This is a genomic window from Kribbella sp. NPDC104740, assembly GCF_055583505.1.
Genome location: NZ_JBVJNV010000002.1, coordinates 859,055 through 916,725 on the forward strand (window position 1 = coordinate 859,055; position 57,671 = coordinate 916,725).

General features: G+C 66.8%; 36 protein-coding genes (2 of these 36 running past the window's edge). 18 read left to right on the forward strand and 18 right to left on the reverse strand.

The window, feature by feature from the left end; translation table 11 throughout:
• The 3 genes from ACZ6Z4_RS13650 to ACZ6Z4_RS13660 form a co-directional block, all read right to left on the reverse strand.
• On the reverse strand, nucleotides 1-7,652 hold the 5' portion of the coding sequence (locus ACZ6Z4_RS13650) for an SDR family NAD(P)-dependent oxidoreductase (RefSeq protein WP_465562497.1). 454 nt of this gene lie to the left of the window's left edge; 7,652 of the gene's 8,106 nt are visible here — the first part of the coding sequence; the start codon lies at nucleotides 7,650-7,652; the stop codon falls past the left edge of the window.
• Between the two features lie 55 nt (nucleotides 7,653-7,707).
• Nucleotides 7,708-9,093: an acyl-CoA carboxylase subunit beta gene (locus ACZ6Z4_RS13655; RefSeq protein ID WP_465562499.1), complete on the reverse strand. Its 1,386-nt coding sequence runs from the start codon at nucleotides 9,091-9,093 to the stop codon at nucleotides 7,708-7,710.
• A 254-nt stretch (nucleotides 9,094-9,347) separates the two neighbouring features.
• Nucleotides 9,348-9,572, reverse strand: a complete 225-nt coding sequence (locus ACZ6Z4_RS13660; protein WP_465562501.1) for a hypothetical protein — start codon at nucleotides 9,570-9,572, stop codon at nucleotides 9,348-9,350.
• Nucleotides 9,573-9,829: 257 nt separating this feature from the next.
• On the opposite strand from ACZ6Z4_RS13660, the gene ACZ6Z4_RS13665 reads away from it, so the two are divergent.
• The 5 genes from ACZ6Z4_RS13665 (at nucleotide 9,830) to ACZ6Z4_RS13685 (ending at nucleotide 15,178) form a co-directional block, all read left to right on the forward strand.
• The gene (locus tag ACZ6Z4_RS13665; RefSeq protein ID WP_465562503.1) at nucleotides 9,830-11,308 is read left to right on the forward strand and encodes a cryptochrome/photolyase family protein; all 1,479 of its coding nucleotides are present in this window, start codon (nucleotides 9,830-9,832) and stop codon (nucleotides 11,306-11,308) included.
• Nucleotides 11,309-11,445: 137 nt separating this feature from the next.
• Complete coding sequence (locus ACZ6Z4_RS13670; protein WP_465562507.1) at nucleotides 11,446-12,330, forward strand: MerR family transcriptional regulator; 885 nt, start codon at nucleotides 11,446-11,448, stop codon at nucleotides 12,328-12,330.
• 99 nt (nucleotides 12,331-12,429) lie between these two features.
• On the forward strand, nucleotides 12,430-14,043 hold the full coding sequence (gene qcrB, locus ACZ6Z4_RS13675; RefSeq protein ID WP_465562510.1) for a cytochrome bc1 complex cytochrome b subunit: 1,614 nt from the start codon (nucleotides 12,430-12,432) through the stop codon (nucleotides 14,041-14,043).
• Nucleotides 14,044-14,105: 62 nt separating this feature from the next.
• Nucleotides 14,106-14,594: a DUF427 domain-containing protein gene (locus tag ACZ6Z4_RS13680; RefSeq protein ID WP_465562512.1), complete on the forward strand. Its 489-nt coding sequence runs from the start codon at nucleotides 14,106-14,108 to the stop codon at nucleotides 14,592-14,594.
• Nucleotides 14,591-15,178 (forward strand): 2'-5' RNA ligase family protein, encoded by a 588-nt coding sequence (locus ACZ6Z4_RS13685; RefSeq protein ID WP_465562514.1) that lies wholly within the window; start codon nucleotides 14,591-14,593, stop codon nucleotides 15,176-15,178. Before ACZ6Z4_RS13680 ends, ACZ6Z4_RS13685 begins: the two co-directional genes overlap by 4 nt.
• Before the next feature lie 54 nt (nucleotides 15,179-15,232).
• Here the strand turns inward: ACZ6Z4_RS13685 and ACZ6Z4_RS13690 are convergent, their stop codons facing one another.
• The 3 genes from ACZ6Z4_RS13690 to ACZ6Z4_RS13700 form a co-directional block, all read right to left on the reverse strand.
• Nucleotides 15,233-15,670 (reverse strand): SRPBCC family protein, encoded by a 438-nt coding sequence (locus ACZ6Z4_RS13690; RefSeq protein WP_465562516.1) that lies wholly within the window; start codon nucleotides 15,668-15,670, stop codon nucleotides 15,233-15,235.
• 117 nt (nucleotides 15,671-15,787) lie between these two features.
• Nucleotides 15,788-16,486: an alpha/beta fold hydrolase gene (locus ACZ6Z4_RS13695; protein ID WP_465562518.1), complete on the reverse strand. Its 699-nt coding sequence runs from the start codon at nucleotides 16,484-16,486 to the stop codon at nucleotides 15,788-15,790.
• A 15-nt stretch (nucleotides 16,487-16,501) separates the two neighbouring features.
• Nucleotides 16,502-17,713, reverse strand: a complete 1,212-nt coding sequence (locus ACZ6Z4_RS13700) for an MFS transporter (RefSeq protein WP_465562520.1) — start codon at nucleotides 17,711-17,713, stop codon at nucleotides 16,502-16,504.
• A 103-nt stretch (nucleotides 17,714-17,816) separates the two neighbouring features.
• Between ACZ6Z4_RS13700 and ACZ6Z4_RS13705 the strand changes: the two genes are divergently transcribed.
• The 3 genes from ACZ6Z4_RS13705 to ACZ6Z4_RS13715 all read left to right on the forward strand — a co-directional run bounded on the left by ACZ6Z4_RS13705 (nucleotide 17,817) and on the right by ACZ6Z4_RS13715 (nucleotide 20,411).
• Nucleotides 17,817-18,290, forward strand: coding sequence for a nuclear transport factor 2 family protein (locus ACZ6Z4_RS13705; protein WP_465562522.1), 474 nt, complete (start codon nucleotides 17,817-17,819; stop codon nucleotides 18,288-18,290).
• 42 nt (nucleotides 18,291-18,332) lie between these two features.
• Nucleotides 18,333-18,929 carry a TetR/AcrR family transcriptional regulator gene (locus ACZ6Z4_RS13710; RefSeq protein WP_465562523.1) on the forward strand — a complete coding sequence of 199 codons (597 nt, stop codon included), beginning with the start codon at nucleotides 18,333-18,335 and terminating at the stop codon, nucleotides 18,927-18,929.
• Between the two features lie 81 nt (nucleotides 18,930-19,010).
• Nucleotides 19,011-20,411 carry an amidase gene (locus ACZ6Z4_RS13715; RefSeq protein ID WP_465562525.1) on the forward strand — a complete coding sequence of 467 codons (1,401 nt, stop codon included), beginning with the start codon at nucleotides 19,011-19,013 and terminating at the stop codon, nucleotides 20,409-20,411.
• A 37-nt stretch (nucleotides 20,412-20,448) separates the two neighbouring features.
• Here ACZ6Z4_RS13715 and ACZ6Z4_RS13720 read toward each other — a convergent pair whose 3' ends face one another.
• Entirely contained in the window at nucleotides 20,449-21,009 is a 561-nt protein-coding gene (locus tag ACZ6Z4_RS13720) for a TetR/AcrR family transcriptional regulator (protein ID WP_465562527.1), read from the reverse strand.
• A 210-nt stretch (nucleotides 21,010-21,219) separates the two neighbouring features.
• Here ACZ6Z4_RS13720 and ACZ6Z4_RS13725 point away from each other — a divergent pair, with 210 nt between their 5' ends.
• Nucleotides 21,220-22,062, forward strand: a complete 843-nt coding sequence (locus tag ACZ6Z4_RS13725) for an SLAC1 family transporter (protein ID WP_465563772.1) — start codon at nucleotides 21,220-21,222, stop codon at nucleotides 22,060-22,062.
• A gap of 92 nt (nucleotides 22,063-22,154) precedes the next feature.
• Here the strand turns inward: ACZ6Z4_RS13725 and ACZ6Z4_RS13730 are convergent, their stop codons facing one another.
• The 3 genes from ACZ6Z4_RS13730 to ACZ6Z4_RS13740 form a co-directional block, all read right to left on the reverse strand.
• A complete protein-coding gene (locus tag ACZ6Z4_RS13730; protein ID WP_465562529.1) occupies nucleotides 22,155-22,886 on the reverse strand; it encodes a GNAT family N-acetyltransferase in 732 nt (243 codons plus the stop codon).
• A 71-nt stretch (nucleotides 22,887-22,957) separates the two neighbouring features.
• Complete coding sequence (locus tag ACZ6Z4_RS13735; protein WP_465562531.1) at nucleotides 22,958-23,533, reverse strand: TetR/AcrR family transcriptional regulator; 576 nt, start codon at nucleotides 23,531-23,533, stop codon at nucleotides 22,958-22,960.
• Nucleotides 23,534-23,600: 67 nt separating this feature from the next.
• Nucleotides 23,601-24,512 carry a patatin-like phospholipase family protein gene (locus tag ACZ6Z4_RS13740; protein WP_465562533.1) on the reverse strand — a complete coding sequence of 304 codons (912 nt, stop codon included), beginning with the start codon at nucleotides 24,510-24,512 and terminating at the stop codon, nucleotides 23,601-23,603.
• A gap of 125 nt (nucleotides 24,513-24,637) precedes the next feature.
• Here ACZ6Z4_RS13740 and ACZ6Z4_RS13745 point away from each other — a divergent pair, with 125 nt between their 5' ends.
• Nucleotides 24,638-25,060, forward strand: coding sequence for a hypothetical protein (locus tag ACZ6Z4_RS13745; protein WP_465562535.1), 423 nt, complete (start codon nucleotides 24,638-24,640; stop codon nucleotides 25,058-25,060).
• A gap of 224 nt (nucleotides 25,061-25,284) precedes the next feature.
• Here the strand turns inward: ACZ6Z4_RS13745 and ACZ6Z4_RS13750 are convergent, their stop codons facing one another.
• Both ACZ6Z4_RS13750 and ACZ6Z4_RS13755 read right to left on the reverse strand, forming a co-directional pair.
• Nucleotides 25,285-25,452, reverse strand: coding sequence for a hypothetical protein (locus tag ACZ6Z4_RS13750; protein WP_465562536.1), 168 nt, complete (start codon nucleotides 25,450-25,452; stop codon nucleotides 25,285-25,287).
• A 321-nt stretch (nucleotides 25,453-25,773) separates the two neighbouring features.
• Nucleotides 25,774-29,412 carry a hypothetical protein gene (locus tag ACZ6Z4_RS13755; protein ID WP_465562538.1) on the reverse strand — a complete coding sequence of 1,213 codons (3,639 nt, stop codon included), beginning with the start codon at nucleotides 29,410-29,412 and terminating at the stop codon, nucleotides 25,774-25,776.
• 906 nt (nucleotides 29,413-30,318) lie between these two features.
• Between ACZ6Z4_RS13755 and ACZ6Z4_RS13760 the strand changes: the two genes are divergently transcribed.
• From ACZ6Z4_RS13760 to ACZ6Z4_RS13790, 7 genes are all read left to right on the forward strand, one after another.
• The gene (locus tag ACZ6Z4_RS13760; RefSeq protein WP_465562540.1) at nucleotides 30,319-31,851 is read left to right on the forward strand and encodes a tetratricopeptide repeat protein; all 1,533 of its coding nucleotides are present in this window, start codon (nucleotides 30,319-30,321) and stop codon (nucleotides 31,849-31,851) included.
• A 696-nt stretch (nucleotides 31,852-32,547) separates the two neighbouring features.
• Nucleotides 32,548-32,871, forward strand: coding sequence for a hypothetical protein (locus ACZ6Z4_RS13765; RefSeq protein ID WP_465562542.1), 324 nt, complete (start codon nucleotides 32,548-32,550; stop codon nucleotides 32,869-32,871).
• Nucleotides 32,850-35,645: a S8 family serine peptidase gene (locus ACZ6Z4_RS13770; RefSeq protein ID WP_465562544.1), complete on the forward strand. Its 2,796-nt coding sequence runs from the start codon at nucleotides 32,850-32,852 to the stop codon at nucleotides 35,643-35,645. Before ACZ6Z4_RS13765 ends, ACZ6Z4_RS13770 begins: the two co-directional genes overlap by 22 nt.
• On the forward strand, nucleotides 35,642-37,453 hold the full coding sequence (locus ACZ6Z4_RS13775; RefSeq protein ID WP_465562545.1) for a trypsin-like serine peptidase: 1,812 nt from the start codon (nucleotides 35,642-35,644) through the stop codon (nucleotides 37,451-37,453). Before ACZ6Z4_RS13770 ends, ACZ6Z4_RS13775 begins: the two co-directional genes overlap by 4 nt.
• Nucleotides 37,450-40,482, forward strand: coding sequence for an AAA family ATPase (locus ACZ6Z4_RS13780; protein ID WP_465562548.1), 3,033 nt, complete (start codon nucleotides 37,450-37,452; stop codon nucleotides 40,480-40,482). Before ACZ6Z4_RS13775 ends, ACZ6Z4_RS13780 begins: the two co-directional genes overlap by 4 nt.
• Nucleotides 40,483-40,507: 25 nt before the next feature.
• Nucleotides 40,508-42,493 carry a DNA/RNA non-specific endonuclease gene (locus ACZ6Z4_RS13785; RefSeq protein WP_465562550.1) on the forward strand — a complete coding sequence of 662 codons (1,986 nt, stop codon included), beginning with the start codon at nucleotides 40,508-40,510 and terminating at the stop codon, nucleotides 42,491-42,493.
• Nucleotides 42,494-43,013: 520 nt separating this feature from the next.
• Complete coding sequence (locus ACZ6Z4_RS13790) at nucleotides 43,014-43,496, forward strand: hypothetical protein (RefSeq protein WP_465562552.1); 483 nt, start codon at nucleotides 43,014-43,016, stop codon at nucleotides 43,494-43,496.
• Nucleotides 43,497-43,635: 139 nt separating this feature from the next.
• On the opposite strand, the gene ACZ6Z4_RS13795 is transcribed toward ACZ6Z4_RS13790, so the two are convergent.
• The 6 genes from ACZ6Z4_RS13795 to ACZ6Z4_RS13820 form a co-directional block, all read right to left on the reverse strand.
• Nucleotides 43,636-47,103, reverse strand: a complete 3,468-nt coding sequence (locus ACZ6Z4_RS13795) for a KAP family P-loop NTPase fold protein (RefSeq protein ID WP_465562554.1) — start codon at nucleotides 47,101-47,103, stop codon at nucleotides 43,636-43,638.
• 852 nt (nucleotides 47,104-47,955) lie between these two features.
• Nucleotides 47,956-48,714, reverse strand: coding sequence for a hypothetical protein (locus ACZ6Z4_RS13800; protein ID WP_465562556.1), 759 nt, complete (start codon nucleotides 48,712-48,714; stop codon nucleotides 47,956-47,958).
• Nucleotides 48,711-50,177, reverse strand: coding sequence for an NYN domain-containing protein (locus ACZ6Z4_RS13805; RefSeq protein WP_465562558.1), 1,467 nt, complete (start codon nucleotides 50,175-50,177; stop codon nucleotides 48,711-48,713). Before ACZ6Z4_RS13805 ends, ACZ6Z4_RS13800 begins: the two co-directional genes overlap by 4 nt.
• Nucleotides 50,174-51,202 (reverse strand): hypothetical protein, encoded by a 1,029-nt coding sequence (locus tag ACZ6Z4_RS13810; protein ID WP_465562560.1) that lies wholly within the window; start codon nucleotides 51,200-51,202, stop codon nucleotides 50,174-50,176. The genes ACZ6Z4_RS13805 and ACZ6Z4_RS13810 overlap by 4 nt, the downstream gene beginning before the upstream one ends.
• A gap of 35 nt (nucleotides 51,203-51,237) precedes the next feature.
• On the reverse strand, nucleotides 51,238-54,009 hold the full coding sequence (locus tag ACZ6Z4_RS13815) for a hypothetical protein (RefSeq protein WP_465562562.1): 2,772 nt from the start codon (nucleotides 54,007-54,009) through the stop codon (nucleotides 51,238-51,240).
• 1,345 nt (nucleotides 54,010-55,354) lie between these two features.
• Complete coding sequence (locus ACZ6Z4_RS13820; RefSeq protein ID WP_465562563.1) at nucleotides 55,355-55,552, reverse strand: hypothetical protein; 198 nt, start codon at nucleotides 55,550-55,552, stop codon at nucleotides 55,355-55,357.
• Between the two features lie 900 nt (nucleotides 55,553-56,452).
• Here ACZ6Z4_RS13820 and mobF point away from each other — a divergent pair.
• On the forward strand, nucleotides 56,453-57,671 hold the beginning of the coding sequence (gene mobF / locus ACZ6Z4_RS13825; RefSeq protein WP_465562565.1) for a MobF family relaxase. The gene runs 2,360 nt beyond the window's last position; 1,219 of the gene's 3,579 nt are visible here — the first part of the coding sequence; the start codon lies at nucleotides 56,453-56,455; its stop codon lies beyond the right edge, outside the window.

Here is a 57,671-nt window from a genome sequence, read left to right on the forward strand (position 1 = left end):
GCCGATGGCGTCCCGAGATCCGGTGCGGTCGGCCGGATCGCCACCAGCCGGGGCTCCGGCCGCGAGTGGGCAGCATCCAGCAGCGCAAGTCCGTCAGCGGTCGTGAGCGGGCGCAGCCCGCTGTCCGCCATCCGGTTCAGATCGCGTTCGGTCAGATGCCGGCTCATCCCGCTGGGTTGTTGCCACAGGCCCCAAGCCATCGCCCGCCCACGATGGCCACGATGCGACCGATGCGCTGCGAGCCCGTCCAGGAAGGCGTTGGCCGCCGCGTAGTTGGCCTGACCGGGCAGACCGAGAGTCCCGGCCACCGAGCTGTACAGAGTCAGGTCGGCCAACTCGAGATCCCGGGTCCGCAGATGCAACCACCAGGCAGCATCCACCTTCGGCCGGAACACCTCTGCGAGTTGATCCGGGGTGAGCTCCGCCAAGGTCGCATCCCGGAGTACGCCGGCCGCGTGCACGATCGCCGTCAACGGATGATCCGCCGGTACGACGGCCAGCAGCCGGTCGACCTCGGCCGGATCCGACAGGTCCCCCACGTGCACCGTCGTCCGCACCCCAAGATCCGCCAGCTCCGCCCGGAGCGCGGACGTCCGCTCCTCCCCCGCCGCGGTCCGGCCGGACAGCAGCAGATGCCGTACGCCGTACTCGGCCACGAGATGCCGGGCAAGATCGACACCGAGTGTCCCGGTACCGCCGGTGATCAGCACAGTCCCGTCGCGATCGATCGGAATCGGCAAGGTGAGCACGAGCTTCCCGGTGTGCCGCGCGTCGCGGAAGTCCCGGATCACCGCCGGCGCAGCCTCGATCGGCCGAGCCGCGACCGGCAGCGGCGGAAGCGACCCGTCAGCGATCAGTGCGAGCAGGTCGGCGTACAGGGCGGCGATCGTCGCCGGCTCCACACTCAGGATGTCGAACGGCCGGTACATCACATCGCCGCGAACAGCGTCGACGGCCGCACGCTCACGGAGATCGAGCTTTCCCATCTCCAGGAAGCGTCCGCCGGGCGTCAGCAGCCGGAGCGAGGCGTCGACGAAGTCGCCGGTCAGCGAGTTGAGGACGACGTCCACGCCGCGGCCCTGCGTTGCGAGGCGTAGCCGCGGTTCGAAGTCGAGGCTGCGTGAGGAAGCGATGCGGTCGGCCGGCACTCCCATCGCCGCCAGCGTGGGCCACTTGTCCGGGTGGGCGGTCGCGAAGACCTCGGCGCCGAGAGTCCGCGCGATGTGGACGGCGGCCATGCCGACGCCACCGGTCGCGGTGTGGATCAGGACCGAGTCGCCGGCCCCCACCCTGCCGAGGGTGACAAGTCCGTAGTACGCCGTCAGGTACGCGATCGGTACGCCGGCCGCCTGGGCGTAGCTCCACTCGGCCGGGATCGCCGCCACCAGACGGGCATCGGTCACGACCCGCGTGGCCGCGGCGCTGGTGGTCAGGCTGGTGATGCCCATGACCCGATCGCCCACCGCGATGTCGCTGACATCAGAACCGACCGCTGTCACGCGGCCGGCGAACTCCCGGCCGATCGACGCGGTACCGGGGAACAGGCCCATGGTCGTCACGACATCGACGAAGTTGAGACCGGCAGCGTGGACCGCCACCGCGACCTCCCCAGGCCCCGGCGTCCGCTCGTGCTCGGGCGCAGGCACCAGCTCCAGCCGATCAGGCGTAGTGGTGTCCGCAGGTCCGGTCAGCGCGAGCTTCCACGGGCCGGACGTGCCCGGAGCGATCAACAGGTCGTCATCCGAGACCGCGACGAGGACCGGCTCGGTGGCGATCCCGTCGCGCAGTGCCAGCTGGGGCCGCCCTGCGACGACGGCCGCCGGCAGCAGGCGGTCGGAGTACACGCTGCCGTCGGTGTCCACCAGTCCGATCTGATCCGGGTACTCCGCTGCAGCGCTGCGCCACAGACCCGCGATCGCCGCCGCGACCAGATCAGGGTCGCCCGTCGTGGCACGGTACGTCGCCACGACGATTCGGCTGTCAGCCAATCGTGGGTCGGCGAGGAGAGCTTGCAGTAACTGCAGGTGGTGGAGCGATCGCCGACGTACCCGCTCGGGCAGTCCGGTCTCCTCGCCCGCGTCGGCCGGTTCGTGGACCACCACTGTTGGTGGTGCGTCGGCGAGGAGTTGCGGCAGCTCGTCGTACACGGTTGCTGTCGGCAACGCCGGATGCGGAGGTCCGAGAACCACCGTACCGGTCCCCAACCCGCCTTCGAGTCTCAGCACGGTGGGCGTCCAGTCCAGCTGCCGCAACGGCAGGTCCGGATCAGGTGCGGGGCGGAACGTGATCGTGCCCTCGGCCACCAGCTGATCGGCGGGATCGGTGACGGTCAACTGATAGGTGTCGTCACCGAGGCGGCGGGCGACGACGCGGGCCGACGAGGCCGAGCGGCCGAACAGGCGCACCGACGACCAGGTGAACGGCATCCGCGTGCTGTCGTCGTCGGCCCCGAGCAGGATCGGGTGCAGCGCCATGTCCAGCAGGACCGGGTGGGCCGCGAAGCCGGACGGCTCGATGTCGTTGCCCATGGCCACTTCGGCGAACAGTTCGCCGTCTCGGCGCCAGAGCCGTTCCAGGCCCTGGAACGACGGACCATAGGTGTACCCGGTGCGCCGCAGCAGTTCGTAGCCGTTGGCAACGTCGACCTCGTCGGCGTCCACCGGCGGCCAGACGCCGGGCGGGGACGGGTGCACCTCGCTGACCGGGGCAACGACGCCGCGGGCGTGGCGGGTCCAGGCGGCGTCCGCCGGGGCGTTCGCGGGGCGGGCGTACAGGCTGACCGCGATCGTGCCATCGGGCCCCGGCGCCTCGCGGGCGACCTGAACGTCGAGATCGTCGCCGTCGTCGGGAAGCCGCAGCGGAGTCTCCAGGACGAGCTCGCGCAGCTCGTTGTCCCGACCACCGGCAGCGAACGCGAGCTCGGCCAGCAGCGTGCCGGGCACGAGCGCGCCACCGTGCAACGCGTGATCGACCAGCCAGGGCAGGTTGTGGGTCGAGAGCCGGCCCAGGTGCAGCGATCCGCCGGTGTGGGGCAGGTCGACCGTGCCGGTCAGCACCGGGTGGTTCGACTTCCCTCTGCTCACCGGTCGTGCAGGCGCCGGCTTCGGCCAGAAACGCTGATGCTGGAAGGCGTACGACGGCAGCGTCGTCACCTCTCCCCCGGTCTCCCCAGCCTGCCAATCGACCGGGAGGCCGACACGAAACGCCTCGGACAACGCGAGGGTGAGGCGGTTTTGCGCGTCTTCCCCGCGTCGCAGCGTCCCGAGCGCCACGGCGTCGACGCCCGCGTCCTCGAAGGTCTCCTCGAGCGCGGTGCGCAGCAGCGGGTGCGGATTCACCTCGAGGAAGCTGCGGTGCCCGGCCGCGAGCGCGGCCCGGACTGCACGTTCGAGGAGGACGGGCTGCCGGGCGTTGCGCCACCAGTAGTCGCTGTCGAGCCCATCGGTGCTCATCGGTTCGCCGGACACGGTCGAGAAGAAGGCGACGTTCCCGGCCATCGGCGACACCGGCCGCAGCGCGGCCAGCAGCTCCTGGTGCAGAGGTTCGATCTGTGCGCTGTGGCCCGCGTTGCTCACGCCCGGCAGACGCCTGACGTGGACGTCGTCGGCCTCGAGCCGGAGCAGCAGGTCTTCCAGCGCTGCAGGGTCGCCGCCGATCGTCGTACTGGCCGGGCCGTTCACCGCCGCGATCTCGAGGCCGTCGTACGACGTCAGCCGGCGGGTGAGGTCCGCTGCGGGCAGAGCCACCGAGGCCATCGCACCCTGACCGGACAGCCCGAGCAGCGCCTTGCTGCGGACGGCGATGATCCGGGCGGCGTCCAGCAGCGTCAGGCCGCCGGCGACGTGAGCAGCCGCGATCTCGCCTTGCGAGTGACCGATCACCGCGGCCGGCTCCACACCGCGAGACCGCCAGAGTTCGGCCAGCGACACCATCATGGTGAACAAGGCGGGCTGGACGACGTCGACCCGATCGAGCGGTGGGCAGCCTGGCGTCTGTCGCAGTACGTCGAGAACGTTCCAGTCCAGATGGGTGGAGAACGCCGCGGCGCACTCCTCGGCCTTCGCCGTGAAGACCGGCTCCTCGTCCAGCAGCCCCTTGGCCATCTCCAGCCACTGCGACCCCTGCCCCGGGAAGACGAACACTGTGCCGCTGCCCCCGACCGCCGGCACCGGATCAGGGTTGTCGCCGATGCGGCGAAGTTCACCGAGCAGCTCGTCGCGGCTCGTGCCGACCGCCACGGCCCGCTGGCTGAATCCAGGACGGGTGGCGAGCGTTCGAGCGACGTCCGCGAGCGGCTCGGTCGCGTGCGTCTGCAGGTGATCGAGCAAGCGGCGGGCCTGGCCTGCGAGTGCGGCCGGCGTGCGTGCGCTCAGCGGCAAGGCATAGGTCCTGCCACTCACGTCGATCTCAGCGGCAGCGGCGTGCTCAGCTTCCTCGATGATCACGTGGGCGTTGGTGCCGCCTGCTCCGAAGCCGGAGACGCCGGCGCGGCGCGGCCGGTCCTTCCGCTCCCAACTGCGCGCCTGCGAGAGCACTCGGACCGTGCCGGACGACCAATCGATCCGCGGCGACGGCTCGTCGGCGTTGAGCGTCCGCGGCAGTACTTCGTGCTGAAGCGCCATCACCATCTTGATGACACCGGCCACACCCGCCGCTGCCTGGGTGTGTCCGACGTTCGTCTTGACGGATCCGATCCACAACGGCTGATCAGCAGACCTCGCGGCGCCGTACACGGACTGCAGGGCGTTGACCTCGATCGGGTCGCCCAACTGGGTGCCCGGGCCGTGCGCCTCCACGACATCGACTCCGTCAGCACCGAGTCCCGCATCGGCCAGCGCGGACCGCACCACGCGCTGCTGCGCCGGACCGTGCGGAGCGGTCAGCCCGTTGCTCGCGCCGTCCTCGTTGAGCGCCGTACCGCGGATGACGGCCAGGACCCGATGACCGAGACGACGAGCGTCCGAGAGCCGCTCCAGCACCAGGACCCCGGCGCCCTCCGACCATCCGGTTCCGTCCGCACCGGAGCCGAAGGCCTTCGACCGGCCGTCGGGCGAGAGCGCGCCCTGCGCGGTGAAGTCGGTGAACATCGTCGGCGTCGACATGATCGTCACGCCGCCGGCCAACGCCAGCGAACACTCGCCCGAGCGCAACGAGCGGGCGGCGAGGTGGATCGCGGTCAGGGACGACGAGCACGCGGTGTCGACGGCGAGCGCCGGCCCTTCCAGCCCGAGAACGTACGCGAGCCGGCCGGCCAGCACGCTGGTCGTGCTCCCCGTGTAGATGTAGCCGTCGAGACCGGCCTCCGCCTGCTGCGCGAGGGAGTCGTACTGCTGCGGTATCGCGCCGACGAACACCCCGGTCGGCGTGGTCCGCAGGGACTGCGGATCGAGCGCGGCGTGCTCGATCGCCTCCCAGCCCACCTCCAGCAACACCCGTTGCTGCGGGTCCATCGCCAGCGCCTCACGCGGTGAGATCCCGAAGAACGCGGCGTCGAAGTCAGCGGCGTCGCGCAGGAATCCCGCCTGCCGGGTGCCGCTGCTGCCCGGGCCGGTGGAGAAGAGCCGTTCCAGGTCCCAACCACGATCGGTGGGGAAGTCGCCGATGACGTCACGCTCGTCGGCGACCACTCGCCACAGATCGTCGGGGCTCCGTACGTCGCCCGGGAAGCGGCAGCCGATGCCGACGATCGCCAGCGGCTCGTTGGCCGGAGTCACCTCGACGGCCTGGACGGGAACCTCGACGGGCGCGGGCAGCGGGCCGGCTTCGGCCAGGAAGGCCGCGGTCTTCCGCGGGGTCGGGTGGTCGAACAACAGACTGCTCGGCAGCGTCTGGGCGATCGCTCCACCAAGCCGCTCGGTCAGGTCGAGAATTGTCAGCGAGTCGAGTCCCAGGACCTGGAAGACCGCGTCAGGGTCGAGACCAGTGGCGTCGACACCCAGGATCTGCGCGGTCTCGTCCATCACCAGCTGCAAGGTGTCGCGGGAAGGCCGAGGCTGCTCGGCGACCTGGTCGGTCGGCCAGTAGCGGGTCCGCCGGAACCGGTACGTCGGGAGCTCCGCGCGGGGACCACGCGGCACGAACGACGTCCGGCCGCCTCCGGCGACCCAAGCAGCCACGGCATCCTTCAACTCGTGGTCGGAGCTGTCCCCCACGACCTGCCCCGGAGTATCGGCGCGATGCCGCAGCGCATCAGCAGCGTCGTCGAAGATCACCGCGCTCCGGACAGCGAACGCCGTCCGGTGATGCGCGAGCTCCGCCGCTGCAGCGCCGACCGGAACATTGCCATCGGCAAGGTGTTCGTACACCGCCGCGGCCTGCGCGCGCAGCGCTTCCTCGGTCCGCCCGGACAGCAGCAGCACGTGGGCCGCGGGGACCGCCTGGACAGGTGCGGCCGGCGGTTCGGCCACGACCACGTGGCAGTTGGCTCCGCCGAGCCCGAAGGAGCTGACGCCGGCGACCCTCGGAGCCTCGGCGGACCACTCGCCAGTCGCGACCTGCGGCCGCAGTCCCCAACGGTCGAGTGGAATGCGGGCCGGCGGAGCAGTGAAATGCAGCGTCGCCGGGACCTCGCCGAACTCCGCGCTCAGCACGGCCTTGATCAGCCCGGCGATGCCGGCCGCGGCCTGCAGATGCCCGAGGTTGCTCTTCGCCGACCCGACCAGAAGCGGGTCACCCGATGCCCGTCGCGCACCGAGGACGGCACCCAGCGCCTCCGCTTCCACGGGGTCGCCGACCGTGGTGCCTGTTCCGTGCAGTTCGACATACCCGACCTCGTCGGGCTCGGTCCGCGCATCGGCCAGCGCGGCCCGCAGCAACGACTCCTGCGCCGCCACGTCCGGGACCGTGAGCGCTCCGGCGCCGCCGCTGTGGTTGACCGCCGAGCCCCGCAGTACGGCGTGGATCCGGTCGCCGTCGGCGAGCGCCGCGGACAGCGGCTTGAGGACGACCAGACCGCCACCCTCGCCGCGGACGAACCCGTCGGCCCGCGCGTCGAACACCCTGCTGCGACCGGTCGGCGACATCGCGCCGGTTGCGGCCAGGACCTCGTCGGCGGTGTCGTCGAGCATCAGGCTGACGCCGCCTGCGACGGCCACGGACGCTTCGCCGGCCCGCAGGCTCCGGGACGCCAGGTGGACCGCGGTGAGGGACGACGACTGTCCGGTGTCCACCGTGAGACTCGGCCCCTGGACGCCGAGGACGTGCGACAGCCGCGCGGCGGTCATCGCCCGTCCGCCACCCGTGGTGGTGTGCAGGTCGGGCGCGATGTCGGCCGCTCGCAGTACCGACTGCCACTCGTCGTCCGACTGTCCGATCATGACGGCGACGTCCGCACCACGCAGCGTCTCCGGCAGCACACCTGCGTCTTCCAGCGCCTCCCAGCCGAGCTCCAGGATCAGCCGCTGGTGCGGATCCGTACGCCGCGCCTCGCGCGCGGACAGACCGAAGAACTCGGCATCGAACCCGTCGACCGACTCCAGGAATCCTGCCTGGCCGGACGGCCGGGCCGCAGTACGGCCGGGCGGCGCGGGCACCACGGCGTCCACACCCGCCCGGAGCATGCGCCAGTAGGCCTCCGGGCCGTCGGCGCCGGGGAACCGGCACGCGATGCCGATGACGGCGATGTCGTTGCTGCTGTCGCGTTCCACGGTCATGAGTGGTTCGTCGCCTTTCGTGTCGTCCCGGCCCGCCGGGTGATCAGGAGGCCGCTCACAGCGGGAGGTTGCAGTGCTTGCGCGGCAGCGTCGTCCGCTTCTTGGAGCGCAGCAGCCAGAGCGCCCGGTGCAGCCGTTCCCGCGTCTCGCCGGGAGCGATGACCTCCTGGACCGCGCCGTCCGCGGCCGCGCCGAAAGCGTCGGTGGATCCGCCGGCGCCGTCCGGCCAGGCCAGCACGGTGTCGGCGCCCAGTTGCCTGGAGCCCAGCGCGAGTTGAACCATCGCCGGCACGGGGGCCGTCAGGACCGTCAGCAGGGGTACCGTCGCCTCGGCGTACGCGTACATCAACCGGGTCATTCCCAGCTCGGACGTCGCCACCGCCGATCCGCTCGGGCGGCCCGCACTCCCCGCGAACGTGACGACCGGCAGATCGAAGGCGTCACAGGTCCGGACGAATCTGGCGATCTTGTCCCCCGCGGCGCCGGCCAGCAGATTCTCGTCGGGACCGGCGGCCACGAACCCCACCGCCGCACCGCCGATCCGGCCGAATCCGGTCACGACCTCGGGAGCGAAATCGGCATGGACCGGGAGCAGTCCGTCGTCCAGAACCCAGGTCGGCACGACCGAGCTGTCGACCTGCCGATTGTTGCCCAGGGCCCGAGGTTGTCGCACACCCGTCCCCGGTGTGAGGTACGACAGCAGGTCCCGTACGTACCGGAAAGCATCCGCCTCGTCGACCGCCAGGTAGTGCGCCGTACCAGCCACCTCCGCGTGGACCCGCGCACCACCGAGCTCGTCCAGGCTGACCTGCTGACCCACGGCCTGGCGAGTCACCTCCGGCCCGGTGACGAACATGTGCGACGTCCCGTCGACCATCACGATGAAGTCTGTCAGCGCGGGCGAGTACGCCGCACCGCCCGCGCACGGACCGCAGATCACCGAGATCTGCGGCACGACCCCCGACAACCGCACGTTCCGCTGAAAGATCTGCCCGTACAGGCTCTGGGCGACCACACCCTCCTGGATCCGCCCACCCGCACTGTCCTTGATCCCGACGATCGGCACCCCGGACCGCTCGGCCAGCTCCATCAGCTCGACGATCTTGCGCCCCGCGACCTCGCCGAGACTGCCGCCGAAGACCGTGAAGTCCTGAGCGAAGCAACACACCGGCGCGCCACCCACCGTCCCGTGCCCGGTGACCACCGAGTCACCGGGCGGACCCTCGCGTTCTTGTTGCCCCGGCCAACTACCGCGCATCGACGCATCGGTCTCACTGAACGAACTCGGGTCGAGCAGCAGGTCGAGCCGCTCCCAGGCGGACAACCGCCCCCGCGCCGCCTGAGACACCTTGGCCCGCACCCGCGAAGCCTCAGCAGCCTCACGCCGCCGGACCAGTTCGGTCATCGTCGTCGGCCGTTCGGCGGTGTCCAGTGATCTCATCTCACGAAAATCCAATCAAGCCGCCAGGAGCAGGAACCACACCGCATGCAAGGGATGGAACTCCGATCGATCGCGACATGTTTCCCGGAATCGAACAGCGGCGAGGATCTGCCAACTCACCGCTGTGTGACGCCGCTCATGGCGAGCGGCGCACGAGTGTGTGCCCTTACGAGGAATTCGCCGGGCGGCGAGCCGAGGGAGTCTCGGTTCGCCGCCCGGCGATGTGGTTCGGCACTCCGTCGGAGGTGCGGCGGTCAGAAGGCGGGGTGCATCCAGTCGGAGCAGACGTCCCCGAACGCGCCGTTCGAGCCGCAGACGCGGAACTTCTCGACCTTGTTGGGGAGGGTGTGGTAGCTCTTGGCCGCGTTGCACGTCGAGGCGCACCACCGATCTCCTGCGGGCGCTGCGGAAGCCGGGACCGTGGCCCCACCCAGCCCCGCGGCCACCGCCGCCACAACAGTGGCTGCGCCACGAGACATTGCCTTGAACGATATTCTTTCCCCACCTGTCGGAAGTTTCGATTTCCTCAACCATAAAGGCGTTTCGGTGCGGATCGACATTTTCCCGGTGGCAGGTTTTGGCCACGGCCTCACCCGAGATTTCCCCAGCTTGCAGAAATGGCCAGAATATCGACCAGCCGGAAGAATTGTCAGTACTCAGCGGTTCAGGTTCGGGCGGAATCGGCTCACAGGCCGCGCGTGGCGACCTCCCGGGCTCGATGGGTACCTGGGACGGTATGAGAACTCGATGGCTGTTCGGCGACCAGCTGGGACCGCACTTTCTCGACGAGCCCGGGCAGCCGGCGCTGATGATCGAGTCGCGCGACGTGTTCGCGCGCCGGCGGTTCCATCGCCAGAAGGCCCACCTCGTGCTGTCGGCGATGCGGCACCGGGCCGCGGAGCTCGGTGACCAGGTCCGCTACCTGAAGGCCGGGACCTATCGCGCGGCACTCGCCAAGGTCAGCGACGACCTGTCCGTCTGCGCGCCGACCTCGTACGCCGCCGACCGGTTCGTCCGGAGCCTGGACGGCGTGGAAGTGCTGCCGGACCGTGGGTTCTGCACGAGCCGGGACGACTTCGCGCTGTGGGCTGCACGGCCTGGCTCGAAACGGCTGCTGATGGAGGACTTCTACCGCGAGGCCCGGGTCCGGCTCGAGGTCCTCATGGATGGCTCGAATCCGGCCGGTGGGCAGTGGAACTTCGACCACGACAACCGTGAGCCGCCGCCGCACCAACCCACGCTGGGCGTGACCGAGCCGTGGTGGCCCCACGAGGACGAGGTCGACGACGAGGTCCGGGCGGATCTCGACCGCTGGGAGCGCGACGGCGACGTACGGTTCACCGGTCAGGACGGGCCGCGGCGCTTCGCCGCCACCAGGCGGGAGGCGTTGCACGTACTCCGCGACTTCGTCGCGCACCGGCTGCCGGCCTTCGGTCCGCACGAGGACGCGATGCTGACCGGCGACGACTGGATGGCGCACTCGTTGCTCTCGGCCCCTTTGAACCTCGGCCTGCTCGATCCGCTCGAGGCCGTCGTACGAGCTGAGGACGCCTACCGGACGGGCGCCGCGCCGTTGAGCTCGGTGGAAGGGTTCGTCCGGCAGCTGATCGGCTGGCGCGACTACATCTGGCACCTGTACTGGCACTTCGGCGCCGACTACCGGCACCGCAATGCGCTCCTGGCCCGCCGGCACGTCCCGGACTGGTTCGCCGACCTCGACGCCGACGGCACCGTCGAAGCGCGCTGCCTGTCGGAGACCCTGCGCGGTGTCCGCGAGCACGGCTGGGTCCACCACATCCCACGTTTGATGGTGCTCGGCAACTACGCGATGCAGCGCGGCTGGCGTCCGGACGAGGTCACCGACTGGTTCCACCGTTCGTTCGTCGACGGCTACGACTGGGTGATGGTGGCGAACGTCGTCGGGATGTCGCAGTACGCCGACGGTGGCCTGCTCGCCACCAAGCCGTACGCCGGCGGCGGCGCCTACATCGACCGGATGAGCGACTTCTGCGGGTCGTGCCGCTACGACCCGAAGGTCCGGGTCGGCGACGACGCCTGCCCGTTCACCGCCGGGTACTGGTGGTTCCTCGACCGCAACGCCGATCGCCTGCAGGGCAACCAGCGGATCGCCCGCCAACTGTCGGCGCGCCAACGGCTCGACGACCTGCCCGACCTCGTCGACCAGGAGCAGAAACGTGGAAACGACGCCCCGTGATACTCACTTCCGGTATCGACCAGCCACGTCGTACCGGGTCAGTGGCCCGCGGCGGCCTCCACCATCGCCACCACGACCCAGGCCGCAAAGTTACTCATCGCCGCCGATGAGGCCCCCGTTGTGCCAGTCTTGGGTGCATGGCGTCCGGTGAGGACCCTGCTCGGGGCGAGGTCGCCCCGACGCAGCCCGTCGTTCCGGTGGGACACGTCTCCGCGCTGCTCGGGGTTCCGACCATCACGCTGCGCAGCTGGGAGCTGCGCTACGGCATCGGCCCTTCGGAGCGCAGCCCCGGACAGCACCGGCGCTACACCGAGGCCGACATCGATCGGTTACGCAAGATGCAGCAGCTCATCGGACGAGGAACGCCCCCGCGCGAAGCCGCCAGACTGAGTACATCCGGCTACGCCACCGAACCATCGACTCGTGGCACCGACGTGATCGACCACCCTGTCCATCTGATCACCGCCGCAGAGTCTCTTGCTGTGGGCAAGATCGGAGATCATCTGGACAGATGCTTCGAGGGCCGGGGCGTTCGGTGGACGTGGAACGAGGTTCTCGTACCGGCGTTCCGGCAACTGGAGGCCCGCTTCGCCACCGACGGCGACTGCACGGACATCGAGCTCGTCCTGGCCGGTGCCACCGAGTCTGCTGTCGAGCGATACCTGGCCGGCAGACGCTTCGACCCGAAGGGCGATCGGCCGGTCCTGCTCGTCCACTGCCCGATCGAACGACATTCCTTGCCGCTCGTCGCGCTTCGCGCGGTACTCCTGGAGCGATCGCAGCCCGTCGTCCTGCTCGGGCCGGACACCACTCGAGCCGCGATCCTCGAGTTCGTCCAACGGGTCAGCCCACTTGTCGTGGTCCTCTGGTCAAGTATCAAACGAGCAAACCAGGCGAGCCTGCTCGCTGCCGTGAGTGCGACCGGCAGGCCTGCTCTGCCGGCCGGACCCGGATGGCCGAAACGACTGAATCCGCTGTCCAGTCTCGACGACGCCGCCGGCCGCCTGACCGCGCACTCCTGAACTTGTGCAATCGCAACGCCACGCTTTACTTCGCGTACTGCTGTGCATAAGTTTTGAATAAGTTCGACCAAGCGGGAGTCCATCAGCCAGGAGGTTGCGATGGCGGGCACGGAACTTCCGGCACCGGTGGCGTGGCTCGACGACCGGACCGGGCTGTCCAAGCTCGGCAAGAAGAACCTGCGCAAGGTCTTCCCCGACCACTGGTCGTTCATGCTCGGTGAGATCGCCCTCTACAGCTTCATCATCCTGCTGGTGACCGGCGTCTTCCTGACCCTGTGGTTCAAGCCGTCGATGGCCGAGGTCGAGTACCAGGGCTCGTACAGCCTGCTCAAGGGCCTGCGCATGTCGGAGGCGTACGAGTCGGCGCTGACCATCTCGTTCGACATCCGCGGCGGTCTGCTGATGCGGCAGATCCACCATTGGGCGGCTGTGCTGTTCGTCGCGGCGATGAGCGTGCACCTGCTGCGGGTCTTCTTCACCGGCGCGTTCCGCAAGCCGCGGGAGCTGAACTGGCTGATCGGGATCGCCATGTTGTTCCTCGGCGTGGTCGAGGGGTTCATCGGGTACGGCCTGCCCGACGATCTGCTGTCGGGAACCGGGCTGCGGATCACCGAAGGGCTGGTCCTTGCCTCGCCCGTGATCGGCACCTGGCTGAGCTTCTTCATCTTCGGCGGCGAGTTCCCCGGCGACGACTTCGTGTCGCGGTTCTTCACCGTGCACGTGCTGCTGATCCCCGGTCTCCTGCTCGCCTTGATCACCGTGCACCTGATGCTGGTCGTCTACCACAAGCACACGCAGTTCCCGGGTCCCGGCCGGACCGAGAAGAACGTGGTGGGGTTCCCGTTGCTTCCGGTGTACGCCGCCAAGGCCGGCGGGTTCTTCTTCGTGGTGTTCGGCGTCACCGCGGTGATGGGCGCGCTGCTGCAGATCAACCCGGTCTGGCTGTACGGCCCGTACAACCCGGCCGAGGTGACGGCAGGTTCCCAGCCGGACTGGTACATGGGTTGGCTGGACGGCGCCGTCCGGTTGATGCCCGGCTTCGAGTCCCATTTCTGGGGCGTGACGCTGAGCTGGAACATCCTGCTGCCGGCGCTGATCGTGCCGCCGTTGTTCATCCTGCTCGTCGCGCTGTACCCGTTCATCGAGCAGTGGATCACCGGCGACAAGCGGGAGCACCACCTGCTCGACCGGCCGCGCAACGTCCCGACCCGCACCGGGATCGGCGCCGCGTTGGCGACCTTCTACGGCGTGCTGTGGCTGAACAGCGGCAACGACCTGATCGCGACCCACTTCCACAGCTCGATCAACACGATCACCTGGATCTGCCGGGTCCTGGTGATCTTCGGGCCACCGATCGCCTTCTGGATCACGCGGAGGATCGCCATCTCCTTGCAGCGCGCCGACCGGCAACGACTGCTACACGGTCTGGAGACCGGCGTGATCATCCGCTCGCCGGATGGCGAGTACACCGAGCGGCACGCCCCGATCTCGAAGTACGAGGCGTACGCCTTGAGCGCTCGCGCCCAGGACGTGGTGCTCGACGAGGACCCGGACACTGATCCGAACGGCGTCGCCCGGCCGGGTCGTCGCCTGCATCGCCTTCGGAGGGCACTCTCGCGGTTCTACTTCGCCGACGCGATTCCCGAACTCACCGAGCCGGAGCTTCGCTCCGCCGACTCCCCCAAACAACTGAAGTCGGCCGACCATCGCTGAGTCCGAGCACGGCTGGTAGTGGGGACGATCTGATGATGGCCGTGCAACAGGAAGAAGGAGCAATGGAGCGAGTTGTCCCCAACCCCGGCCAGGAGTCGGTCTGGGACTACCCGAGGCCACCACGGCTCGAACCGTCGACGGAGCGCCTGATCGTCACGTACGGCGGCCGCGCGATCGCCGAGACCTCGCACTCCTGGCGAGTGCTCGAAACCAGCCATCCGCCGACGTACTACCTACCTCGATCCGCCTTCGTCGACGGAAGCCTGCGACCGGCCGCCGGATCGTCGTTCTGCGAATGGAAAGGTTCAGCAGCCTACCTGGACATCATCAACGGCGATCACGTCGCAGAACGTCAGGCCTGGTACTACCCACGCCCCACCGACCCTTTCGCCGCCCTGCGCGACCACGTGGCCCTCTACCCGGGCGCCGTGGATCTGTGCACGGTCGACGGCGAGCCGGTGAAACCGCAACCCGGTGGCTTCTACGGCGGCTGGATCACGTCCCGGATCGTCGGTCCCTTCAAAGGCTCACCCGGGACGAGCTTCTGGTGAGCGACGACCGGGCGACGATCAGGAGCAGACACGTAGAAACCACCTCCCCCGAACCTCCTCTGATCCTGACGCTAGGCCTCGACGAGCACAGCACCGCGATCTTCGACGACCTCCGCCGGCGCCACTTCCCCGCCCACCTCAACCGAGTCGGCGCACACCTCACCCTGTTCCACCAACTCCCAGGCGACCGGCTGGACAACGTCCTGGCGGACCTGCACGAAATCCGCCCCGCGCCGTTCGACCTGATGGTCACCCAACCGCGCCTGCTCGGCTGCGGCGTCGCAATCGATCTCCGCTCCGCGCGACTCACCGTCCTGCACCGGCAACTGGCCGACCGGTGGCAGCCATGGCTCATACCGCAGGACCGGCAACCGTTCCGCCCGCACATCACGGTCCAGAACAAGGTCGACCCAGCTGAAGCCCGGCGCCTGTACTCGGATCTCGCCGAAGTCCAGCACTGGCCGACCGCTCTGGCCACCGGCTGGTCGCTGTGGCGCTACCTGGGCGGCCCCTGGACCGTCGAGGCCCAGGTGCCGTTCGGGACCGGGCTCGCGAACCTGCACAAGTTTCCCGCGACCGACTGACAGCAAACCCCCGCCGGGGCCCAGGTCCGTAGGCCGGCCGGTCGATCCGCCGTCCTACCGGGGCAAGCGGTTCAGCACATCCGCCAGTTGCCTCTCGGTGTCGTTGGCCACCTTCTCGAACACGACCTTGCTCAACGGCGCCGCCGCCTTGGCAAGACCGTTGAACTCGATCTCGTTCGTGTAGGTGATCCGCGACCCGGTCCCGTCAGCGATCACCTCGATGGTCTCGGTCGAGGTGGCGGTGTCGTTCCGTCCCACGAGCACGACCCGGTCGTCGGACAGTTGCTCCAGCGTGTAGGTCAACTCGGTCGACACACCCGCGATCTTGGAGCTGTTGCGCCACGAGGAACCAACCTGAACCGGCCCACTGTCGTTGCGAACGCAACGCTCGGTCCCCGGGTCCCACTCCTCGGCGTTCCCGAAATCCGCCAGATACGGTACGACGACGCCCGGCAGGGCCTCGACTGCGAACGTCCGTGACACGGTGGGCATCTGCTCTCCCTCGACGGAGCTGCTGGGACCGCACCGGTTCCCCTGCAGGCCGTCCCCTACGCAACCCGGCGCTGTGATCTCCGCCGAGTCATCCGCTTCCAGCCAATGGTCCACCCTTCACGATGGTGTCCCCAGGGGCTCGGACCCGGCTTCCGTGAGCACGTCCCTGATGACGGCTGCCGTTTCGGCGGGCCGGGAGTAGAACGGCGAGTGCGAGGTGTCGAGCCGCCGTACGTTTCCGATGCGGGCCGCGAACTTCTCCCGCATCGCGATCGGCAGTCCGGCGTCGCGCTCACCGATCACGTAGGTGCCTGGCGTGGTGTGCCAGGCCGCCTGCGTGAGCGGCTGCCGCATCGATTGCAGCGACTGGGTCCCCAGGCGCTTCGCGGCAGCCGCCGCGTCCTGCGTGGAGAGGTCGTTGTAGAAGACCTCCTCGGCGCCGAGCATCTCGATGTACTGCTCGTCGTGGACCCGCCAGTGCGGCGGGTAGGTGCCGCCGCGGTTGCCGAGCATGGATTCGCCGACGTCGAGCACGAAGGAGTTCAGGTAGACGATGTGCCGTACGGCGTCGACGCCGGCGAGCCCTTCGGTGACGGGCACACCGCCGTAGGAGTGGGCACAGACGACGACCGGGCCGTCGACGGCGAGGACGAGATCCTTGATCGCCTGGGCGTCGTCGTACATGCTGCCGAGCCGGTCGACCGATGGGAGCTGGATGGTGCTGATCTCGACGTCGGGCAGCTGGCCGATGAGCCGGTTCCACATGTCCCTGTGGTGGAAAGCACCGTGGATCAGAACGAGGGTGGGTACGGGCATCGAAGACTCCTTGAACTAGACGGCCGCCGTACGACGGCGCAGCAGGGCGAGACAGGTGAGGGCGCCGGCCAGAGCCGTTGCCGCCGACAACCACCAGGCATCGACGAAGCGGTGCAGCGCGGCCAGGTCGAGCTGCGCGGACCCGACGATGACCACCAGGACCGCCACGCCGAGCGTCAGACCGATCTGCCGGATCATCTGGACGATCGCGCTGCCGGTGGAGGTCTGGTGCCGGGCCAGGCGGCTGGTCGCGGCGCCGACGAGTGTCGGCGTCCACAGGCCGGTGCCGATCCCGCAGAGGATCCAGCCCGGCAGTACGTCGAGGTAGTCCGGCCGCGCGCCCAGCGACGTACCGATCAAGGCGGCGCCGAGGCCGAGGGCGACACCGCCCAGCGCGGCGACCAGGCCGGGCGGCAGCTTCGCGGTGTAACGGCGCAGTGCGAGCGAGCTGACCGAGACCATGATCGGTCCGGGCGAGATCGCCAGACCGGTGCGGACCGCGGACCAGCCCCAGCCTTCCTGCAACCAGAACACCAGTCCGAGCAACTGCAGGCCGAAGGCCAGTGCGAGCAGGAACGTCGCGATGTTGGACCAGGTGAAGGTCCGGTCCCGGAACAGGGCCAGGTCGATGACCGGGGCACTCGCGCGCGCCGACCGCAGGACGGTTGCGGCCAGCGCCACGACAGCTGCGACGAGTGCGCCGACGACCGAGCCGCTCCCCCATCCCCAGCTGGGTCCCTGCACGAGGGCGAGCGTCAGCGCTCCGATCCCGATCATCAGGAAGGCGCCACCGAGCAGGTCCGGACGGCCGGCGTCGGTGTGGTGCCGCGGGTCCGGCGCGGTCCACACCGCCAGCGCGAGCGTGACCAGCACGATCGGCACGTTCACGATGAAGATCCACCGCCACGACGCCTCGACCAGCAGCCAGACGTTCCCGGCCAAGGCCGCGCCCAGACTGCCCGCGCCGAAGACCGCCAGGCCGAAGCAGAAGGTGGCCTTCACGCCGTACCGGTCGGCCAGACGCCCGGCGGGAACCAGCAGCGCCGCGAACACGATCGCGTAGGCGTTCAGGATCCAGCTCAGATCCGCGAGCGAGCTGTGCCGCAGCGCCGCCCCGATCGGGCGCAGCCCGACGTTCACGATGAACACGTCCAGCGTGGTCGTGAACGTGGCCGCGCACAGCACGGCGAGCAGGACCGCCGGCCGCTGCACGCGAGATCGCACCATCAGATACCCCCCGAAACTATGTATGATGGTCTACATAATAACGACCACGGTGACTGCCTCAACCAGCCAACCCGCCCCCGCGGTCGCAGAGAGGAGCCATCACATGCCTTTCGACGAGATCTCACTGCTCCGCGGGAAAGCACCGGAGTGCGTCGAAGCCGAGTCGCTCGCGGCCGGCGCCAAACCGTCGTACAGCACACTCGAGCTGACCTACGCCCTGACCGAGCTGTTCGAACGCCACGACCGCGACCTCGTCCGCCCGATGCTCCGCGACGACCTGGTGGTGACCCTGCCCACCTCCCTGCCGTACGGCGGGGAGTTCACCGGCATCAAGCCGTTCGAGGACCTCTTCGTCGGCCCGCCCGGCGGAGCGGCGGTCTGGGAGTCCTTCGAGATCCACGTCGACCGGATCATCGAGGCCGAACACCACCTGGTCGTCCAGCTCACCAACACCGCCACCCCCAAAGCAACCGGCAAGCCGAAGGTCATCCACAACCTCTGGCTGTTCGAGATCACCGCCGGACGCATCTCGCACGCCCAGCTGTACGCCGACACCGCCGCCGCCTCCAGCACGTGACGCGAATGGAGACGACCGGTCTACTTGTGCTACGGTGCTGACATGACCACCCGGGAGAACGACACCCGCCAGCACATTCTGGATGCGGCCCAGGAGGTCATCGCGCACAGCGGCTACGCCGCATCGGGCCTGACGGTGATCCTCAAGGAAGCCGCTGTTCCCAAGGGATCCTTCTACCACCACTTCCCATCGAAGGACGCCTTCGGGGAAGCGCTGATGAAGAACTACTTCCACAACTACCTCACCACCATGGATCGCATCATCGCCGACACGTCGAAGACGGGCGCCGAGCGGACCATGGAGTACTGGCAGTGGTTCTACGACGTGCAGACCGCGGACGACTGCCAGGGCCAGTGCCTGGTCGTCAAGCTGGCGGCGGAGGTCTCTGACCTGTCGGAAGCGATGCGGCTGCAACTCGCCGAGGGAACATCGCAGATCATGGATCGGCTGGAGAAGCTCCTGACGATGGCCCTCGACGACGGCTCCCTTCCCGCCGATGCTGTCGATGCAACGCCGCGCGAGCTCGCGCTGAGCCAGTACGACGCCTGGCTCGGCGCGAGCGTGCTGACGAAGGTGCAGCGCGCGCCGGAACCCCTCCAGCGCGCCATGGCCGGCACGCGTCGACTGATGAAGCAGTAACCCCCGTCGCTGTGCGTCGGCCCATCGATGATGCACATCCATTTAGAGACGACCGGTCTACTCTGGCGTCGAAGGAGAACGATGAACACTGAGTTGATCTACGCCGACGCCTCGGCCCTCGCCGAGCAGATCCGCACCGGGAAGGTGACCTCGGTCGAGGTCGTCCAGGCGTACCTGGACCGGATCGCTGACATCGACCCGAAGCTGCACGCGATCGTGACGCTGAACGAGAACGCGCTCTCCGAGGCGCAGGCCGCCGATGACGCGCTGGCCGCCGGGGAGGAGGTCGGGCCCTTCCACGGCGTGCCGTTCACGGTGAAGGACTCGATCGACACCGCCGGAATGCTCACCCAGCGCGGTTCACCGATCTTCGCCGGCCGCGTCCCGGACGAGGACGCCACCAGTGTCGCCCGGATGAAGGCGGCCGGCGGCATCCTGCTCGCCAAGACCAACCTGCCCGAGTTCTCCTACGCCTGCGAGAGCGACAACCTGCTGGCCGGTACGACGAACAACCCGTGGAACCTCGAGCGCACCCCGGGCGGGTCCAGCGGCGGCGAGTCGGCGGCGATCGCGGCCGGTCTGAGCCCGATCGGGATCGGCACCGACCTGACGATCTCGGTCCGCGGCCCGGCGTCGCTGACCGGCATCGTGGCGCTCAAGCCGACGTACGGCCGGGTCCCGATGACCGGGATCTGGCCACGCGAACCTCGCCGCGTCTGGCACGTCGGTCCGATGGCGCGGTCGGTCCGCGACGTCGCCCTGGCGTACTCCGTGCTCAACGGCCCGGATGGCCACGACGGCGCGTCGGTCGTTCCGCACGGCTACGACGCCGGAACCGGTACGACGCGGCCGCTGCGCGTCGGGTGGTTCGTCGACTCCGGGCTCGGGCCGGTCGACCCAGAGGTCGCCGAGACCGTCCGGAACGCCGCCAAGGCGCTCGAGGCGGCCGGCGCACACGTCGAGGAGGTGTCGATCCCCGCGCTGCACGCCGACAACCCGCTGGCCCTCTTCTACAAGCAGCACGTCAACGAGCTCAAGCCGGCTGTCGCCGCGGCGACGGCCGGGCACGAGGAGCAGATGTACAAGTACACGAAGGCCCTGCTGGCGACGCCGCTGACTCCGGTCGAGGAGTACGTCGAGGTCGAGCAGGCCTTCGACCGGATCCGCGACGGGTACGCCGAGTACTTCTCCCGGTACGACGCGGTCCTGCTGCCGGTGCTGCCGATCCCGGCGTACCCGCACGGTGCGTCCGAGTTCGTCGTCGACGGCCAGACGGTCGACGCCGGCCACATCCAGTCGTACACGGTCCAGTTCAACGTGACCGGTCTGCCGGCGCTGTCGATGCGCTTCGGGACCAGCTCCGAGGGTCTGCCGATCGGCGTACAGATCACTGCCGCGTGGCATGCCGAGTCGACCGTCCTGCACGTCGGCAGCCTGCTCGAGGAGGCCAGCTCGGTCCGGGACCTGCACCCCGAGATCTGAGGGGCGGGTCCGGCACTCAGGGCGGGTGCCGGACCCGCTACCGCGGACCGAGCAAGGCGGCGACATGCTCGCGGGCGTCTTCGAGCGGGCGCAGGTCGTTCAGGGTCTGCGATCGGCTCACCGCGCCGTCGTACAGCATCGAGATCAAGGTGCCGACCCGGTCGGGGTCCGCGACGCCTGCAGCGGCCGCCAGTTGCTGCAGGCGCTTCTGGAAGGCCTGCTTGTGCAGGACGGCCGCGCGATGCGGCGCGCTGTCCGGTTCCGGGAACTCGGTGGCCGCGGCGACGAAGGGGCAGGCACGGATCGGACCATCGTCGGCGGCCCGGGCGAACAGGGCGAGAATCTGTCCGCGCGCATCCTCGTCCGAACCCAGCTGCTCGGTGAACATCCGCCGGTCGCGTTCCTGGAGGTAGGCGTCGATCAGCTCGGACTTGTCGCGGAAGTGCTTGTACAGCGTGCGTTTCGACACCGGAGCCGCCGCTGCCACCGCTTCCATCTGGGTGGTCACGATCCCCTGGGAACGGAAAAGCCGGGTCGCCGCGACCAGAATCCGTTCTCGCGCCCCGCGACCGGCCGCTGGGTTCGCCCTCTCGGTCATGCCCGAAGTGTACGCCGCCGTTTACCTGCCGCAGCAGTATCGCTATGGTCTAGGTAAACGACTCCGTTTACCTAGACGAGGCCAAGATCATCGACACCAACCAGCGTCTCCCACTGAACCTCTTCGGCATGCCGCTCGGCATGGCGGGACTCGGCGGCGCCTGGTCCGCGGCCGCGACCGCGGTACAGGCACCCGTTTGGGCCCGCGGAGATCTTCTTCGGTGTCAGCGACGTGCTCTGGCTGACCTTCGTGATCGCCTACCTTCGCGGAGGTCTGCGAACGCGCGGCGCGTTCGGTGACGACTTGCGGCATCCGCTGAGCGGACCGTTCGCGTCCGTGATCCCCCTCGTCGCCGTACTGCTGTCCGCGCACTACACGGCGTACGACTTCACGGTGTTCGCCTGGATCTGCGGCGCCGCGATCGTGGCGCTCGCAGTCGTCGTCGCCCAGCTGATCGCCCATTGGCTCAGCGGCGCCGTGGACCTGCGGACGATCCATCCCGGGTACTACATCCCCGCGGTCGCCGGGCCCTTCATCGCGAGCATCGGGCTGTCCACCATCGGTCTGCCGTCGCTGGCTGTCGCCGCCATCGGCGCGGGACTGTTCTTCTGGGTCGCGATGACCGCGATCGTCACCGTCCGGATGCTCGTCGGCGAACGGCTGCCCAACGCACTGCGGCCCGCGATGACCGCATTCGTCGCCGGCACCTCGACCGCCAACCTCGCCTGGATCATCGCCCACCCAGGACGCGTGGACCAGGCGCAGGAGCTGATGACCGGGATCCTCGTGCTGATGCTCCTGGTGCAGGGCGCACTGATCGGCGAGTACCGCACGCTCACCTTCAGCGGCGGCTGGTGGATCTTCACCTTCCCACTCGCATCGACCGCCAACTACGCCATCCGCTGGTTCCACGCAGTACGCCCGCCTGGCTGGCAGACGTACGCCTGGGCTGCACTGGGAGGCACCACCGTGTTCATCCTCTTCGTTGCCGTACGCACCATCGAGACATCTGTTCACGCTCGTGCATCGCGGAACCGACTCTCACCGCGGTGAGCTGTTCGACCTCGATCCGTTGCTCCCACGGGTACTCGCTGGGCGAGCCCGCCGCGTCGCGTGAGGGCGCGACGCGACGGGCGGCTGGTGGGTCAGGCGGGAGGGTCGAAGACGCTGACCCGTGAGGTCCGCCGGGCTTCGAAGCCCATCCGCTCGTAGAGACCGATGGCGCCGGCATTCGTCGCGGCGACGTGCAGGAACGGCCGCTCACCCAGGGCGCGGATGCCGTCGATCACGCGTTCCATCAGGGCCCGGGCCAGGCCGCGTCCCCGGTGGTCCTCATGAGTGCAGACCGCACTGATCTCGGTCCAGCCGTCGGGTCGCAGCCGTTCGCCGGCCATCGCGACGAGAGCGCCGTGGTCCCGGACTCCGAAGTACCCACCGAGTCGATGGGTGCGGGCGGCGTACGGGCCGGGCTTGGTGCGTTGCGCCAGGCCGAGCATCTCCGGGGCGTCGCCGTCGTCGAGCCGTACGATCTTCACCGCTGGCTGCTCGACGGTGCCGCCCGCGTTCGGTCCGGTCATCTGGACGACCGTCAGTTCACGGAGCAGCGTCCAGGTCCGCGGCGGCGCGGGCGGGTCGATGAGGGTGACGGGGTCGTCTCCGGCGAGCTCACGCAGTACTGCCCAGTCCTCAGCCGTGGCGTCGGCCGGGATCGCCATGAACGGCGAGATGTCGGCCGGGTAGCGGGCGACCCGACCGGACCGCACGGCCAGCTGGTGATGCGCGCCTGCCAACGACCGCAGTACGGGGTTGTCGATCACCGGGTCATCAGTTCGGCGGTGCGGCGACGAACGGCTGGTGCCATGACTGCGTTCCTCCATCCCTCCATGCTATATCTACTAACATACATAGTATCCATCACCGCTGACCTTGACCCCACTCGGCGGCAAGGTCAGCGAACAGTCTTCTCGTAGGCCAGCAGCGAGCTCTTCACCGAGTCCCACGGGCTTGTACTGCGGAACGCTCGAGCGGTGATCATGGCGCCTTCCATGCCCGCGATCACCGCGTCCGCAAGGCTGCGGGCGGAGGCGCGATCGATGCCGAAGGCCACGAAGTGGAAGGCCACCCGGTCGACCATTTCGGTGAGTCCACGCCGGCTCGTCTCGGCAACCTCCGCGAGGTCGTGCGGCCCCTCGGTGACCAGCGGCGCCAAGCCGCAACCTCGCGAGAAATCGCTGGCCAGCATGCCGTCCCGGCCGGCGTCGACGTACAGCCCGATCAACTCGGCCGCCGATGACGACTCGGCCGCGAACTCGTCGATCATCCGTACCTGTTCATGAGCATGAGAAGCGGCCGCCTCGACAGCCAACTGCGCCTTGCCACCGGGAAAGTGGAAGTACACCGACCCCTTCGGTGCCCCACTGCGCTCCAGGACGTCCGAGATCGCCGTCGCGTTCAGCCCGCGCTCACGAATCAGTCCTCGCGCCGCGTCGATCATCTTCCGCCGGGCATCACTTCTTCGTGGCATGGCGGTTCTCCTCGCAGGTATATATTTTGGCCTACATAATACCTGGAGAGTGCACACCGGTTCTCGGCTAGTGATCGAGAGCGGATCCGCGCCGGTCGGTGTCGCCGGCCCAGAACACCCCGATCCGATCGGCCTCGGCATCCCATTGCCGGCGGCCTGCCTCACAAGCAGGCGCCTCGAGCCCGGGGTTGAGGAGGTCACGACCGCCATCAGTGAGGCCGAGGAACAGCTCATCCGGCGCTACGACTTCCACGCCGATCCCCCGACGTCGTACGGAGTCGATCTCCTCAGCAAGTGCGGCCGCGCGCCTCGAGGTCCCGCCGACCGAGTGGCAACTGATGACCAGCACGCGATCCCCGTGTGCGGCGACGTCCACATTCAACGAACTTCGTACGCCGCCGTCGATGTAGCGATCCGCACCGATCGTGATCGGTGGCCACACGCCGGGCAGTGCCGAGCTGGCCGCCAGCGCCTGCTGCAGCGACGCTCCTGAGGACTCGTCGAGGAGCGCCAGACGGCCCGTGGCAACGCTGACCGCCGCGGCTTTGAACCGCGGCGGCCACGGAACTCCGCGCATCGCGGCGACATTCGGCCGTTCCATCGCCGCCGTCTCGTCGGGCGTCTCCGCCTCGACAGCGGCCAGTCCGATGCGGCGACGAGCTTCGTCCGGATCGCTGGAGGTGGCAGCGCGGCCGATCATCGCCATGATCACGGCATCAGGCCGCGAAGGCGATCCGCCTGCCGGCGAAGCGCTCGGACCCGGAAGGACAGCACGCAGGTCGCGCCCGAGAGCAAGCTCGGCGCCGACGATCGCGCCGGCTGACGTCCCGACGATCAGATCTGCCGCGCCGAGGTCGAGCCCACCCTCGATCGCGGCACCGAGCAGTCCGGTCTGCCAAGCCCGACCAACAGGCCCTCCACCACCCAGCACCAAACTCCTCGACACCCGGTGCGTCGCCTCGGTCATCGGCCTGATCATCCGGCCCCAGTCATCACGAGGACCACCGTAAGCAGGAACTCATCTTTTGTAAACGCTATCGTTTACACTCACCGAAGACCAAGCGACAGTGCTCGGTGCTGACCAGAAGGATTGTGGGGACTCGGATGCCGACCGGTGAGTGGACCTTGGCCAACGACGACTACGGCTCACCGCAGCGGCCTCGGAGGCGCAGCCGGTTGGTCATCGGCTTGGTGGGGCTGGCGTTCGTAGCGCTTGTCGCAGTGCTCTACTACACCGGCGCGCCGGTCGGAGGCGCGCCGTCTCTCGGGCCGACCAACTACAGCACCAACGTCAACTGTGAGGTCAACACGGTCGGAGCGCAGGGCACGGTGACCATCAACGGCACGATCACCGGGGATGCGTCCAAGTACCTGGTCACCGTCGAGGTCCTGGATGCCGCCTCTCAGCAGAGGATCGGCGGGCAGACCTTCGAGGTTCGCGACACGACCACCTTCGGGGGTACGACCGTCGCCGAAGCAGCGATCGGCCCGGACGGGATCGACTGCAAGATCTCGAAGGTGGAATAGGCCCGGTCAGCTACCGAGGCAACGGGTAGCGACCAGTCGCACGATGCCGCTCGGCGCAGTGCGTCTCGGCGCACTCGCCGCTTGCGGCCGAGCGTCGGGTCCCGATGCGCACGATCAGGGCAATGAGCTCGGGCCCAGCTACTCAAGCCACGTAGACGATGCCCGAGCCGTCCAGTCGGCAACGGAACTCGATTCGCGGGTCTACACCTGAGCCACAGAAAAGATCAGCGGCCGAGCAACCGGTTGAGCCAACTCCCAGCCCGGCGCTCGGACTCCGGGTGGCCCGCGCACCACTCGCCGGCCGGAACTACCGCCTTGACCTGTGCGACGTGCTGCCCGCAACCGGCCCAGGTGGTCTTCGCGCAGGTCTTGCAGGTGACTGGTCGGCACATGATGAGCCCCTTCCGCGCCGGTACAAACCAAAGGCGACACGATCACTCGTGTCGCCTTCTCAGAAGCTGGTGTCCGAGGGGGGACACGCACCTTAACCACACGCTTGGATCTCGCACGATGAGACGAGCAAGTTTGCAGGCATTGCGTCTATCGCCACCGGCTGCGTTGACCGAACCGCGCTACCCTCTATCCCCGCCGCTCACTCCTGCGTAGGGGTTAGATCGCGGCGAAGCTTCTGCAGGGACTTACGTTCAGCCTCGCGGACGAAATCGTCACCCGGCTGGAGGTCACCAGCCCTCCGCATCCAAGCCGCCTTCAGGTCATCGGGCTGCACTCGAGCGGGCGATCTGCTCGCGAAGGCGTTCTGCGGTGGTCTCCGCCCATTGTCTCAGCACGACGGGTTCGGTGTCTTTGACACGCTCCACGAACACCTCCAGTTCGGCCTCAAGCTCTGCGGCGTCTTCTTCGATCCATCGTCCGACGACTAGTGAGCCGGTCAGCATGGCGGTGACGTCGGCATCGTCGCCGAATCTCGTGATGAGGAATCGTGCGACTGGTCCGATCTCCGTACGGAGATCAGTGACCGCGGCTAAGGCTCTCGCCTTCTCGACATCGTCACCTACCCAGGCTCCCGCCGTCTCTACGCCGGTAGCTTCACCGAGCCAGCGCCCGGCTGCGCGAACATAATGATGGGTTTTCGCTGCCACTCCGTTCATCAACCGCAGCCAGGCATCGGGTTGGGTGGCAGCCACACAGGTCGGCAGGAGCTTGCGATCGGCAGGGCCCAAGACTCCGACCTGGAAGCGGCCAGCTTCGATCAGTTCGACCAGCAGGTCGGCGAGTGCGCCAGGTTGCTTGGTCATCTGTCGCGCTGCGAGTCGGTTCCAGTCCCATTCGTCCTTATAGAGCTTCGGGAACTGCCGGCACTGTGCCACCAGACGGGCGACCAGCGGGTCGACGGTCTCGATCCAGGGACGGCGTGCGTAGAGCATTTGGTGAACGCAGTCGACGACGGCGTTGTAGTCGTCCTGGGTGTTGATCCGGGGCAGCCAGTCGTCGAGAAGCGCCTTCAAATCTTCGATGCTGACCTTCCAGGCGATGAGGATTCGTGCACCGTTACCAGGTTCGAGATCGGCGCTGAGCTTGAGTGCTCGATTCGCCGCCGTCCGGCTGTGTGGACCCCGCACTGTCATATGCAGGCGGCGTTCGTTGTCGAGCGCAGCGCCTGCTCGGGCGTCGAGGAAGCGATCGTGAGCGCCGGGTCGACTCTGTTCCAAGGCGTAGAGGTACCCCATTAGTGGGGTCGGGTCTATTTGCGCGAGCGCGGTGATCGCGGCTTCGACTGTCTCGTCTTCACCAGTAACTTCGCCGAGGAGCTGACCGATCGCAAAAGAGCCTCGTGGGCGCCTCTGCAGGATGCTGAGCAGGAGGCCGACGCGGCCGGCGTGGTCGATGGTTTCGACGGCTTCCCTAAATTGGGGGTAGTAGTGCCGGCCGTCTACGTCGTGCGATGTGTTGATGTCGGCCAGGTAGTCGACGGTCTCTTCTGCGGTGGGCGCCGGCAGGCTGGTCGCAAGGTTTTCGAGGTTATCGATGATGCGCTTGTTGTCGCTGTCACGGTGCAGGAAGCGCAGTTCGGAGATGGCCGAGCGTATTGGTCGAAGTTGGGTCGGCGGCAGCTCTGCGAGGGATTGGGCGAGGCTGATGTTGAGAACATCGTTCTCCAGCAACTCTGCGATTGACTGTGCCAGACAGATCGCGGCTGAGTTGGCAGTCGCCGGGTCCACGTCGTTGGCAAGCGCGCCGAGAATGGAGATGGCTTCGGCTTTATAGTCCCAGGCTGCACCCCAGGTGGAGGGCATTCCGCGACTCTCGATCAGCATGGTTCCCTGGCTATGTAGGGAGCCGAAGGCTGTTTCGTCTGGCTGTATCGCTCGGCTCGCTGCGAGGACAGTGAGACGGCGATCCCTTACGTCGGCGGAGCTCTGGGTTGACCGCAAATATTTGATGCGGGCCTCTGGAGCCGCCGCCGTGGTAGGCAGGATCGTACCGAAGAGGTCTGTGAAGGTGGTGATGGCGGGGTCTTCGGTGCCCAGGTCCTCCAGGCCTACGATGGCGGGGCTGGGGTTGTTGGGATCGTCGATAGGAGCCGTTCGCGCGATCCGGCGGATCAGGTCCGTCGCACGTCTGAATGTGCTGCTGCTCCACGCCAGGCGGTCGAGCGCGTCCCGCGCGGCGCTCCACTGCTGGAACAGGTCAAGCAGCTCTTTATCGGGGCTGGCATTCACCTCCTGCTCCACGAGGTCGCAGACGGCGTCAGGGGCGATCGCGGCTAGGTTGGACAGCAAAGGCCCGTATTCGTGGGGACCATTGGGTCGCAAGTCGTCGAGCAGCGCCTCGGAACCGACTATGTGCCTGACTGCGGCATCGGTCACGTCGGAGGAACCGAGCTCAGCGACGCGCTGGATCAGGTCATCGAGTAGGTCGCTACTGGCCGTTGGCAACAAGTCGTTCAAAATCTCGGTCGACAAGGTCTCCCACGCACGGCGGGCTAAATGCACTGCCAGAGGATGCGGCGTGACTCTGCAAATGCGGAAGCCGGGGCGAGCGGCCGACGTGACGCTTGAGACCAACCCGAGATCCTCCAGGTGGGCGAGGGCCCTTCTCAGCTCGACCTCGGTGACCGGCAGCGCGGACGCGAGTTCGCGCAGGGTGCTTGCCTCTCCACCGATCGCAACGTGAGGAACGAGCCCGACGACGTAGTAGGCCAGGCGGTTGCTGCCCTTGGGAAGGTCGGCGGTGATGTAGGTCTCGATAATGTCTTGGTTGATCAGCTCACCGACCGTGGCCTTCGGGTTCTGGCTGAGGGCGTCCGCGAGGACCTGCGCCAGCCGGGGGTTCCCAGCCGAGGCCGTGGTCGCGAAGTCTCGGTGCTCTGCAGAGAGGTTCGGTCGCGCAGTCTTGATGACGCCGGCGACAGCCTGGTCCTCTAGCACGTCGATCACCAACGGTTCGGAGCGCCCCCTGTATCCCGTGGGATGTCCAATGGTGATGAGCCGGACCGGCGACTCCACTGTCAGCATGCTGGCGAGTTGGTCGTGCTGACGGGCCTCACATTCGTCGATAACCAAGATGGTCGGCCGCTGCTGAATCTGGAGCTGGTGGAATAATCCTTCCGGGGCTGAGCTGTAGGCGGGAAGGTAGGCAACGAGCTTTCCGGAGGGATGGTTGCGGAGTGCCTCGAGCACTGCACGGGTCTTGCCGATACCGCTGACCCCCTCCAGGCGCAGATCAGGAACGTGGCGGGTGGTCACGAACGCCTCGAGCTGGGTTGCTAGCTCCGCGCGCGACGTTGAGGTCTGCCATGTGTTGCTGAGTCGTCCGGCGCGGCTCCACTGATCAAGCGGCATCGCGAAATTTCCGATCCCGCCCAGCAGAGTTGACACCGCCAGGGAGGGGTGTTCTTCGACCCAGGAAGCCAACACATCGGCCGGGACGACCTCGAACATTCCGGGAACGACTTTGATCCCCTTGCTTGCCGCCGCCTCCTCCAGCGCTTTGCGGCGACTGGTCACCTTGGCAGTCGTCAAGTCTGCGCCCAGAACGAGGCGGTAGGAGCCGCCGGCGCGTACGGTCTCAAGAGCCGCTGACGGTTGTTTCAGACCAGGTCGGAGCAGCTCCTTCTTACAGGCTGCCGGCTCCAGGTCTCCCGCTTTGAACTGCCAGGCGCTGTCGCCGGCCGGAATATAGCGGGTCTTGACGGCTCCGCGGATGCCAGCGTCGATGCCCAGGTCGCCGATGTTCTCGCGATATGTCGTGCTCAGCTGCCAGCCATCCAGTCCTGCCGCGGCGGCTTCAGCATCCAGCAGCGCGTTGACGAACGGCACGAAGCTGGCGCCGAGCGCCTCCACCTGGTGAGTCGCCACCGAAAATGGGCCGCCGAAGTCACGCTCCGCCACTGTCGTCCCTTCCGTTGAGCACACGTGCACGGCCCTCAGGACGAACCGCGTCCCAGCGTAACGCCGGTGATCGAGAAGTGTCCCGTGGCAGTGCGAACGCCGGGATCAGCTTCACCAAGATATCGGCCGGACGAACGACGGCCAGCCGGTCGAGTAGGAGGTCCTCAAGGCGTAGGTACTCGCAGCCCTCGGCCGGCTGGTACCGCTAGGAGGGCTGACGCCGCGCAATCGCCGAGAGGCATCTTCTTAGAAGTCCGGACTGGCCAAGCTGAACTGGCGCGCGAGGAGAAGACCGACGATGCGTGCCATCGGAACGCTCGGTCTGTGTCGCTGGCCCACCCGTGCGTACCGAGGCCTCAGACTGTCGTTGTGAGGATCGCGGTTCGAAGTACTCTTGCTGGGGCACTCGGCGGTTTGCTCGTGGTGTCTGCCGCCGTCGCTTTGCTCGTCATGGCAACCAGCTCGGATCCTGTGGATGCTGCTCAGGTCCTAGGCACAATCATGGCCGCGATCACCCTGACAGCTGGCGGCTGTGCAGTCCTGTGGCGATGGGGCTGGGCCTCATACTCGCGCAGAAGGGCGAGCATCGCTCAGCTAACGATCGGAAGCCGTCGCGGTGTTCCGCCACGCCTCAGTGAGGCAGAACTGGCACATCTGGGAGTGCGGAGTGTGCGTGACAGCCTCGGAGCACCCCAGCCGCACCTTCCATACACAACGCGGCACGACCTCGACATGCAACTCGAACAAGCCATGCGGAAGAGCCGATTCATTCTGATACATGGCCCATCGGCAGCTGGGAAGTCTCGATCCGCTGCCGAAGCTGCGCGTCGAGTAGCCGGGCACCGCAGAGTGCTCATACCAGATCCACACCCGGACGCCCTACGTAGCCTGTTGTCTGTCGGCGCCGTGAACGAAGACGTGGTGGTCTGGCTGAGCGATCTTGAGAAGCACATCGCGGCTGGCGTGGATTCGCAGGTTCTCGAACGCGTTCTCGACGTCACAGGCGTGACAGTCGTATCCACCATACGGGATGGCGAGTACGAACGAATCGCCCCACAAGGTGAGCTGAGGCCGCAAGGGCGAGATGTTCTTGAACTCGCGATCAGGTACGGGGGGTTGGTTAGATTCACGGACTGGGACGAGAGGGATCGTGACAACGCGGCCAAACGCTTGGCGTGGCTCCGGCCGGACATCGCCGCTGCACTGGAGAGAGGCCAAGGACTCGGCGCCTACCTCATCGCCGGAGCGGAACTTCTCGAGCGGATGGAGTCGGGCCTTCCACCCGCGAGCGGCATAGCTGTAGTTCGTGCAGCTGGCGACTGGTTCCGTGCCGGGATGACTCGGCCGGTTCCCCTGGAGCTCGTTCGCAGACTCTATCCCACCTATCTACCACCTGACGACGCCACACTTTTGACCGGCTTCGAATCTGGCCTCAGGTGGGCGTGTGAGCCGATCTCGGGAGTTCGCGCCGTAACCCGGCTAACCAACCAAAGCGGACTCATTGTTCATGATTACGTCCTGGACCACTGGGCGCGGCTCCCTCCGGCGAGGATCCCGGACGTAACCTGGGAAGCGATTGCTGAGGAACTGCACGCTAGCGCCGACGAATTGAACACAGTCGGGGTGACCGCAGCTGAGGTCCACCACGATGCTCCCACCGCTGAGCGGATCTTCCGTCGAGCTGCTGCGATCGGCAATCCAAGCGCACTGTTCAATCTCGGTGTGGAACGACTGAGACTCGGTGACAAAGCCGAGGCCGAGCACCTGTTCCGCGCCGCGGCCGGATACGGCATGACCAATGCCATGACCAACCTCGGACTCATTCTGGACGAGCAGTCGAGACACTCAGAGGCCGAGCATTGGCTACGGACCGCAGCAGATCTCGACAGCTCAGCTGCGATGTATAACCTCGGCTTGATTCTCGAAGAGCGAGGTATCCGAGATGATGCTGAGCGTTGGTATCGCGCGGCCGCCGCCCGCGGCGAGGCCGAGGCGATGGCGAACCTCGGCGCGCTGCTTGGGGAGCAGGACGATCTTGCAGGTGCCGAACAATGGTTCCGGGCGGCCGCTGCCAACGGTGTCGTACAAGCCATGGTGAACCTGGGCGTCCTGCTGCTTAGGCGCGAGAATGCTAAAGAGGCAGAACATTGGTTCCGCTCCGCGGCCGAGCTAGGCGACTTCGATGGGATGAATAGCCTTGGCGTACGGCTGAGTGAACGCGGAGACGAATCGGGCGCCGAGGTGTGGTACCGGTCGGCCGCAGAGCGCGGCGACGGAAGAGCGATGACGAACCTCGGCGTCCAGGAGTACCGGCTAGGCAATCTCTCGGATGCTGAACGGTGGTTCCGCGCAGCTTCTGATCTGGGTGATCCCCAGGCAACGATAAACCTCAGGGAGTTGCTTGATGGAACTCATGGCACCGACAGCAACGACGGCTGAATCGCGCCCAGTCGTTTGTGGATGCATGCCGGGCCGTAGCTCCTACATGCACGTCGGGGCTCGCATCTGCGATGCTCCTTCGCGCGGAGCGCAAAATTGGCGTCCGTACGCATCTAGTGCGTGCAACACCCTTCTCTCCCCCGGGCCACCTATCCAAGCGCGGACAGCGTGCCTGCACCGCCTCGCCTGGCCAGCGAAGTATCGGCCGACATCGAACCAGGCGCTCGATAAAGGGCCTGCCCGTAATTTCGAAGGTCGGGACTTCACACTTGCCAACTGGGTGTCCTCGTGAGCGTCCGGAACTCCTCCCGCTGGCACGAGCGTCCCTCACACGCAGCAGGGTGTGAGCTGACCGACCTGTGCACGGCAGGTACTCAGCGTCGGACCGGGGAGCGAAGGCGGAGCGAACCGCACACTCGGTGCGTACTGCGGCGGCACGGCGTTCGTGGTGGTCTCTTGGCTTGTCCATTGGTCTTGATGGGTCTGGCGTGGACTGTGGTGGCTGCGGCTGTCGTTGCCGGACGATGCGACCGCGCGGCGGAGCGAGCCGTCCTCGTGCAGCGCGGCCAGCAGCTGAAGAGCATGGTCGACCGACTCGATGCGATACGCCGGTTTGTTCTTCATACCAGTTCAGCAGTGACTTCCTGTTGACATCACATGCTCGCGTGCGTTCACTCAGAGTGGGGGTGGGGACACATGGCGATCAAAGCCGAGCCCGGACGTTTCAGCGATGGTAGGAATATCGACCAAGAGGCCCACCTGTCCCCGACCGGCGACTTTGCGGTCCGGCGTGAACCAACCGTCGATAAGTTCTCTGGCATCGTTCCCGCAGACACCGGTTCTTCTCGTTCCCACAGGAAGTCGGTACGCACCCTCTTCGCCTGGCTGATCCCAACCGGCTCCCACCGGCCTTCGCAGATCGACGTGATCTACGGCGCCGCCCCCGCTGTCCCTGTTCCGGGCAGATGGTTCTGCGGCATTGCGGAGAGGAGCCTGCAGTGGATGGCATTGCGTTCCTGACCGCGCTAGCCGCTCATCGCGATCCGAACGCCGAGGTCGCTGGGCTCGATTCGGGGACGCTGCGATTCGTGATCGAGTACGCGTCCGAGGTCGATGTCGCGGACAAGGTCGAGGAGATCCGATCGGTGATCGGCATCGACGATTTTCAGTTCTTCCCGTTGTTCGACGAACCCAGTACCGACGTCGAGTTGGGTGAGTTCTACGTGCTTCAGTTTCCTGGACTCGAACGCACTGTCGACCACCGCACGCTGTTCTCGATCGCGCACGAGTTGCGGGCAGTGCTGAGAGCCGTCACCGTGGAACCGGACCTCGGCAGCGAGTTCTACCAGGAACCGGCTCCGCCCGACGCCGCCCCCGAGGGGTTGCTCAAAGACCTGTTCCACGGCAGGTGTTTCGTCGCCGGCGGCCCGCCTGCCGACCGTCGTTGGGCGCTCGACCGCGCGGGCGTCCTCCGCGCATTCGATGCGAGCTCAGCCAGGGGCGCTGGCATCCGGATCGCGCAGCCCGACACCGGAGTGACCCGGCACACCGAGTTGTCCGAGGTTGTGATCGCCGACGGCTTCAACGTGCTCAAGGGCACGCCGGATCCGACCGATCCACTCTCGGGCGGGGGCAATCCCGGTCACGGGACCGGGACCGCCAGCGTCATGACGAGTGGGCCGAGCGGTCAGGTGCTCGGTCCCGCGCCGGCGGCAACCCTGGTGCCGATCCGCTGCGTCGAGTCGGTGATCCTGACCTTCGACGGCGGAGCCGTCGCCAAGGCCATCGACCACGCTCGGCTGCGTGGCTGCCACGTCGTGACGATGAGCCTCGGCGGAACCCCGAGCCGCGCCGTGAAGAAGGCCGTCAAACGTGCGATCCAGTCCGATCTGATCGTGCTCGCCGCGGCGGGGAACTGCATCGAGATGGTCGTCTATCCGGCCAGGTACGACGAGGTCATCGCTGTCGCCGCGAGCAATGCCGCCGACCGCCCGTGGCGCGGATCGTGTCGCGGGCGTGCGGTCGACATCACCGCGCCGGGCGAGAAGGTGTGGAAGGCGATCGCCGGGCCGAGCGGCACCGACGTCGGGGGTGGGCAGGGCACGTCGTTCGCGGTGGCGATCACCGCCGGCGTGGCCGCACTGTGGCTGTCGCACCACGGCCGGCAGAAGGTGAAGGATGCGGCGATCCGGCGGCAGATGTCGGTGCACGCGCTTTTCCGTGACGTGCTGACCCGATCTGCCCGCGCCCCCGCGGGATGGAAGAAGAGTGAGTTCGGTGCCGGTGTCATCGATGCCGAGGCACTACTGCAGCGGACGCTCGAGGGTCCGATCGTTCCCGCGCCAGAGGGCGCGCCCGGAGGTGCCGCGTCCGACACGTTGGGCTTGCTGAACGAAGCACTGGGGCCGATCGAGGCGAGCGGATTGGCCGACGTGGCCTCGCAGCCTCAGTTCCAGCTTGAGCTCAGCTCGCTCGTGTTCGAGGACGCTCGGGTCGGTGTCGACCCATCGGACGAGGTCGGCGCTGAAACGGGCATGACCCGGCAGGCGATCAGTCCGCAACTCGAAGCGGCACTCGGCGTGCGCGCACCGGTGCTGGGCAGCCGGCAGGCCTTCACGTCGGCGCCGCCGTCATTGCGCGCCGACCACATCCCGTCCCCCGATCCGGTCGTGCTCGTCGCAGGCCGCCACAGCGCGCTCGAAGCAGCCGTCGGCATCACTCCCGAGGCCGCCCGCGAGTCGTTGCGCGCGGACTCCGATGCACGGCTGGGGGCGCTCGAAGCGCGGGTCGCGCGCGTTCGGGCCAACGCTGAGAAGCCAGAGCGGGAAGCCATGACGCCGCTGCACGACCAGCTGCTCCGCGACACTGAGGTCGTGCTCGAGCGACTGCGGGAGGGTGCACCAATCCCGAACGACGCTGGCTCGCTGACCGCGCTCGAGGCGCTCGTGCAGCTCGAGGGGCGACCGGCGCTCCGTCTGAGTGACGACGGGGTCGACCCGAACGACCCGGAACTCGGCGAATGGCAGGGAGCTGTCGTGCTTCATCCCACGTTCGCCGAGTTGCAGCGGTCGGTCGGCCGAATCGACGCGACACCAGGGGTGCACGCGGGCACCGGATTCGTCGTCGGTCCCGGACTCGTGATGACGAATCGGCACGTGCTCGAGACGCTCGCGTTCCCGACTCCGAGCCGTTCGAACCCTGCCGCGTGGATCCTGATCGGCGAGCCGGTCGTCAACTTCTCTCCGTCGGGAATCGATGCGACGCGAAGCTTCCGGGTTCTCGACGTCGCTTTCAGCGGTCCGGATCCGATCGATGGCCGAATAGACCTGGCTCACCTCGACCTCGCCCTTCTGCGCGTCGAGGAGACGAACCGGGAGGGTGCGGAGCTGCCGCCTGCTCTCGAACTGGCCGCTCAGGCGATTGCCGTCGGCGCCGCCAAGCTGTTCGTCGTCGGGTACCCGGCGTTGCCGACCCTGTTACCCAGCGACGAGAACGGCAAGCGGCGGATGGACGTGGTCCGCCGGCTGCGCGAGATCTACGCCATGAAGTACGGCGTGAGGTACCTCAGCCCCGGACTCGTCCTGACGTCATCGGGGGCGGTGTCCGACAGCCCCAAGCACTGGGTGTTCACCCACGACGCGACCTCGCTCGGTGGGAACAGCGGGTCCTGCGTGCTGTCGTTCGACCACAACCTCGACGTCGCCGGGCTGCACTTCGCGGGTGATTGGCTGCGGGCAAACTACGCCCATGCGATCGACGAAGTCCGGTCCGTGATCTCGGAGTTCGTGCCGTGAGTTCACCTGACGCCCCGGTCCCCGAGCTTCCCGACCTCCGGGATCTGGCGTCGCGGATCGCCCGCACGCGCAGCGACTTCGGGCGGGTCTACGACGAGGTCCGGGGGGTGGTGCCGACCTCGCGTCCGTTCATCGTCGTCAGCCTCGGCGCCACCAGTGATCGGGTCGCGTTCGAACGGGCCCTCCGGCTGGCCGACGAGGAGGGCTGGTTCACCCAGCTCGCCGAGCGGCTCATCCACGACGGCTTCTTTCCAGACAAGTCGGCCACCGTCACCGATCTACAGGCGCTGCTCAGCGTGGCGCTGGGCTTTCCCGACGCATCCGTGGTCGAGAGAGGAGGCCTGCGAGCGAGAGCGCGTCTGTGCAGAGTCGAGGTCGCGAACGACAGCAATGCCGAAGCGGTGACCGGCACAGGTTTCCTGATCGGCCCGAGCACAGTACTGACCGCGTTCCACGTGATCGCCAGTCTCGTGGACGACCAGACCCGTACGCCGAAGCCAGGCTCCGAGCGCCGGCTCCGCGTGCGCTTCGACCATGCCACGGGCCGGAAGGTGTCTGCCGACCCGTACAAGGTCCCCGAATCCTGGCTGGTGGCTTCGAGTCCGCCCCACCCCGCCGAGATCTCGACACCTCAACAGATCCCAGAGGTCGTCTCACCGGCCGAGAACGTCGACCTGCGCGGGTTTCTCGATTACGCGGTCATTGTCGTGGCTGGTTCGCCGGGCTCGGAGCGTGGCTACTACAACCTCCAGGAGGCCGTCGAGCCGCAGCCGGACGGCACGATGCACCTGTTCCAGCATCCGATGGGTGTTCAGCAACGGATCACGGTCGGAACGTTCACCGGCTTCCGCGATGCGACCAGCGAGGAGCGCGTCGACCACACCGCCAACGCTGTCAGCGGGTCGTCGGGGGGATTGCTCCTCGACGGCAACTACGCATTGGTCGGACTCCACCAGGGAGCGCACGGTCAGCCGGTCGTCAACACCGCCATCTCGGCGATCGCGATCCGCGACGACCTCGTGGCCCTGGGAGCGAACCTGCTCGACTCGCGCTATCTGCAGGTGTTCAGGGTGGCGGACGGCAGCCGGCCGATTCTCGGACGCTCGAGGTGCCAGGAGTGGGTCCGCCGTACGTCGAAACCACTCATCCGGGTGAAACCGTTCCCCGGGAGCCGAGGGGTCAGCTTCACGCTCGAGATCATGCGGGCCTGCCTGCCCGAAGGCGATCACGTGATCAAGTGCGTGCAGGTACTCGAGCTCGACTCCGACGCGATGCGCACGGCAGCCCTGCTCCTCGGCCGGCTCGGCGCCGACGGCGTCGACCTACCCACCGAGGCCGACGCCAATACCAGCCGCGGCGCATGGCTCGGTCAACTGGTCGCGGCCTTCGGCGCCCGGGTCGAGGCGGCTCACCGTGACCGGACGGTCTGGATGGTCGTCGACGACCTCGAGAAGAAGGGTCACACGATCCCGGACGGGAGCGTTCGCGACTTCCTCTCCGAGCTGTACAAGCAATCGGCAACGTTCAAGAACCTCCATATCGTGCTGCTCGGCATGACCGACTTCCCCAGCGGATTTCCCACCGGATTCGTCGACGACGAAGACATCTCCCCACCGCAGCTGGCGGACATCGTGTCCTACGTACGACTCCGGATGACCGAGCGGGGCATCGACCACTCCAGATCCGAAGCCGTGCGCTTCGCGAGGCTGATCGAGCTCACCAGCGGGGCTGACATCACGTCGCTCAGCGACTACGTCGCGGACAAGGTCGACCGGGTTCTCGCTGCCGCGATCGAGGAGCTGCCGTGACGCTCCCGGCCCAACCCGGACTCGACTCGCTCGACGACCGCGTCAAGCTGACCGCGGCTCTGTCGACCCACTTCGACCCGCTCAAGGTGTTCGGCAACGGCCGACCAGGAGTGATGGACGAACTCGCTGCCGTCTGCGATGAGGTCGAAGTCAACGGCAGCAGTTATCGGCACTGGTCGATGCGGCCGAACGCCAGGCAACACTTGCTGCGGACGATGACCGGCAGACCCGACTTCGCAACGCTGCTCGATGCGATCGCGGTTCCATCGGACGACGCGTTCGCCAGGTACCTTCGCGACGGGCTCCAGGGTGCGGACCTCAACGCGTTGATTCCGCCAGACCCTGTTCCAGCCGGATCGAGCACCACTGGCAACCTCGATCATCTGCTCAGGGCTGCCCGGGTCCTCGAGGGGCTGCCCGGCGTACGGATGTCTGGCGACCTGGAGCGGAGGGTGCGTCGTCAGATCGCCCTGGCGGAGGCCGACAAGGCACTGCAGGCGGTGGCGCCGACGCGACTCGTCGGTCGTGAGCGCGAGTACGCCGCCCTGCTCGAGTACCAGTCGTCCACGCTGACGACCGATCAGGACTGGGTGCCCAGCTTCGTCCTCGTCGGCCCCGGCGGGGTGGGCAAGTCGGCGCTGGTGTCGAAAGTCGTCTCCGATCAGCGCCACCAACCGGGCACGGCCCCGCTGATCTATCTCGACTTCGACCGTGCCACCTTGATCGACGCGACCCCCCTCGACCTCACGTTCGAGTTCACTCGCCAGCTCAGTCTGGCCGAGTTCGCCCTCGAGCGACCGCTGACCGCGTTCCGCGCACAATCCAGGTCGCTGCTCGGCGGGCGGGAGAACCTGAACATCGATATCGGCGGCGGCTCGTCGTCCGGCGCGCTGCGCGAGCTCGGATCGATCCTGTCGGGATGGCCGCGTCGCACGGAGGCAGTCACGATCGTTCTCGACACGTTCGAGGAGGTAGCGATCCGTGGGGTCACCCCCGTGCGCGACGTGCTCCAGTGGGTCGCTGATCTGCGCGACGTGGTCCAGTTGCGGCAGATCCATCTGATCGTGTGCGGGCGCGCCGTCGTTCCGGACGCCCCGCACCTCGCGACCGAGGACATCAGAGCGATGTTCAACATCCAGCGGGAGTGGCCGCTCGAAGACCTCGCCACCGCCGACGCGGTCGAGTTGCTCACCGTGCTTGGCGTCGCACCGATGTCGGCGCCGCGCTTCCCGCCGGTGTTCGGTGGAAACCCGCTCGTCCTCAAGCTGATCCACCGCTTCGTGACCACGAACGGCCCCGACGAGGTCGACCAACTCCTCACCGATGGCCAGAAGGCGCGCCGTGACTCGCCGTCCGGCGAGGTCGGGCTGCGGTTCGTCTACGAGCGAATCCTGAACCGGATCAAGAACCCCAGGGTGCAGGCGCTGGCCTACCCCGGGGTCGTACTGCGGCGCGTCACACCCGAGCTCATCCTCCGGGTTCTCGCCCCGGCCTTCCCAACCCGCCTCGACGTGACGACGCCCGCCGACGCACAAGAAGCATTCACTGAACTGGCCGAGCACGTCTGGCTGGTGAACCGCGTCGCACCCGACACCGTCGTTCATCGTGCGGACGTACGCCGGCTGCTGGTGCCAGGGCTCGAGCACAGCACCGAAGTCGACACCTCGGCGATCCACCGCGCTGCAGCGGCGTACTACACGGTTCCCCGTCCGTCAGTAGCCACCGACATCGCCGAGATCGAAGCCATCTACCACCGAGGGTTCCTCAACGACCTCCCGGACGACCTGTCCACGACCCAGGCCGCCGACGTCGTACGCAAGCTTGCCGGGGATGTGGAGTACTGGCCGGTGTCGGCCCGCGCGCTGGTCAAGTCGCTCGCCGGAAGCCACGAGCAACTCACCGAGGAAGAGGTGGCGTCGCTCGCCGTCGACCAGCAACGCCTCACCCGCGGTGTCCGGCTCGATAAGCACCTCGCCTCGTCCGATGTCGACTCGGCCGAGTTCGAGGAAGCTCAGCTCGAGCTGCTCGGCGACCAGGCCGACGAAACCGGTGCGGTCATCCCGGACTCACGCTGGGGGCTTCTGTTCGACCGCGGTGACTTCGACTTCATGACCGAATCGTCGCGAGTGCTCGGCGCGCTCGACCGGTACTTCACGTCCGACCCGACCCGTACGTCGTCGAGCAGCCAGACGCACGAACACCCGTGGTACATCGCCTTGGCGATCCTGATGGCCGAACGTGATGCGCACCCTCTCTTCTCCCCTGCCGCGCTGGCGGCGCTCGACTACAGCTGGGAGAAGCCTCGACGGTACGGCGCCGCCCTGGCCGCGCTCGCCGGAGATCGGCGCTCCCACACCAGGATCATGAACCGAGTCCGGCGGGAGCTCCCGGGGAGACTCGATCTGCCCCGTGTCGACGACATCCTGGTGTGTCAGGCGGCGGCATCGCGAGGTGATCTCGATGGCCTCAGGATGACATTCCAGACCTTCTCGTACGACCACTTCCGGTTGTCGCACATCGTCGCGATCGCGACCGCCGCCGGCGACCGCGCGCTGGCCGATCGCGTAGCCGAGAAGGCGGAGCAATACGCGATCCGGAGACCGGACACGAGGGAGCTCAACCGCTTCCGCGCGACGCTCGCGAGCACGCAACTCGGCCTCGGTCGCGCGAAGCAGCTGCGAGCGGCTCCCACCACGCTGTCGTTCATGTACGGGTTGATCAGAACGATCGTCGCGCCACTGGACCGGAGTTCGCTCCTCGGCCTGGTCGGCGACCTCGAACAACGATCGGTGTTCTGGCCTGCGGATCTGACGGCCGGCTTGCTCGGCTCGACCCTTCGCACAACGGTCGCACCGCGCGAACTCACTGCGCTGATCGAGACAGCGGACCGTTGCGGGTTGATTGTCGACCTGATCGACGGTGCCTCGGCGAGGGCGAGTACGCGCCTGTCTTTGCAACTCGCGGCGGGGATCCGGCGAATCGAGGGCCTGCTGTTCCCGTTCGCCAAGCCGCGCGCACGGACCTATTGAGCGGGGACCGACAAGGTGGTGACCGATGGACACGTTGACACGCCTCAAGACGAGGAACGCCGCGATCCGGAACCACGACCAGGTTCTGGACGGCGAACTGGCCGAACTCAGGGGTGCGGAGGGTCCAGCACTCGAAGCACCTGACGCCGAGGTCCAGCTCGAGACGATCGTCCTGCGCACCGGTCGTCCGGTGCTGGCGATCAAGCGGGACGAGGCTGAACTGACCTTCGACGACGCCCAGAGCGCCGTCTGGAGATCACGGCTCGCGGCGGCGCGCCCGCACCTGGTACAGGCGGCCCGGGCGGTCGGCAGGATCGAAGTCGAGGGCCACAACCTTGCGTGGCTCGGGACGGGATGGCTCGTCGCACCCGGCACCATCGTGACCAATCGGCACGTGGCCGCCGAGTTCGGTCGCCACAACGGGACGAGGTTCGTGTTCCGGCAGGGCCTGAACGGACAGGCCATGCGCGCCTCGATCGATCTCCTCAAGGAGATCGATCGCGAGGACGACCTGACCTTCGCACTGCGGCAGATTTTGCACATCGAGGAATCCGACGGACCCGATCTCGCTTTCCTACGCGTCGATCAGATCGGTGGCGAGTCGCCGCCGGCACCGATCGCCCTGGCACCGACCTCGCACCCCGAGGACTTTGTGGCGGTGATCGGGTACCCAGCCCGCGACAGCCGGATTCCCGACCGCGACCTGGTGGACCGGATCTTCGGCAACGTGTACGACAAAAAGCGACTCGCGCCGGGTCAGGTTCTCGAGCCGGTGAGCGGCGCCACTCGTCACGATTGCTCGACGCTAGGCGGCAACTCGGGATCGGTCGTGCTGTCTCTGGCCACCGGGGAGGCGGTCGGCCTGCACTTCGCGGGCAGGTTTCTCGAGGCCAACTTCGCCGTCTCGAGCACAGTCGTCGGCCAGCGCCTCGACGACCTGCAGAGTGGACACCCGATGCGACGGCGACCTCCGCACCCGAAGGAGGCCACGCAGCCGGCGCAGATCCAGACGCCGCGCACCGAACGGTCATCGGCAACCTTGACGTATCACCTGCCCGTGTCGATCACGATCGAAGTCGGAGACCGGTACCAGGCGGGCCGCGATCGCACAGCAGGCCGCGCGGTCGGCGTGGGCGACGGGGCCGCTGAGGACGGCGAGACCTTCGTCGAGGCAGCTTCCGAGGACTACCTCAACCGCTTGGGATATGACGCGACGTTCCTCGGCGAGGGTCTAGCGGTGCCACTGCCCGCGGTGACCAGCAACGCCGACGACGTCCTCACCTTCGAGTTCAACGGCCAGGACGAGCAGGTGCTGAAATACGAGCACTTCTCGACGCTGATGAGCGCCGGCCGGCGGCTGTGCCGATTCAGCGCCGTCAACATCGACGGCAACGATCCCAAGAGGTTCGCGCGCGTCGGGTGGCGCCTCGATCCCCGCATCCCGGCACAGGCCCAGATCAAGGCGGAGTGCTACGGCAACCCACCCAAGTTCGCGCGCGGTCACATGACGCGTCGCGAGGACCCGATCTGGGGCCCCGACACTGTGGCGGCGCGGGGCAACGCCGACTCGATGCACGTCACGAACGCCGTACCGCAGATTCAGCCCTTCAACGCCGGGATCTGGCTGGACCTCGAGGACTACGCGCTACAGAACGCGCGGCGCGACGACATGAGGATCTCGGTGTTCACCGGTCCCTTCCTCGCCGACGACGATCCGACGATGTTCGGAGTCCAGGTCCCGGTCGACTTTTGGAAGGTCATCGCGTTCGTCCACGACGAGACGGGCGAGTTGTGTGCCACCGGTTACACCATGTCGCAACGCAACCTTCTCAGTGAAGAAGAGTTTGTCTTCGGCTCGCACGAGACCACGCAGCGGCCGATCAGCTCGATCGAACTGCGGTCCGGGCTTTCGTTCGGGCCGCTCACGGAACTGGACCCGTTCGAGGAGCTTGAAGGGATCGCTCCCCGCCTCACCGACGTGAACCAGATCCAATTCGTTCGACGTCGATAACCTGTGCCGTCAAGAGGCCTCAGACCTGCTACGTCAGCTGGGCCGACATCTCCCCCAGCAACCGGCGCGCGACGATCAACTGCTGGATCCGGGGCGTGCCTTCGAAGATGTCGAGGATCTTGTTGGTACGCACGCGACGACAGGGCCGCAACCCGCCATTCGGCCTCTGACCTGGGGTTTCATTGATCGTCGCTGATGACTCATCGTCGACGTTTGTCAGTGGCCGACGGAGCTGTGACGGAGCAGAGGAGGGCTGCTAGATCTGCTTCGACGCCTCGTACGACCTTGCGTGGGACCAAATGCCGGCGATCTCCGTGCGATGGTTCGCAACTGGGCGTAGTACGACCGATCCTTCACCGGGCTGCTCGCGGAGATCTGAACGATACGTACGCGCCACCGGAGCTGAATTGTCCTATATCGACGCAACTGGGTGGCTGATGTTTCTGTCAGCCCCGTCCCCGCAGTGGTTGACGTGCGTGTCCGAGGAGGAACTCGCCCTTCACCACACGCTTGGATCTCGATGCCTGAGCCCCAGCCACGCACGCGGAATCGGTGCCGTCCCCGGATCGTTTGCCAATCGCTGTTCGAGGTCAGTGAGATTTGCGAAGACGCCCTCAAGGTCGAGGAGTTCCTCGTCCGCACAATGCGCTGCGCCAATCAACGGTCCATGACCGCGCATCCCGACGACGCGCACAACGCGGCACCTGCCGCTGCGGATGTCCAGCGCTCTTCGTTGCAGGATGCCGATGCGCTCTCCAAGCCGCTGGCTTCATCCGCCGCCCCGAGCCCGACCGACGGCGCGCCACGATCATCGAACCCACCGCTGCCAGGCATGCACTCCGCAAAACCGGTCGAAGCCGCCTGGCTCGAACCGGAGGCAGCCACTACCGCCGGCATGCTATCCACCGAACTGGGCGAAATCTTTTCGTCACCTGAAGGCTTTGATGAGCGACTGGCCCAAGGCCTCGCCGCGCCGACGTCATCTCCAGCCTCGAAGTCCTGAGGTCACCCCCCGAACACCTTCTCCAGCCAGCTCTTCTTCTGCGGGAGAAGGCCCAGATCGATCAGGCTCTCTCGCTGCTTGTTGGTCAGCACCCTGTGGTGCTTCTCAACAGCTGCGGTGAGCTCAGCGCGAAGGCTGGTCACGTGGCCGTGAGCGGGACCGTCCGCCCAGATGATGAGCTTGACCGCCGACCTGAGATCCCCCGCGGTGTCTCTCTGGCCAGGAATTCCGTCGCCAGTTCGCTCGCAACCTTCTTGAGGTCGCTCGACGGCTGAGCGGTGTTCACAAGTCGCTGAACGTGAGCGGCCCGATCTGTCTCCCGCGTCGCGCTGCTGATCGCAGAGCGAGCGTGCTCGACGGCGCTTGGGTCGACCCCACGCTGACCGATTGCCTTCAGGATGCCTTCAGAACTTCCTGCGTCTACCCCCTGGATCCAGAGCCCACTTCGGTCAGCGGTGGCGAGTGCGGCGGCGTACGAGGTCATCGCGGCAGGTGTGAACATTGCGGAGCCGAGCAGCGCACCGACGTCACCGACCGGCGGCGACAACCCCAGCCAGCTGTCTACAATGGTGGTCGTCAGCTCATTGGCAGGGACGGCCTGAATCTCGGCCACCTGCGGCGCGGCACCACCGAACACCGCCCGAACAGCCAGTTTGAGCCGAAGAACGGCCGTCTCCTCGCCTTCGCCGATCTCGTAGTCGTCGAGGATGTCCGACAGCATCGGGACAGCATCGGCGGGCAGCTTCTTGCTGAGCTCGAGCCACCTCGTGATGTTGCCCTCGGACAGCACAATGGATCTCAGCGCCTGCCCCATGTCGTCGACCAGCACCGAGGTCAGCCGAGCATCGGAGCCAAGCGACGACAGCCGAACCGAGGTGTCGAACAGAGCTTGCTTCCGAGGCCAGCGCAGTGCACGCTCGGCCTCGTCATCCGACTTCCACTGCACCGCGGACAGCGCGTCACGGACGGCCGCCCACAGAGCATCTTCGTCCACGGTCGCCAACGCCCGCACCTTCGCGATCACTTCCGGCAACTGCGACCGAAGATCGTCGTCAACAACAGTCGCCAAGGCGGGGATGAGCTTCGCAACGAGCATGTCCGCCGCGAGCACCGCGGTCTCCGCAGTGAGATCAGAAGCTTCATCAGGCAGCAGCCCGATCCAGGTGGTCCACATCGACGTCGGGTAGTCCCGGATGCCGGCCAGTGCGTGCCAGGCGCGCAGATCTGCCGACGCCATCGTGCCGATCAAGCGATCCGCGTTGTCGACAGCCCAGGTACGCAGCGCGTCGCAGGATGCCGATGACTGCACCTCTTCGAGAACCGCCGACGTCATCCACTCGGCATCGGCTCGCGGTTCGACGGCTTCGATCAGCGCGTTGACGCGTTCGACCCCGAGCCCAGTGGGGACTGCATCAGCGGCCGCCGTCAGGGTAGCGGCGACGGTTGCACTCGCAGGAGCCGGTGCGCCGTCCAGCTCCGTCTCGAGCTCGTTGAGGACCTTGCGAACCTTCTCCCTCACGGAGTCCCACAGATCGTAGGCGTCGTCCACCAGCGCGTTTCGCAAGGCCGTCAACAACGGGTGCGGGAATGGCTTGAAGTGATCCGCGAGCAGCTGCATCACAGCCTGAGCAGTCTTGTCGTCCAGATGCTGCAACAGCCGCGCGATCCGCTCCAGAACTTCCTCATCAGGCGGGTTCTCACGCAGCTTGCCCATCACCTGGCTCGTTACCTCGCCAGCCTCCAGCCAGGAGGCAACCAGCAGTGCGCCCGGCCAGGATTGCTGCGTGAGCGAATCCGCCTTCGCAGCCGCGATCAGCGGGGCACCAGCCTCCCTCGCCACCACCTCTTGGTGTTCCGGCTCGATGCGCTCGATCAACCTACAAGCCGCTTCGAAGGCGAACTCCCGCCCCGGACCGACGACACCCTCCCCCTCGATGACCAGCAGCGGGATCCCCACTGCCAGCGTTGCTGAGTCTGCGCCACTGAACGCAGAGACGACCGCGTCCGGAGCCGTGTCCGTCGCGTAGTCGATCACGTCTCCGAGGTGCGGATCGGTAAGCTGTTCGCGGCCTGCTGCTCCTTGGAGGTACATCAGATCCAGACGCGGATCATCGATGTTCACCGCGGCGATCTTGGCCAGGTACGACGCGAGCTGCTGCCGGATCGTGTCGTTCGCGTCGTCCGCCTTCGCAGCGGCGGTGGTCGACCGCTCTCGCAGCAACTCACCTGCCGGCGCATCTGCGCCGTCGTCCTCGTCGGCGTGTACCTCGAGCACCGAGAAGCGCCGCACCGCGTCGATGGTCTGCGGCGCGGTCGGCTGCTCCTCACCGCGGAGGTACGACAGGAGTCGTGGGACCCGACGCACCTCCTCAGCAACCGCCGGGAACTCAGTCTGTAGGACAGTCAGCACGGCTAGCTCTTCAGCACGCTCCAGCCACGCGATTCCTCGGGCCTGCGCGATCCGGACCGTTGTCGCGTAGTTGTTCAGCAAAACCTTCACCCGGCGCGGACTGCGAACGTGGACCGGGACGAGCGCGAAGATGGTGCGGTCATACGTTTGGTTCCCTGCCGCCCGCAGGTCCTCCCAGACACCGCCCCGTGCGCCGGCCAGCTCCCGGGCGAACTGGGTCAGCGCCCGTGGCCGCAACGGCGGAAGCGCGATCTGGTGCTGGAAGATCTTGTCGAGGAAGGCGCCTGGCGTGGCGTAGTACGGCTCCAGCTCCCGGACCGGCTTCGCCTGCGGAACCTTCAGCAGAGCACGCTCCAGGACCTCGCGGTCGGCTGCGACAATGAAGGCACAGCGGTCCTCGTCGAGGAAGGTCTTCAGGTCGACCAGTGTCGCAACGACGTCCTCAGGCGAGCACCTGTCCAGCTCGTCGATGAAGACGACCAGGCGATCGGATTTCCCCTTCAGGGCCTTACCCACCAGGCTCCGAAACCTGTTTGCGAACTGATCGGCACCTACTGGCGCCGGGGTGGTCTTGGTGGTGACGGCACCTTCGAACGCCTTTGGGCCGACGAGAACCGCAACCAGGGCGAGCCCGAAGACCGTACCCGCCTGCGGGATGAGGCCACTCGCGGCGGCCATGAACCCGCCGTCCGTGAACAGTTTCGTCGCGCCTGCCTGGACCACGACCCACATCGCCGCCAAGCCGATAGCCAAGCCGATGCCCACCAGGAGCGACCACCAGTTCGCCTTGATCCAGGAAGGGATGCTCAGCTTCGTCTTCGTCTGGTCCCGGTGGAGGCCGTGGTCGAATTCGGCGTCGCTGAGTCCGAGGCTGTTCGATACCGAGTCGATGAAGTTCCGCTTGAGCTCCTGACCGCCGTACTTCCAGGCGTCGTAGCGGGCCACTCGGACTTTCGTCCGGGCCGCCGCCACGAGGTGGCTCTCGATCATCGAGTAGATGCTCGACTTCCCCGAACCCCACGGCCCGAACAGCGCGATGTTCACCGGCGCCACTGCCTTGAGCGCGATCTCGGCCACGGCCCTTGCGATCGCCTCGTGGTCGAGCAGGTCGGTGTAGTCCGCGCCGAGACGGTTGTCCGGGATCAAGTCGTCCCGCCGTACGACCTCCGCCGGTGGAGCACCTTGCTTCTTGAACATGCCCACCCCTTTGTTCCTGAAGGAACCCTAGACGACGGAAGCGACGATTCGCCCGAAGAGAGCACGAAACGCGGCGTGGTCGGGCGGAACGGTGTCGATCAGGCTTTGATAAAGGAGGCCGTCGCGCCGGTTGTCGATCGGGTCGCCTCGGTCACCAGCGACACCGAAGGCGCGGGACGACGGCCTGATGGGTCATCGCCTGCCGTGCCACCGGCACATCGGTGGCGCCGGACTTCCCCCACCTAGACCGGCAAGGAACCCGCCGAGCTCTGTCGGCGGCTGCGTCAGCGCGGGCGCACATCGCCAAGCTAAGACGATCAAGCTCGATCAGTGGCGTGCCAGCGGCAACACCACCTGGGAAACTGGCCAATCCGTTCGTGCACTGGGCGATCAATGCACAGATGACCACGTCCAAGCTGACCCTGCCCCCACGTCCGGACCGCGTCGCGCCGCGCATCCCGGCACTTGAGCAGAAGCAGCTAGGTCAGCTCCGGGATCAAGCTCACCACTCGCGACAGGGCCGCCGCGAACCTCGTGGTCGTGTGAGCCCAGCAGATCGAGGACGTCGTCTGCTGACCTGGACCGCGTCGACGTCAAGCCCGACCGAGTACAGCTAGGGCGTGTCTTCCTGCTCTCCGCCTACTGCGCGGCACTCGACACGGCACCGTGCCGCACCGAGCACCTGCTCACTGCGGCGCGGAGTTAGGAGAGACGTCCCAGTCTCGCCGGCGCAAATGCATCAGCCGGGAAAAACGAAAGCCCCAGCTGCGAAGCTGGGGCCGGGTATTGAGCTAGCTCGAGCTGGATCCGTTAGAACTATTCACGGTCAGCCATCCACTGCTCCCCTATGGCTCATACAATAGCAGGAACAGCCCGGCCTGTCACGTCGATGACGTGATCGAAATCGCGCCACGCACCGAGCTGTCGGGTGTCGAACAGCGCCTTGACCGTCAGGTCGTTCGCGAACACGTCCGTGCACCACAGTTCCAACCAGTACAGCTCGCAGCCGCCGGTCTCGGTGATCGCACGGCTGAAAGGTTCCGGAAGTGGATCCGCAGTGGCAGCAAGACGCACAGTGAACGTCGACACCCGGCCGACGCCGATGACGGTCGTGCCGACCAGCAGTCCCGCCAGCCCGCTGCGGTTCCACAACCGGCCTCTGACTCCAAGCGCCGGGCCTTCGCCTGCGTTCTCGACCGGAACGAAGAACGTGTCGTTGGTGTCGGCAACGAACGCGTACGAACCGGACGCCGGTGGATTGAGAGGGAACCGGTCGACCGTCGGGGGATGCTTGGTGAGCGTTCCGCTGGAGGCTGGAAAGGTCACAGACTGGTGCACCGGCAGCAGCAACGGACGGCGACTCAGCACCATCACCCGTCGCGCGTGCTCCAACTGCTGGTCCGTGCGGGCGAGTGCCTGCCGGGACATGTGCAGCGCAGCCAGCGCGGCGGTCGCCGACGCAACCGCACACAAGGCGCCGGCGATCGCGCCGGCCCGCGCGCTCGGACCACGCGAGGCGAACCACAGCGCGGTCCCCACCGCACCGAGAACCACCACGATCAGACCGAGCCGGGGCTGGCGCAGGCGCTGCAGACGCTGCGGAAAGTTCATGGACGGTTATTCTGTCCGGCTTGTCCCCAGGGCGACTGCGGCACCATCACCTTGCGATCCCGCCAGTTGATGAGCTGCGACTGCGAGAGGATGCGCAGGAAGCGCTGCCGATCGCGTAGATCGAATCCGAACCGCGGTACGGTCCGTTTCTCGTCTGCGGCCGCCATGGCGTCGAGCACCTCGGTGTCCTCGATCGTCACACCGACTTTGCTCGCGAACAGTGAGTACAGGTCGTGGTAAGCCTGCTCGAAGGGGCGTGACAGCGGACTCGGCGGGGCGAGGACATGGCGTTGGCCGTTTACGGCCACGGCATCGATCACCCCGGTCGCCTTGGCGTACTCGATCGCCTCCCTGACCCGCCCGGCCGAACGCTGCTCCTGCCCCTGCCCGATGCCCTTGCGCGACAGCAGGCCGGCCAACTGGTTGTACGGCATCGTCCTGCTCTGCCGGCGATAACACTCGGCCGTCACACCCGCGAAAACCCGCCACAACTGCTCGAGATACCCGAGCTGCAACGGCGGCACAATCAGCGTGTACGACCCGTCCGCCTCCTTCCGAATCATTTGCAACGCAAGCAACGCATCGAGACTGCGATCGAGGAGTGCCCCGTTGTCCGTCCGGAACGGCCCGGTTCGTAGACCGCCGATCGTCAAGCCGCGCGGCCGCGAGGAGATCCATCTGATCGCGTGATCGACTGCCACAATGTCGCCCATCACCTTCGGATCGATAGTCAGATAGGTCCGCTTCGCGCTCGAGTTCGCCACCCACTGACCGCCACCCGCCGGCATGGCGGCATCGGGTCTGATCGCCTTGTTGGTGAGAGGCTCGATCAACAGGTAATACTGGTTGTGATCGGTGTTTTCGGCAATTCCCCAGTCGTGCAAGAGGGAGATGCGATCCCCCTTCTCCTTACCTCCGAGAATCAAGCCGCGGCGTTGCAGTTCGAGCAGTCCGATCTGCGAGCGAGAACCGACGTCGGGCACCCGATCCTGCAGTGGGCTGATGTCGTCGATGTCCATAGAATCGATTCCGGGCTCGGCCAGCGCCGCGCGCATCGGATGACTGAGGCGGTTGTGGTCGCCGTAGATGACGGTGACCTTCCGGCCGTCGCGGCGGAGCCGGAAGATCAACGGGATGAAGTCCTGGTCGCCAGTGACCAGAAAGACGTGCCCCGCGCCGCCATGCAAGTAGTCCATTGCTAACACGGTGAGCAGGATGTCTGCCTGCTCCTTGACGCTGGCAACCTGTTCTGCATTGATCCCCTTCTCCCGCATGGCCGCGTGAATCGTCGGGTCGAAGTCGACGGCAGCCATGTGAGCTTGGCGAAGGTTGTCCCCGCAGTGCCTGTTGGCCCAGTTCCAGGTCTGGACAACTTGAGCTCGTTCGACGATCTTTCCGCGGCCCATGATGGCTCCCGCGAGGTTGTCCCAGTCGATCAGCAAAACGCCGTCGGACGAGTTCATGTCATCACCGCAGTTTCCTTTGTGTGCTCATCGGGCAGGTGGACCAGGGACATTTCGAGGCCCACCAGCGCCTGGTACAGGTCGTCGACAACGGCGGTGAGCAGGTTGACCGGGAATGGCTGGTGTTTGTCGGCATGGGCGACGCAGGTCAGGAACTGGCAGACCGAAGCCACCGTCGAGATAAGATCGGCGCACAACCGGTCTCCGGCCGTTCCCCGCAGTTCGGGTCCCCTGCCGAGGATCGCCAGCAGTCCGGCGCGTCCTTCCGGGCGAACGTCATACGACGACAGGCCGAGCGCGCCGGCCAGCGCCGAGCGGGCGACGCCGAGGTCCTGCTCGGACGCCTGGGTCCCGAGTTGCCACAGTCGCGACACCACGGTGCGCCCGGTGCGTCGCTCCGGCCGGAACGAGCGTGGGTTCCGTACGGTCCGGGCTTCCCGGGTGGCGCCGGCGAGGAATCCGGACCAACTGACGTCCGCCCGGCGGGCGATGCTGTCGAAGAACGCCTGCTGGTACTGCGGACTGCGATCCTGGACGGCTGTCAGTCGCCGGACCAGCGCCTCCTCGACGGCGAACAGCGCGCTGTGGACGCGGGCGGCATCGATCTCGGGGGCATCGAGCGGGATCTCGATCCGGCGGCTTACATCGGTGATGAAACATGTGATTTCCTGCTCACCCGCCACCGGGACCCATGACGGCCAGACGACCGGCGAGTACGCCTGGCCCATGGCAAGCTCACGACGAGCGAGGAGGACCAAGCCGATCTGGTCGATGCCGGCGGGCCTGTGGGCCAGCGCGTCGAGGAACTCCGCCTTGTTGTCCTCGAGCAACTGCACGACGTCCGCCATCAGCGCGTTCGCGTTGGTGAAGCCGTTGCCGCAGACGACCAGGACCGCGAACGCCCGTCCGTGGAACATCTTCTGCAACTGGTCCGCATAGACGCGCCGATCACCGGTTACGCTCAGCCAGTAGGCGTTGAGCGGTGCGTCCGCCGTAAGATCGAGCCGCATGATCGTCTCGGCCACTGCACTCGGTGCCGGGTCTACGGAGTACATCGCGCCTACAGGGGCCGGACCGCGGCGGCGATCCGACCGAGCAAGGGGATCCGGGGGCGCACTTCGTCGCCCTCCTGGACCAGGAAGTTGGCGCGGGTCGCCGTCGAGAGCAGGTCCTCGGGCAGGACCAGGTCGCTGGTGCGTGCCGCGAGTTCAGTGAACTGGTTGTAGGTGACCGAGAACGTGGACGGTGACGAGAGCACAAGGCTCCGCAACAGCGCATAGACCGAATGCAGCCACGGCTCCTTTGCCCGGCCGACCGCGGACAGGTGATCCGCTGCCGCCCGCCTGAACATCTCGTACTGGTGGTTGTGCGCGACCGCGCTGGGCCCGAGACAGGTTGCCTTGAACTCCGCGAACAACTCGGGTCGTACGGGTGCGAGGCTGGATACCGGCCGCCGGTTCTCGATCAGCCAGTTCCAGAAGGAGACGAGCAGCTTGCCGGTCAGGAACGGGTGCCCGCCGGACTCCTTGAACACCTGGTCGACGAAGCCTGGATCCAGCGCGACATGGCCGCTCATCATCTTCTGCACCAATTCGTGAAACTCACTTACGCTTCCGTACGACAGGCCGTGATCGAAGAGCGGGAAGGCGTCCTGCATCACGACTGGACTCAGCTGGTTCTGGTCGGTGAGGATCCAGTGCGCGTCGGGCCGCTGCCCGACGAAGATCAGAAGGTTGTCCCGGGTGAAGGCGACGAGCTGGTTCAGCAGTGGCTGGACGACGGTGTAGCGCAGTCCGGGATCCCGGTCCATGGCGGTCCGCAGTGCACCGAACAGGGTCTCGTACTCATCCAGAACCAGGACGATCCGGGCGTCCGTCGGCGCCAGCAGACACTCAGTGACCGCGGTAGTGACGAAATCCGCGTCGAGCCGGTCTCGGCGTTCCAGCGCCTCCTGGATCCGCTGGTAGAAGACACCCTCGTCCGGCGCCTGGCCGGTGGAGTCGCACGTCTGGGCGACGACGACGGACTGCGCGGAGGTCGAGCCGAGGTCGGAAGCGCAGGCTGTAGTTTTCCCGCTGCGTCGCACACTGCACCACAGCCGTGCTCCGTTGCGACGCTCGAAGGATTGCAGCAGTCTGCGGACGCTCGTGCGGTACACATGGCTGTACCGCGTCAGGAACGGGCTGTGCAGGGGGAAGTACGCGGCATAGTTGAAGTCGATCGGGCGATTGCTGGACGTCGCGCTGGTCTCGTCGATCACACTCTCGAGTAAGGCGATCAACCTCGTCTGCGGCTCCGGCCCGCCGCCATCTGTCGGCACGACAATGTCGGAGAGGCGCTCCGCCCCGAGCAGTTCGACCCGGAGGTCGGCTCGCAGGGGCGCGATCACGGCACCGACCGCCCGACCCGCCGCCTCCTCGATCAGGAGGCGGTCCACGTGACGTTCCTCGAGGTAGCACAGAACTTCGACGCGGCGCGAGCCCACCGACTTTGGCGGCAGTTGCAGCGAGACCTCCAGGCGCCGGTTGCGATCGGAGTACTGCGACAGCGCCGGCAAGGGCGCTCCGTCGACGTCCTTGACGAGCAGGGCGTCCAGCGCGCTCACGAACGGGAGGACCGCGTCGTGGATGCCGTCGACGAGGACTCCTGGGCGCAGGTTCCCCAGCAGTTCTCTGAGATCGTCGGACGTCAGGAACGGCAGGACGTGCACCCAGGAGCCTGAGTAGCGAGGCAGGACAAATTTCCCGAACTGGTCGAGTTTTGCATTGGAGTAACCGATCAGGATCCCTGACGCCATCGCGGAACACAGTTGGCGCAAATGGCGTGCGGTGCCGCCCTGATGGGCCTCGGCCAGGCGTGTCGAGTAGAACTCGAGCGGGAGGTCGAGGAAGCGCTGCACGCCGGCCAGTGACTTCATCACGGCATAATTCGAGCGACCGGAGTTGTGGTCGAGTTGGTATTGATACCCGCGCTGGAAGATCGCGGTGGCGTGATGGCTCAGACTGGCTTTGAGTAGATTGAGCCACGGTGCGGGTTTCTCGGTCGATCCGATCTCGATAAGGAAATCATCGAAGTACGCCGACAGTGTGTCCCGGTAGAACGTGGCCCATTGGAAGATGTGATGACTGCCGAGGTTGTCCAGGTCTTCGCTCAGCCGGTTCTTGGAGTACGCCAGCGGGGCCCGTTCGGATCCGTCGTGCGGCGGGTGGCTTGCGGGCGGCCGGATCCTGATGGCGGCACTCGACTTCGGTGGCGCGGGGACCGGTCTCGGCGTGGCGAACTGCCGCGCGCCGCCGGCCTCGGAGCGTGGCGCCTGCTCGGCAGCCACCGTACCCACGTCGGGCAGGGACGCCGTGGATCCGGCCGGTGTCGTGTCGAGAAGTTCGGTAAGGACGCGCCGGCGTTTGGGGAGAAATGTCGTCAACGCGAGGTTCAACTGCTCGGACTCGCGCTCGATGTCTGCCGGGTCCAGGGATCGCACCAGGGTGCGGAATTCCTGCTCGGCGGCGCTCGGCTGAGCCGTCCGATTGAGGAAACAGATATGTTCGACCGTCGCCGTGATTGTCAAACTCGACACGGCTTCGGGCCGAACGTAGTCCTCGACCTCAGTCGGCGCGAGATCCGCGCGGCGTTCCTGGAAAACTCTCCTCAGTTTCTCCTGGCGTTTCGGGAAGAACAACGCGAGCGCGGACTCGAACTGTTTTTCTAGTTGACACAGTTCATCACCCGAAGATTCCATGATGACTTCGGTCAGCAACGATTGCGCATCGGCGGGCCTAGCCGCGACATTCAGTTCGTCGACACGCCGCAGCGTGTCGTCCCATCTGCCCATAGTTACACCCCAGCAATCCGCACGATGTGCGGATCCCCCCTCGCGGAACACCGTTCAGTATTAACTGGATATCGCCAGGAGGGGGTCCGGCGTTACAACGGATTTCGGGCGGCAGCGGCCCCGGGGTGAATCAAATGCTCATTTGGTCCCAGCGCTGAGGCCTTCGAGTTGTACTACCAGGCAGGGGCCCGCCGCCGATGCCGAGGGCTACCGTAGAGGGGCTCGAACGTTCGGTCGACGGCAAGATGACGGATGCCTGAGCGCGGGCGTTCTGCATCATCAGGTAACTGCTGTTCTGATGCCTATGGCGCGGTTGCCGTTCCGGTAGTAGCGGCCGCCCTGACGGCATATACCTTGTCACCTGCGTTCATCGTGAAGATCGAGAAAAGCTACCTTCGTTGTGAGAGAACACACCGCGGGTCACCACATCGCTGCGGCGATGATCGAGCCGTAGCAGTCAACGACGCGGTTGTAGTGTCCACATTGCCATCGGGCTGGTTAGCTCGATGCCGGCGTGACGACCAATCCGGGGGTTGCCAGAGGGACAGCGCGGCTGCCAGCCGGTGATACATCAACGCTCGCTCTCGCTATCGTGGTTGGCAACCGACGCACCTGGCCCCCGAGAGGGTCGCATATGCGACGAAACGTCCGAACAGTTGCCATTGGCAAGTGGCTTCGAGGCAACTGGTCATCCGTGTGTTCTCACGGATGTTCGGGGTCGCGCTCCGCTTCGGCTGGAACCGCTTTACCCGCAGATACAGTTCGCCAGCAGCTCGACGGGTACGCGGTAGGTCGTTACGAGGCAACGAGTGGTTCGCCGCCCAGGACCTCGCCAGGCAACGAGGCAACGAGGCAACGAGGTGCATGCTGGCCTACAACTCGTACGGCGATCAAGGCAACAGCGGCGCAGGGTCGGCTACTGCGGCGGAGACAGTTGGAACAGGATCGGCCTCCCGGCTGCATCTCAAGGCCTCCACCAGACCGTAACGTGTGTCACATCACACTGCGCTGCATCGTCGCTCCGAACGGAGCCGTTGAGCAGCCAACCATCGAACAGGTTGGAGGGTTGACATGGCCAGGCCACCTCTCCCTATCGGATCGTCGGGACGCACCTCCGCCTCGATCGACAAGACGGACGACAAGGCGAGCCGGGTGGGGTGGCGGGCTGGCCAACACGAGAAGTAATCCGGGCGTGAACTCCAGAACGACCAACCCCCGCGTCCATAGAAGCAGATCCTGATCTTGCCCGGAGCGCTGAGATTGAGGTGTCGCACCTGTGGTGCCTCACACGGTCTCAGTCGCTCCGGCGGAGTCCTGCGCACCTCACGGCGTCATGAGGAGTCGATCAGCTAAATCGCAGCGCTCGACTCCCAACAGGCGAGAGTTGGTGCTCGCACACGCGGTACCGGCTGAACGCGGTCATCGCCCAGCTGCCGTCCGGCGACTTCATCTCCAGTGCCTCGACCGCGGCCTCGGCCCGAGTGACCAGGTCGACGACCTGCGTGCGGTCCTCGTCGTCGTTGATCGGAATCGTGGTGTTCAAGATGTGCTCCTTCTCGTCGCCAACAGGATTCGTCGATTCGCGGGTGCTGCGGCCAGCCGGCTGATATCTGTGGATAACTCCGTGCCAACCGTCACTGGGCGGGGGGGGGGGGGCGGGGGGGGGGGGGACCCACCCCCCCCCAAAACAAGAACCCTCGCTCCGCCGCCCAATCTAAAAAGAAAACACCCCCACCCCCCCACCCCCCTTCCTTCCGCCCCCATCCGGCGACTCCCTGGGAACCCCCCCGCCCCCCCCCCAGCGGGGGGGGCCCCCCCCCCCCCCCCCCCCCCCCCCCCCCCCCGCCCAGCTCAGAACCGAGCTCGTGCGTTCAACGGCTGCCGCCGGCGCCGATTGCAGGAGCCGCTGCCGCGAGGCGCCGATTGAAAAGGCAGGTGGAAGCGGGTAGGAGGATGGTGAGGCCGCAGCCAGGTGGAAGAGGGAAGAACCGACACACTTCTTGCATTCAAGGCGTTTCAGCTGCCGAAACGGCATGTCGGTGGTCGGGAGCTCGGGCCGTTGAGCCGGTATGCGAGACCGCTTCCCCGGTGCGACGCCCATCGTTCGACAGCCAGCAGGCGTCTGTGCTGAGTGCGGAACCACCTTCCCCCGACGCCGATCCGGCCACCGCTTCTGCTCGGATCTCTGCCGACTACGCGGATGGCGACGCAAGCAATTCCTACAGACGAGTCCGCCTGAAAAGCCGTCCTCGGCCGAGCGACAGCTCCACGATCTCCGCATATCAGTTGTCTGCTACCTGACCCACTCAGGAGTGTCCGGTGCGGTCGAGCCGCACTCTTTGCTCGAGGCAATCGATGCGATCACCGCCAAGGTCGCTCGACTCGAGCGCGAGATCGAGCTACTGCAACGACAGCAAGATGTGCAGCCGGCGGAGCCCGCCGAGTGCTGAGCATCCATCGACTCAGCGCCGGAGACGGCTACAAATACCTCATCAAGCACATCGCCGCAGCGGACGGCGACCGCCGCATGGCCACGCCCCTCACGGCGTACTACGTCGCCGACGGCTACCCACCCGGCCGATGGGCAGGAAGTGGCCTTTCCGGCCTCGGGGACGGCGAGATCAAGCCCGGCGACGAGGTGACCGAAGCCCAGATGGCCGCACTCTTCGGCCGTGCGCAGGACCCGGTCAACGGCAACCAACTCGGCCCGCCTTATCGCATCTACCCATCTCTCGAAGACCGTATCCGCACGCGCATCGCCGACCTTCCAGGAGACCTGTCCGAGGACGTGAAGGCGAACGCGATCAACGACATCCGCCGTACCGAAACACGCGCACGGGGCCGCCAGGCCGTCGCCGGATTCGACCTTACCTTCTCCCCCGCCAAGTCGGTTTCAGCGCTGTGGGCAACAGCAGATGTCGGCGTCAAAGAGCAGATCGCCGCGGCACACTGCGACGCGATTGCCGATGTACTCGACCTGATCGAAAAGCGGGCCGCATTCACCCGAACCGGCGACGGAGGAATCGCTCAGATCCCCACCCGAGGCGTGATCGCCGCCGCGTTCGACCACTGGGACAGCCGCAGCGGCGATCCACAGCTGCACACCCACATGGTCATCGCGAACCGCGTGCAGAGCGCAGACGGTCAGTGGAAGACACTCGACGGCAGGGTCATCTTTCGCTCAGCGGTCGCCCTGTCCGAGATCCACAACGTTCTGCTCGCCGACGGCCTGGCTCGCCGACTGGGTCTGCAGTGGGAGATGCGAGAACGCGGTCCACAGCGTAACCCCGCGTTCGAGATCACTGGAGTTCCCGACGAGCTGATCGAAGAGTTCTCGTCCCGTTCAGAACAGATCCAGGCCAACCTCGAACTCCTGCTCGCCGGACGACCGACCGCCTCAGCGCAGGAGATGTACGTCCTGCGCCAACAGGCCACCCTCATGAATCGCCCACCCAAGCACCTGGCAAAACCACTGGCGGCCCTGATGGCGGACTGGCGAAGGCGGGCAGATCTCGCCCTCGGCACCGACGCGCGAGCATTTCTCGCGGACTGCCGAGCCGACGTACCGGACCGCCTACTCACCCGCACGGACCTCAGCCCGGACACCCTCGACGCCTACGGTGCCACCGTCGTCCTCGCTCTCCAAGGCAAGCGTGCAACCT

Excerpts from the sequence above, each read along its gene's own strand:
- ACZ6Z4_RS13655 (WP_465562499.1), bottom strand. The coding sequence starts at position 9,093 with ATGAGATCACTGGACACCGCCGAACGGCCGACGACGATGACCGAACTG.
- ACZ6Z4_RS13660 (WP_465562501.1), bottom strand. The coding sequence starts at position 9,572 with ATGTCTCGTGGCGCAGCCACTGTTGTGGCGGCGGTGGCCGCGGGGCTG.
- ACZ6Z4_RS13665 (WP_465562503.1), top strand. The coding sequence starts at position 9,830 with ATGAGAACTCGATGGCTGTTCGGCGACCAGCTGGGACCGCACTTTCTC.
- ACZ6Z4_RS13670 (WP_465562507.1), top strand. The coding sequence starts at position 11,446 with ATGGCGTCCGGTGAGGACCCTGCTCGGGGCGAGGTCGCCCCGACGCAG.
- qcrB (WP_465562510.1), top strand. The coding sequence starts at position 12,430 with ATGGCGGGCACGGAACTTCCGGCACCGGTGGCGTGGCTCGACGACCGG.
- ACZ6Z4_RS13680 (WP_465562512.1), top strand. The coding sequence starts at position 14,106 with ATGGAGCGAGTTGTCCCCAACCCCGGCCAGGAGTCGGTCTGGGACTAC.
- ACZ6Z4_RS13690 (WP_465562516.1), bottom strand. The coding sequence starts at position 15,670 with ATGCCCACCGTGTCACGGACGTTCGCAGTCGAGGCCCTGCCGGGCGTC.
- ACZ6Z4_RS13695 (WP_465562518.1), bottom strand. The coding sequence starts at position 16,486 with ATGCCCGTACCCACCCTCGTTCTGATCCACGGTGCTTTCCACCACAGG.
- ACZ6Z4_RS13700 (WP_465562520.1), bottom strand. The coding sequence starts at position 17,713 with ATGGTGCGATCTCGCGTGCAGCGGCCGGCGGTCCTGCTCGCCGTGCTG.
- ACZ6Z4_RS13705 (WP_465562522.1), top strand. The coding sequence starts at position 17,817 with ATGCCTTTCGACGAGATCTCACTGCTCCGCGGGAAAGCACCGGAGTGC.
- ACZ6Z4_RS13710 (WP_465562523.1), top strand. The coding sequence starts at position 18,333 with ATGACCACCCGGGAGAACGACACCCGCCAGCACATTCTGGATGCGGCC.
- ACZ6Z4_RS13715 (WP_465562525.1), top strand. The coding sequence starts at position 19,011 with ATGAACACTGAGTTGATCTACGCCGACGCCTCGGCCCTCGCCGAGCAG.
- ACZ6Z4_RS13720 (WP_465562527.1), bottom strand. The coding sequence starts at position 21,009 with ATGACCGAGAGGGCGAACCCAGCGGCCGGTCGCGGGGCGCGAGAACGG.
- ACZ6Z4_RS13730 (WP_465562529.1), bottom strand. The coding sequence starts at position 22,886 with ATGGAGGAACGCAGTCATGGCACCAGCCGTTCGTCGCCGCACCGCCGA.
- ACZ6Z4_RS13735 (WP_465562531.1), bottom strand. The coding sequence starts at position 23,533 with ATGCCACGAAGAAGTGATGCCCGGCGGAAGATGATCGACGCGGCGCGA.
- ACZ6Z4_RS13740 (WP_465562533.1), bottom strand. The coding sequence starts at position 24,512 with ATGATCAGGCCGATGACCGAGGCGACGCACCGGGTGTCGAGGAGTTTG.
- ACZ6Z4_RS13745 (WP_465562535.1), top strand. The coding sequence starts at position 24,638 with ATGCCGACCGGTGAGTGGACCTTGGCCAACGACGACTACGGCTCACCG.
- ACZ6Z4_RS13750 (WP_465562536.1), bottom strand. The coding sequence starts at position 25,452 with ATGTGCCGACCAGTCACCTGCAAGACCTGCGCGAAGACCACCTGGGCC.
- ACZ6Z4_RS13765 (WP_465562542.1), top strand. The coding sequence starts at position 32,548 with ATGGCGATCAAAGCCGAGCCCGGACGTTTCAGCGATGGTAGGAATATC.
- ACZ6Z4_RS13785 (WP_465562550.1), top strand. The coding sequence starts at position 40,508 with ATGGACACGTTGACACGCCTCAAGACGAGGAACGCCGCGATCCGGAAC.
- ACZ6Z4_RS13790 (WP_465562552.1), top strand. The coding sequence starts at position 43,014 with ATGCCTGAGCCCCAGCCACGCACGCGGAATCGGTGCCGTCCCCGGATC.
- ACZ6Z4_RS13795 (WP_465562554.1), bottom strand. The coding sequence starts at position 47,103 with ATGTTCAAGAAGCAAGGTGCTCCACCGGCGGAGGTCGTACGGCGGGAC.
- ACZ6Z4_RS13800 (WP_465562556.1), bottom strand. The coding sequence starts at position 48,714 with ATGAACTTTCCGCAGCGTCTGCAGCGCCTGCGCCAGCCCCGGCTCGGT.
- ACZ6Z4_RS13805 (WP_465562558.1), bottom strand. The coding sequence starts at position 50,177 with ATGAACTCGTCCGACGGCGTTTTGCTGATCGACTGGGACAACCTCGCG.
- ACZ6Z4_RS13815 (WP_465562562.1), bottom strand. The coding sequence starts at position 54,009 with ATGGGCAGATGGGACGACACGCTGCGGCGTGTCGACGAACTGAATGTC.